Annotated in this window: 29 protein-coding genes and 2 pseudogenes; 18 read left to right on the plus strand and 13 right to left on the minus strand. The window is 67.9% G+C overall.

The window, feature by feature from the left end; genetic code table 11:
• Positions 1-114: 114 nt before the first annotated feature.
• Positions 115-675, plus strand: coding sequence for a hypothetical protein (locus ABIA35_RS46635; protein WP_370362293.1), 561 nt, complete (start codon positions 115-117; stop codon positions 673-675).
• Here the strand turns inward: ABIA35_RS46635 and ABIA35_RS46640 are convergent.
• From ABIA35_RS46640 to ABIA35_RS46675, 8 genes and pseudogenes are all read right to left on the minus strand, one after another.
• Positions 629-2,662, minus strand: a complete 2,034-nt coding sequence (locus ABIA35_RS46640) for an AAA family ATPase (RefSeq protein WP_370362294.1) — start codon at positions 2,660-2,662, stop codon at positions 629-631. The genes ABIA35_RS46635 and ABIA35_RS46640 overlap by 47 nt on opposite strands.
• A gap of 135 nt (positions 2,663-2,797) precedes the next feature.
• A complete protein-coding gene (locus tag ABIA35_RS46645) occupies positions 2,798-3,133 on the minus strand; it encodes a hypothetical protein (RefSeq protein ID WP_370362295.1) in 336 nt (111 codons plus the stop codon).
• A gap of 234 nt (positions 3,134-3,367) precedes the next feature.
• A pseudogene (locus tag ABIA35_RS46650) lies at positions 3,368-4,399 on the minus strand (recombinase RecQ); the annotation flags it as partial.
• A gap of 487 nt (positions 4,400-4,886) precedes the next feature.
• Entirely contained in the window at positions 4,887-5,261 is a 375-nt protein-coding gene (locus tag ABIA35_RS46655; protein WP_370362296.1) for a transposase, read from the minus strand.
• A 161-nt stretch (positions 5,262-5,422) separates the two neighbouring features.
• Positions 5,423-5,656, minus strand: coding sequence for a hypothetical protein (locus tag ABIA35_RS46660; protein WP_370343274.1), 234 nt, complete (start codon positions 5,654-5,656; stop codon positions 5,423-5,425).
• 154 nt (positions 5,657-5,810) lie between these two features.
• Complete coding sequence (locus tag ABIA35_RS46665; RefSeq protein ID WP_370362297.1) at positions 5,811-6,452, minus strand: GGDEF domain-containing protein; 642 nt, start codon at positions 6,450-6,452, stop codon at positions 5,811-5,813.
• 14 nt (positions 6,453-6,466) lie between these two features.
• A complete protein-coding gene (locus ABIA35_RS46670; RefSeq protein WP_370343276.1) occupies positions 6,467-6,694 on the minus strand; it encodes a DUF5999 family protein in 228 nt (75 codons plus the stop codon).
• A gap of 433 nt (positions 6,695-7,127) precedes the next feature.
• Entirely contained in the window at positions 7,128-10,535 is a 3,408-nt protein-coding gene (locus ABIA35_RS46675) for a glycoside hydrolase family 3 C-terminal domain-containing protein (protein ID WP_370362298.1), read from the minus strand.
• 318 nt (positions 10,536-10,853) lie between these two features.
• Between ABIA35_RS46675 and ABIA35_RS46680 the strand changes: the two genes are divergently transcribed.
• Positions 10,854-11,888 carry an ROK family protein gene (locus ABIA35_RS46680; protein ID WP_370362299.1) on the plus strand — a complete coding sequence of 345 codons (1,035 nt, stop codon included), beginning with the start codon at positions 10,854-10,856 and terminating at the stop codon, positions 11,886-11,888.
• A gap of 88 nt (positions 11,889-11,976) precedes the next feature.
• Here the strand turns inward: ABIA35_RS46680 and ABIA35_RS46685 are convergent, their stop codons facing one another.
• Positions 11,977-12,243, minus strand: coding sequence for a helix-turn-helix transcriptional regulator (locus ABIA35_RS46685; RefSeq protein ID WP_370343426.1), 267 nt, complete (start codon positions 12,241-12,243; stop codon positions 11,977-11,979).
• A gap of 142 nt (positions 12,244-12,385) precedes the next feature.
• Between ABIA35_RS46685 and ABIA35_RS46690 the strand changes: the two are divergent.
• Positions 12,386-12,676: pseudogene (locus ABIA35_RS46690) on the plus strand (M24 family metallopeptidase); the annotation flags it as partial.
• A 25-nt stretch (positions 12,677-12,701) separates the two neighbouring features.
• The gene (locus tag ABIA35_RS46695) at positions 12,702-13,109 is read left to right on the plus strand and encodes an aldehyde dehydrogenase family protein (protein ID WP_370343280.1); all 408 of its coding nucleotides are present in this window, start codon (positions 12,702-12,704) and stop codon (positions 13,107-13,109) included.
• A gap of 105 nt (positions 13,110-13,214) precedes the next feature.
• On the opposite strand, the gene ABIA35_RS46700 is transcribed toward ABIA35_RS46695, so the two are convergent.
• The 4 genes from ABIA35_RS46700 to ABIA35_RS46715 all read right to left on the minus strand — a co-directional run bounded on the left by ABIA35_RS46700 (position 13,215) and on the right by ABIA35_RS46715 (position 25,419).
• Positions 13,215-16,805, minus strand: a complete 3,591-nt coding sequence (locus ABIA35_RS46700; protein ID WP_370343281.1) for a glycoside hydrolase family 3 C-terminal domain-containing protein — start codon at positions 16,803-16,805, stop codon at positions 13,215-13,217.
• A gap of 253 nt (positions 16,806-17,058) precedes the next feature.
• Complete coding sequence (locus ABIA35_RS46705; RefSeq protein ID WP_370362300.1) at positions 17,059-18,876, minus strand: ricin-type beta-trefoil lectin domain protein; 1,818 nt, start codon at positions 18,874-18,876, stop codon at positions 17,059-17,061.
• A gap of 784 nt (positions 18,877-19,660) precedes the next feature.
• Positions 19,661-22,477 (minus strand): glycoside hydrolase family 3 C-terminal domain-containing protein, encoded by a 2,817-nt coding sequence (locus ABIA35_RS46710; protein ID WP_370362301.1) that lies wholly within the window; start codon positions 22,475-22,477, stop codon positions 19,661-19,663.
• Positions 22,478-22,812: 335 nt separating this feature from the next.
• A complete protein-coding gene (locus ABIA35_RS46715) occupies positions 22,813-25,419 on the minus strand; it encodes a ricin-type beta-trefoil lectin domain protein (RefSeq protein WP_370362302.1) in 2,607 nt (868 codons plus the stop codon).
• A gap of 179 nt (positions 25,420-25,598) precedes the next feature.
• Between ABIA35_RS46715 and ABIA35_RS46720 the strand changes: the two genes are divergently transcribed.
• The 14 genes from ABIA35_RS46720 to ABIA35_RS46785 all read left to right on the plus strand — a co-directional run bounded on the left by ABIA35_RS46720 (position 25,599) and on the right by ABIA35_RS46785 (position 41,933).
• Positions 25,599-26,840 carry an ROK family protein gene (locus ABIA35_RS46720; protein ID WP_370343285.1) on the plus strand — a complete coding sequence of 414 codons (1,242 nt, stop codon included), beginning with the start codon at positions 25,599-25,601 and terminating at the stop codon, positions 26,838-26,840.
• 347 nt (positions 26,841-27,187) lie between these two features.
• On the plus strand, positions 27,188-28,348 hold the full coding sequence (locus ABIA35_RS46725) for an ROK family transcriptional regulator (protein WP_370362303.1): 1,161 nt from the start codon (positions 27,188-27,190) through the stop codon (positions 28,346-28,348).
• A 577-nt stretch (positions 28,349-28,925) separates the two neighbouring features.
• On the plus strand, positions 28,926-30,206 hold the full coding sequence (locus ABIA35_RS46730; RefSeq protein ID WP_370343288.1) for an ABC transporter substrate-binding protein: 1,281 nt from the start codon (positions 28,926-28,928) through the stop codon (positions 30,204-30,206).
• A 143-nt stretch (positions 30,207-30,349) separates the two neighbouring features.
• Positions 30,350-31,228 carry a carbohydrate ABC transporter permease gene (locus tag ABIA35_RS46735; RefSeq protein WP_370362310.1) on the plus strand — a complete coding sequence of 293 codons (879 nt, stop codon included), beginning with the start codon at positions 30,350-30,352 and terminating at the stop codon, positions 31,226-31,228.
• On the plus strand, positions 31,225-32,130 hold the full coding sequence (locus ABIA35_RS46740; RefSeq protein ID WP_370362304.1) for a carbohydrate ABC transporter permease: 906 nt from the start codon (positions 31,225-31,227) through the stop codon (positions 32,128-32,130). The genes ABIA35_RS46735 and ABIA35_RS46740 overlap by 4 nt, the downstream gene beginning before the upstream one ends.
• Positions 32,131-32,197: 67 nt before the next feature.
• Positions 32,198-33,346 carry a galactonate dehydratase gene (dgoD, locus tag ABIA35_RS46745; RefSeq protein ID WP_370362305.1) on the plus strand — a complete coding sequence of 383 codons (1,149 nt, stop codon included), beginning with the start codon at positions 32,198-32,200 and terminating at the stop codon, positions 33,344-33,346.
• 94 nt (positions 33,347-33,440) lie between these two features.
• Positions 33,441-34,202: an SDR family NAD(P)-dependent oxidoreductase gene (locus ABIA35_RS46750; RefSeq protein WP_370343292.1), complete on the plus strand. Its 762-nt coding sequence runs from the start codon at positions 33,441-33,443 to the stop codon at positions 34,200-34,202.
• 14 nt (positions 34,203-34,216) lie between these two features.
• On the plus strand, positions 34,217-34,855 hold the full coding sequence (locus ABIA35_RS46755; RefSeq protein ID WP_370343294.1) for a bifunctional 4-hydroxy-2-oxoglutarate aldolase/2-dehydro-3-deoxy-phosphogluconate aldolase: 639 nt from the start codon (positions 34,217-34,219) through the stop codon (positions 34,853-34,855).
• Positions 34,848-35,780 (plus strand): sugar kinase, encoded by a 933-nt coding sequence (locus ABIA35_RS46760; RefSeq protein ID WP_370362306.1) that lies wholly within the window; start codon positions 34,848-34,850, stop codon positions 35,778-35,780. The genes ABIA35_RS46755 and ABIA35_RS46760 overlap by 8 nt, the downstream gene beginning before the upstream one ends.
• Positions 35,781-35,796: 16 nt before the next feature.
• Positions 35,797-36,684 (plus strand): SMP-30/gluconolactonase/LRE family protein, encoded by an 888-nt coding sequence (locus ABIA35_RS46765; RefSeq protein WP_370343297.1) that lies wholly within the window; start codon positions 35,797-35,799, stop codon positions 36,682-36,684.
• Positions 36,681-37,901, plus strand: coding sequence for a glycoside hydrolase family 1 protein (locus ABIA35_RS46770; protein ID WP_370362307.1), 1,221 nt, complete (start codon positions 36,681-36,683; stop codon positions 37,899-37,901). Before ABIA35_RS46765 ends, ABIA35_RS46770 begins: the two co-directional genes overlap by 4 nt.
• Positions 37,902-37,994: 93 nt before the next feature.
• Positions 37,995-38,201, plus strand: a complete 207-nt coding sequence (locus ABIA35_RS46775; RefSeq protein WP_370362308.1) for a hypothetical protein — start codon at positions 37,995-37,997, stop codon at positions 38,199-38,201.
• A gap of 444 nt (positions 38,202-38,645) precedes the next feature.
• On the plus strand, positions 38,646-38,909 hold the full coding sequence (locus ABIA35_RS46780) for a hypothetical protein (RefSeq protein WP_370343302.1): 264 nt from the start codon (positions 38,646-38,648) through the stop codon (positions 38,907-38,909).
• A 90-nt stretch (positions 38,910-38,999) separates the two neighbouring features.
• Positions 39,000-41,933: an AAA family ATPase gene (locus ABIA35_RS46785; RefSeq protein WP_370362309.1), complete on the plus strand. Its 2,934-nt coding sequence runs from the start codon at positions 39,000-39,002 to the stop codon at positions 41,931-41,933.
• The last annotated feature ends 542 nt before the right edge of the window (positions 41,934-42,475 follow it).

Genomic DNA, 42,475 nt, shown 5'->3' on the forward strand with positions numbered 1-42,475 from the left:
GACGAACACGACGCCAAGCCCTACCGCTGGACCTACGACGGCAGCCCACTCAAAGCCGCATGACCCCCGAAGGATCAATGCGGCGCTGCACTAGCGCGCCGACAGCAGACCGCGATGACGGCCGCGGACGAGGACGACACGGTGGTGGCGGTGGCGATCGACGGCGGCGGTGTGCGCTGGCTCGCGGAGTCAGGGCGGCTCTGGTCGTGGCGTCCCGGAGCCGAACCCGTGCAGACCCCGTTCGTCGCGGGGCTGCCAGGCGGTGGCAGGGTTACCGCGTGCGACTTCGGGCAGCACGGCGGCAGCTCTGTCATCGGGTTTGCGGACGGACGGATCGTCGCCGTGACCGACGACGGTGCCAGCGCGACAGTCTTGGCCGACGCACCCTGCGGAGCAACGGCCATCGCGCGGGACGTTTCGGGCGAGATCGTGGTCGCGACGTTCGGCCTGCCATACACCGCCTCAGACAACACGGCACGGCTGTGGACCGCCGGCGAACGTGGGCCGATCGCCGACCTCGTGGGGGACTCGCCCTGGACGGCGGCCGCCGTCTCCGACGACGGCCGGACGGTCTACTTGGGCGAGGAGTCCGGCGGCGTGCACGTTATCCAGGTGATGTCGCCAAGACTCAAGCGTCCAGGTCTACATCCAGATCCAAACCCAGCCCGGCGATGAGCCGGTGGCCGACCAGCGAGCTGATCTCGCCGAGATCGACCCTTGCTGCCCGGACGGTCTCGTGCCGATTGAGATAGTCCGAGAAGGTCTGGTGGTAGAAGCTGTAGGTGGACCGACCGTCGGCAGTGCCATGGCGCAGGAACTGCGTCCAGTCGGCCAGGTATCGGACCACTTCGAGTTCCGTGATCCTCACCGCAACCGCCAGCAGGGAGGCGGACACCGGCTCGCGTAGTGCCGACAGTGAGTAAATGGTCCTCAGGCTGGCCGCGGCTCCGCCGTCACGGGACAGCATCTGTCGAAGGTGGCGGTCGTAGTACCCGGTCAGGCCCACGGGCAGGGTGTCGACGTCGTCCGGCTGCATGAGACCCCGCTCGATGTCGCCGAGGACGTAGACGAGGTACATGAAGTTGAGGTCGCTCCGCTCCAGCAGCCGGTCGATGAACTGTTCCTCGTCTGCCGCGGAGGAGAACTCGACCTTCATCTCGGGCTTGGCCAAGGAGTTGCGGATGAAGGCTGCCACGTCTGCGCGGCTCTCGTCCGGACGGTTCATCAGGTCGACGATGGTCCACGCACCGTCCGGCTGCAGCGCGGCGGTGCGCAGGCGCCTGCTTACCAAGAGGTAGACGCCGCCCGGGAGGGCGGTCGGCAGGAAGAGCGGGTTGGCGCCGGACTCCGTACGATCGAGCTCGTCAAGCGCATCGACGACGATTACGAGTCTCGCACCGGGGGTCAGGCGGCCTGCAACCTCTTCAATCAGCCTGTTGACGTATACGCCGTCTCGGTCGGCGTCCGGGCCGGGAGCCGGAAGATCCGCGCCGTACCGTTCGGACAGCTGCTCGTACAGGCTTTGCAGGAACGCACCGGTGGTGGTGACGCCGCCGCCCGCGATGTTGAAGTGCGCCGGCCAGTCGTTGCGGACGACTGCCTCGGCCAGCAACGCCGTCTTCCCGACTCCCGGCTCTCCCTGGACGATGAGATGGCCGCTGGGATGCTGGTCGAGGAAAGCCTCGATCTCCGCGAAAGCCGAGTCCCGGCCGACGAATCCGATCGTCTTGTCCCGGATGTAGGCGGCCTGGGGCCGCCGCGGCGAGATTCGGCCGTGCAAGGCGCCGGCAGCCGGTGCGGTCGGCGACGTCAATGTGATGTCGCCGCCTGTGCCCACGGCGCGACGCACCGGACCGTGGGCGGTCAGCACGGCGGCGGCGAAAGCAGCCGCGTTCGCCGCTGCCCGTTGCTGCCAACCGGCACCGTCGGCGTCGGTCTTGCGTCCGTCGGCGCGGTCGCTGATGCCGCGCACGACGAGAGTCGGCAAGTCGCTGAGGTGCGCGGCGTGGACGATGCCGGCGTCCTCCATGTCGATCGCCCCGGCGTCGTTGTGGTGCAGCACCAGATGCTCGAACAGCGTCGACTCACGGCCGTCGAGCACGACCTCGCCAGCGGCGATCGGCCGGAAGTGCACACGGAATCCGGCCTGTCCACTCGTGTCCGGGTTCGCATTCGCCTCCGTACCCGCCGCATCGGTCGGGCCGATCGCACCGCTCCAGGAGAGCTCGACGGCACGGGCTAACTCCTCCAGCCGGTACGGCATCGGCCAAGTCTGCGGTCGGGCCAGGAAGTCCTTCGATGCGGTGCCGCCGTGGTAGGCGTCCACCCGGGTGGCCACGACGACATCGCCCAGTTGCAGGTCTTTGTGCAGCGCTCCCGCCACTCCGACGCAGGTCAGCAGATCAGGGCGGAACTGGGAGACGATGCGTTCGGTGATCACCCCGGCCCGAACGTTACCCCGGCCTACGCATACCAGCGCGATCTCCTGGCCGGTCCCACGGAGCACACCTACGTCATACCGAGTGCCCGACTCGAGTTCGACAGTCTCCAAGATCTTGCAATGAGGCCGCATCGCGAGATACTCGACACGCAGCGCCGTCAGCAGCACGGTTCGCGGACGGTTGAATGACTTGGCCGATACTGGCACCACGATCTCCCGCATTGAGGATGACTCGGTTCCACGACACCAAAATCTTCGCACTCTGATCGCAAGATCGTGCGGTTTCGACGAGTTTTTGTCGCCGCCGCTCAGGCGTCATCTCGATGGCAGTTCCCAGCGGAGTGCGCCCCGCCCGAGTCACTCCATATTACCGACCTTCTTGCCGCGTCGCCCCTGCACATATTCGTGAATGGCGATGAACTTGACGCCGATGTCCAGGAGCTGCTGTGTGATTTGCAGGCCCTCGCGTACCGCGGCGTGGGCGTGATGTGTGAACTGGTTCCACCAGCCCTGCAGTCCCCCATTGTGAGCCTCGTGATGCACGGGGGTATAGAAGACGAAGTCTCCGTGCGAAGTCTCGATGATATATCCGTACTGAGCTGACATCTTTCCCACGCTTCTCAATGTCGCTGCCTTCGCTGCCCGGTCGAAGCGGCCTGCCGCCATCGGCACCGACCCTGCCGCTTCGTGCACCCATCAGCGTCCAACCCGTCAACCCAGGAACTAACCACCGCGCCGCCCATCCGCCCGCATCCAGCGAACGCGAGCGAAGACGCGCCGCAGAAGACCTGCACGACGAGCGGTGTCACATGCGTGCCAGCTGTCGCGACGAGAAGTTCAGCGAACCCGCCTTGCCGTTCGCCTTCTCGTTCTTCTGTGCGACGCGGCATGCGTCGTCGTAGTCGTCCTGTAGTGGTACTTGGCCGATCAGGCCTGCAAAGCGAGCGCGAACGGCAGTACCGCTGTCGCCCCGGCCTGCCGCAGCAGCCGGGCGGCCACCGTCATGGTCCAGCCGGTGTCGACGCGGTCGTCGACCAGCAACACCGGCCCCTCGGCCGCCGCGACTGCGGCGGCCAGCTCGGCGCTGATCGCGAAAGCGTCATGGACCTGAAGGAGCCGCTGCGCGCTGTTGCCGCGCGGCGCCTGATGCTCCCCCGAATTGACGGGTTCGAGAGCGCCGAGGTAGGGCAGGCGGCCGATGGCAGCGATTCGCTGCGCGGTGTCGGTGACAAGGAACGGTCGGCTGCGGGAACCGACGGCCACGACTGCGACCGGGCGCTCGCTCCAGCCCCACGCGGCTAGGACCTTCACGATGCCGTCCAGCATCGGGGCGGGCAACGGCTGGTCGGGGACCTCGTCGGCGAGCAGATCGCGCAGGCGCAGGCCCCAACCGAGGTCCGTCAGGCGGCCGAGGGCGCGGCCCGGCTTGGCGGCCGCAGCGCCACCGATCTTGCCGGACAGCTCGATTCCGAGGGCCGCCGTACCGGTTGGCCACAGTGTGCGGGTCTGGATCACGACGCCCGGCTTGGCCAGGGCGGCACGCGCCGCCTCGGCTCCCTCGCCCGTGACGCTCGCGGTGAACTTCGCGCCGGCGCAGTTGTCGCAGCGTCCGCAGGGGCCTTCGACGGCCGGGTCGTCGAGCTGGCGGCGCAGGAAGGTCATGCGGCATTCGTCGGTGGTCTCGTACTCGATCATCGAGCGCTGCTCGGCCTCGCGTGCTGCGGCGACCCGGGCGTATCGTTCGCCGTCGTAGCGCCAAGGTTGCCCGGTCGACTCCCAGCCGCCCTTGACCCGTCGTACCGCTCCGTCGACGTCCAGGACCTTGAGCATGGTCTCCAGCCGGGAGCGCCGCAGGTCGACCCGCGGCTCCAGGGCCGCGGTCGACAGCGGCCGGCCGGCGGCGGCCAGCGCGTCCAGAGTTTGGCGGACCTGCTGCTCCGGCGGGAAGGCCAGCGAGGCGAGCGGCGACACGATCAGCGTCGGCCCGGCGCCGCGGGCGCGCAGCAGGGCCGTCGCCACAAAGTAGACCGCCGACTTCCCCCAGCCAGTCCGCTGCACCACCAGCGCCCGGCGGCGGTGGACGGCCAATGCCGGCTCATCGAACTTGGTCGTGACAGCAGGACTTCAGGTCTGCGGTTCGATCGATGAGGTCGGCTCGTCGGGAGGGAGGCCGAGTCGGCGAAGTGCTGCGCTGCGGACGTGGACTTTGACGGTGCGGTCCCAGTTGCCTTCTGCATCACGTCCGCAGGGGGCGATAACGAGGACGTCATCGACGCCGAAGGGCATCTCCTCGATGCCTCGCTCGCGCAGTCAAGCCTGCAGCGCCTCGACGGGTTTCGAATGTCCGGGGTCGAGGTCGTAGTCCAGGACGCGGACGAACTCGCCGGATGGTGTGTCCATGCCGTCCAGGATGCCGCATCACGCCTGTCTAAGGTGACTGTTGCTGTCAGGTTCTTGGGTGTCGGGGTTGGCTGTGGCGGCCGCTGGTGTGGGTGGTGAGGTGTCCCCGGGCGCGGCGGGTGGTGGCGCAGCGGGCACGCAGGCGCTGGTTGGCGGGGTTGCGGTAGCCGTAGGCGGCTCGGGCATCGGTCTTCATCGATCTGTTGATCCCTTCTGAGCCGGCGTTGCTGACGCCCGAGATGATCGCGGCCTCGATCTCGGGCCACCAGGTGTTGACCGTGGTGGCCCGGCGTTCCAGTTCCGGCAGGCCGGATGCGGCGCAGGACTCGTAGAACCGGAACAGCCGGTGCGCGATCGTCGTCCGTTCGGGGCGGTGTGCATCAGAGCCAGGATGTCCATCAGGTCTTCTTTGGCGTTCCACGCGGTCGGGATCGGCACGCCGATCTTCACCGGGAGGTTCTGGAGGTCCTCGACCATCACCGCCATCACATCAGGGGTCGAGGGACCTTCGCCCGACACTTCAGGGTGATGCGATCTCGCCACGAGCGGAAGAACCCCGGCGGACGCCGTGGCAGCGTTGGTCTATTCCAGCTGCTGGATCTGGATGGCCGGGCGGACTTTCGCGATTGCCGCGAAATCGTTGTCCGGGTGCAGCCCGGTCGGGCGGTGCTGTACGGCGATGAGGACTACCAGGATGTCGACGGCGCCTGGACCGCGGTTGTGGCCGATCTTGATGAGATCGTGCTGGGCCCCGATGACCTGCTGCCACGGGTTGTCCGGGAGGCCATAGTAGGTGGCCGAGTTTCTGATTACCACAGGCCTCGGTGTCGGTGAGCCTCGCTGTCAGAGCGTCGTCGGCCGAGTCCACAGGACAAACTCGCGACGGGTCCTGGTACTGTCGCACCGGCAAAAGTCGGCCATCGAAAACTCCCTCTCACGGCCGGCAGCCGGCGCTCACCCCAAAGCCGGGTCATTCAGTAGCCACGGGCATCGCTACATCCGACGCGGATCCCACCCTTCCTGCTTCCCGAGCTACGGGGTCCTCGGGAGAAGCGCTGGTGTTGCCTTCTGGTAGCCGCCACCTGCCGCGTCCGGCTTGTTTGGCGTGGTACAGCTCCTTGTCGGCGGCTCGCATCGCTTCGGAGAACGTCTGCGTGCTCAGTCGGTTGACGATCACCGCCCCGATCGATGCTCCGGCTCGGAGAGTCCGGTCGCGGTAACGTACTGCAGCCGATAGCTCGGTAGACAACCTCTCGAGCTGGCCTGCGACGGGTGCGCCCTCGCCCAGGCGCAGGAAAGCGGCGAACTCGTCACCGCCGAGTCGGCCGGCCAGTCCGCGGTCCCCGGCCCAGGCTCTGAGACGCTGTGCGAACGCGACCAGCAGTGCGTCGCCGGCCTCATGCCCGTACCGGTCGTTGATCTGCTTGAGGCCGTCGCCGTCGACGATGAGGAACACCAGACCCCGCGGACGGCGGATCGCGCGTTCGGCCCGGGACGTCCACAGTTGCCGGGCTGGCAGGCCCGTCAGCGGGTCGTGGCGGGCCGTGTGCAGCCGGCGGTGCTGGAACAGGTTGAGGGTTCCGAGGGCGCCGGTGCCCGCGCCGGTCAGCATGAGCGCTGAGTCGATCATCGCGGCGCCGCTTTCCGCACCGTGCACCGGCAGTCGTCCGGCGTCACGCGGTGGTCGTCCTCCCAGACGATCGTGCCGTCCGACAGCTTCCCCCACCCCTGCTCGGCGAGATGGTCGACGACGAGGGCGGCGCAGTCGGCGGCGCCGCAGGGAGATATAGGAGAGGTTCTGTGCTTGAAGTCGGTGGTTTCCGCCGGGACGGTCGCCAAAGCGAAGGTCATCATGGGGTGCTCCTGTGGTGCGGGTGGATCCCCTGTCTCCAGGTGATCTCACAAATCCACTTCTGACCAGGCTCTGGACAAGCAGTTTCGATAACGAAACGGACCGCTTCCGCGGGAATGGTGGGGGAAGAATAGGTAGTCTCGCAGGCGAGTCTTCACGCCATTTCGATGACCGCCTCGCTCTGCCGTACCGACGCCTGAAGACGGCGAAGATTTCAACGGCCCCTTGAAGGCGTGCTGTACACCAATATCGGCCGAATCAATCACCGGGGCAACAGCACGAACGGTCACACCAGGCCTGGTCGTCTCACCGAGCCTGCGCGCGATAGGCGCACGGCCAACAGCGCGAAGAACACCCGGCCAGAAGCCACCTCCCCCACCGCAGCGCGTCTGCCGGACCGCGGTGGGGGAGGTGTTCTTGCTGGTCAGATGGCCACTATCCGGCAAGTGCTGTTGCGAAGATGTGGATCTGCGTGTTGCTTGGCAGTGTCACGTAGGCGAGCTGCTTTCCCGTCGACAGCGGCACGGATGTCGCGTACAGGCTCACCTGGTGATCTGCGGGGAGCCCGCTTCCGGCCGGGCGGTTCCAGTACGGCGCGGTGGCCGCGAGTGTGCACCCGGGGACGGCAGCGTCGGAGTACCAGTCGGCGACGGTGATCGGCGCCGAGGTGGTGGTGCCGTCGGTGTAGGTGACGGTGACTGTGCCGCTTTGGGTGCCGAAGGTGCCGGTGCCGAGGAACGACAGGCTTGAACCGGATCCGCTCAGGGCGACGATCTGGCCGTTCGTGCTGACCGCGTCCGGCTGCCCGGCTGGGATGTCCGGCCAGGTGAAACCTGCGATGCTCGCTCCCGGAGCCACGCCGGCTGAGGCGAGGGCCTGTGCGGAGAAGCTGTATCCGGAGCCGTCGAGGTTGCCTGCCGCCGGGTTGCTGTCGTCGCTGACGCCGACGGTGTCGTAGGTGGCGGCGAGGTTTGCGTATGCCACGTTGACCGTGGCTGTTCCCGGCTCATGGGTTCCGGGGCCGGCGTAGGCGGTCGCTGCGGACAGCGTTGCCGAGCCGCCGTGCGCCGTGCTCGGTACGGTGACCGACCAGCTGGTCGTGACCGTCTGCCCGGGTGCGACGACCGGGAAGGTATTGGCGGTCGTGGCCTTGGCCGTCCAGCCGGCCGGAGCGGTCAGGGTGGTTTTCGCCTGTCGCACCGGCTGGGTGGCGCCGTTGGTGAACGTGGTGGACACCGACAAGGTGTCACCTGCCGAAGTCACCTTCGGTGCGGTGACGCTTGTGGAGCGCGGGCCGGTGGTGGTGGTGACCGCGAACGTGCCGCTCAGCGGCAGGCTGCGCGAGGAGTCGCCGACGCGCACGGTGTAGCTGCCGGTGCCGAGCGCCCACGCCTGTGCGGGGGTGTTCCAGTAGGAGGCGTCCTGGGCGGTCAGGTCGAAATGCACCTGCTTGGTCTGTCCGGGGGCGAGTTGAACCTTCTGGAATCCCCTCAGCTGGCTGCTCGGCTCGCCGGTGGAGGCGGGGTCGGTCAGGTACAGCTGGGCAACTTCGGCGCCAGCTCGGGTTCCGGTGTTGGTGACGTTCGCGGTGGCCCGCAGGTGGCCGTTCTCGGTGAGGGTGGGTGCCGAGAGGTGCAGGTTGCTGAAGGCGAAGGTCGTGTAGGACTGGCCGTATCCGAACGGGAACAGCGGTGTCAGGTCCTTGGTGTCGTACCAGCGGTAGCCGACGTCCAGGCCTTCGGAGTACTGAACCGTGCCGTTGGTGCCGGGCCACTGTGCGGGTGTGGAGGCCGGTACCTGCGCGAGGGAGGTCGGGAAGGTCACCGGAAGCTTGCCGGAGGGGTCGGCGTCGCCGAACAGCAGCGCCGCGATGGCCTTGCCGGCCTGCTGGCCCGGGTACCAGGCTTCGAAGACGCCTTTGACCTGGTTCAGCCATGGCATGGTGACCGCGCTGCCGGTGTTCAGCACGACGATGGTGTTCGGGTTGGCCGCGGCCACCGCGCTGATCAGTTGGTTCTGCGAGCCGGGCAGGTCGATGTTCGCCAGGTCTCCGCCTTCGGACTCGGGGTCGCTGGCGTACACGATCGCCACGTCGGAGCGGGCGGCGAGTGCCGCTGCCTGGCTGGTGGGCGTCTGGCCCGGGGCCAGCCAACCGAGGTTGACTGAGGCGTCGCCGCCGTTCTGGTAGTAGTCGACCTCGACCTGGACCGGCTGTCCCGCGGTCAGCGGCACCTGCGCGGTCTCGGTGTTGGCTGCCTGGTCGCGCCAGTTGTCGATGACCTGTTGGCCGTTGATGATCAGCCGGCTGCCGTCGTCGCTGGTCAGGCCAAAGGTGTAGGTGCCGGTCGTCGGTGGGGTGAGCGTGCCGGTCCACTTCGCGGAGTAGCTCGTGGCGCCGAGCCCGGCCACCGGGGAGGTGCCGGACCAGTTGAATGCGACCTGCGCGTCGGTCCGGGTGGCCACCGGGGTGCCGGACAGCGTCATGTTGTTGTAGTAGGCGCCTGACAGGCCGTGCCCGGTTCCGCTGGACGGGGTGAGGTACTGGCTGTCGACAGCCGGCAGCTGGCCGCCGAGTTGGCCGCCGGGGGAGTATTCGACGTCGATCCCCGAGCCGGCGCGAGCCTTGATCCCGGCGTACGGGGTGATGGTGCCGGTGCCCGCGACCGTGCCGCTGCCTCCGCCCGCGGTCAGCGTGTCGTCGCCGATCACTGCGATCGAGTGCAGCTTGCCGGCGTTCAGCGGCAGGATGCCGCCGTCGTTCTTGAGCAGCACGGTGCCGTCTTCGCTGGCCTGCTGGGCGGTGGCCAGGTGCGCGGGGGTGGAGGCGTTCGCGTCGGGGGTGTTCGGCAGCGGGTGGTCGAACAGGCCGAAGCGGAATACCTCGCGCAGGATGCGGGTGACCATGTCGTCCAGCCGGCTTTGCGGAACCTGGTTGAACTGCACGGCCTGCTTGAGCGCGGCGCCGAAGTAGGAGTCGTCCGGCATCTGCATGTCCATGCCGGCGTTGGCCGACGCCACCGTGGAGTGCGTGGCGCCCCAGTCGGAGGTGATGAACCCGGAGAAGCCGAAGTCGTCCTTGAGGATGGTGTTCAGGTACGCGTTCTCGCAGGCGTAGACGCCGTTGACGCTGCTGTAGGAGCACATCACCGACGAGGGCTGCGATTGGGCGACCGCCGCGCCGAACGCGGCGGTGTAGATCTCGTGGACCGTGCGGTCGTCGATGACGGCGTTGTCGGCGGGGGTGTTGCGGTTGGTCTCCTGGTTGTACACGGCCCAGTGCTTGACCTGTGCCATGACGCCCTGGGACTGGATGCCGTTGATGTCGCCGGCGGCGATCTGCCCGGTGAGGTACGGGTCCTCGCTGTAGGACTCGAATGCGCGGCCCCACCGTGGATCGCGCACGATGTTGATGGTCGGGCCGAGGTCGACCTCGGAGCCCTTGGTCTTGTCCTCGGCGCCGATCACGGCGCCGTAGGACGTGGCCAGCGACGGGTCGAACGACGCGGCCAGATCGGCGGCTGCCGGGAGCTGTGTGGTGTTGTCCATGCGGACGCCGACCGGTCCGTCCTGCATCTTCAGCGCGGGGATGCACAGCCTGCTGTCGCCGGGGATGTAGCCGGTGTAGACGGAGCCGCCGGCTCCGTGCACCATGGCGATCTTCTCGTCGAGGCTCATCTGGGCCAGCACCTGGGCGGCGCGGGTGTCGACCGGCGCGGTCGAGCCGATCCAGGGACAGGACGGGGTGGCGGCGTGGGCGACGGTGGTGGGGGACGGGACGGTCAGCGCCGCGCCGACGAGGACGAGCGGAGCGAAGGCGCGTAGAAACGATCTCACCGTACTCATGAGGGGCTCCTGCGGTAGGCGGCCAACGGTGGAAGTTTCTGGAATCTTTCTCGCGCCGCACCAATCATGTCAATGGATCGGTGTTTTAATCCCGATCTAGATTAAAGAAGCGAGGCGAAGTGCTGGTGGACGTGGGCTCGGCGCACATCGCAGAAGATTTTTTGTGGCGGGCCATGGATTAATACCAGATGTGCTGTCTATGCTGCGGGGGTGACTACGAGGGATGCGAACCTCAGGCGTGTCTTCGATCTTGTGCGGGAGCGTGGGACTATCACCCGCGCCGAGGTCTCGATCCAAACGCAGCTGTCGCGAAGCGCCGTGTCGAATCTGGTCGCCGAGTTGATCGACAGTGGCCGTATCGTCGAGCGCGCCGGTGCCGCCAAAGGCCCTGGATCCGGCAGCGGCCGGCCCTCGCTGGTGCTCGCGCCAGTGCTGCCAGACGGCGTCCTGCTCGCGATCGACTTCGGGCACAACCACCTTCGGGTCGCCGCCGCCGACATGGCCGGCGGCATTCGCGCCGAGCGCAGCGCGGAGCTCGACGTCGATGCGCACGCCGCGCAGGCCATGGACCGGTGCGCGAACCTGATCGCCTGGGTGCTCGCCGACGCCGGCGTCGAACGAGGCGCGGTGCTGGCCGCGGCGGCCGGCATCCCAGGCCCGCTGGACAACGGGGCTCAGCGCAAGGTGCGCTCGCCCACGATCCTGGCCGATTGGGTCGACCTGTCCCCGGCCGTGGAGCTGGAACGCCGCATCGGCCATCCGGTGGCCATAGACAACGACGCCAATCTCGGTGCCCTGGGCGAGCTGCACTACGGCGCCGGCCGCGATGCGGGCGATTTCATCTACGTCAAGGCCTCGCACGGCATCGGCGCGAGCATCGTGCTCAACGGACAGCCCTACCGCGGGGCGTCGGGCATCGCCGGCGAGATCGGGCACACCCAGATTCCGGGCGGCGCCCAATGGTGCCGGTGCGGCAACCGCGGTTGTCTGGAGACCGCCGTTTCGATCGAGATCGTGCGCGCCGAACTTCACCGGTTGCGGCCGGCACTGGTCGATCCCGCCGTCGCCGCCGAAGACCCGGTCGCCCGGCGCATCCTGACCGAGGCCGGCCGCACCATCGGCCGCGTCGTCGCAGACCTGTGCAACTGCCTCAACCCCGCCGCCGTCATCCTCGGCGGCGACCTGGGCGAGTACGGCGCGGCCGTCGTCGACGGACTGCGCGACTCGATCGACCGCTACGCCCAGCCCGCAGTCTCCGAAACGGTGACCGTGCGCCCCGCCGCGAACGGCCGGCGCGCCGAACTGCTCGGCGCGATCGCACTCGCCGCCCAGCACGCCACCTATCACCTCTGACCAGAACGCCGCGCTCGGCCTGTACCAAACCGGATTACGAGCACTGCGATGGGCGATGGTCATCCCTGTCGGCGTGTGACGCCGCTTGCTACCCGTCCCGGTTCTGTGCCTGGCCGTGGTACCCGGTCCTCTGGAGTTGCCTGCGGGTGGTGTGGAGTTTCTTGAGCACGTTGGTGACGTGGCGTTCGACGGTGCGCGGTGACAGGCCGAGCGCGTCGGCGATGTCCTGGTTCGCGGCGGAGTCGGCGAGCAGGCGGGCGACTTCGATCTCACGAGGAGACAGTTCGGTGCCGTAGCCGCGGCGGCCGCGGGGTCCAGCCGGGCCAGGCCGAGTTCGCGTTGGGTCCGTTGGCAGCGGCCTGTGTCGGCGGTGGCGCCGAGCCGTGTGAAGATCTCGATGGCACGGTTGAGCTCATCTGCTGCGAGCAGAGGGCGGTCGTGCCGGTGGGCGGTGGCGGCGTGTTCCATCGCGTGGGCGCCCTGGTAGGGGGGTCCGGCCCAAGGCCCAGGACTTCGGATTCGACGACGAACTCGCTGCCTTCGGCCTGCAGTTCGGCCACGGCCTCGGCCTGGGACTGCACGAGCGCCCGATCATCTCCCGGCTGAACAGCATGAAGGAGCCGGTGGAACTGCAAGAGGGCATGGTGTTCGCGCTGGAGACCTACTGCCCGGCCGACGACGGGTTCTCCGCCGCCCGGATCGAAGAGGAAGTCGTCGTGACCGCCGACGGTCCGCGAGTGCTCACCCTCTTCCCGGCGCAGGACCTCTTCGTCGCCAACCCCTACTGAACAGCCCCGGCTGCCAAGGAGAACCATGAGTCCCTTCGAGGACGTCGAAAGCATTTTGGGCACCATCCCCCGTGGACCGATCGCCGGCGGGCAGACGATCGACGGGGACGGCACGATCAGCGTCGTGGACCCGGCGACCGAGGAGGTCCTGGTCGACATCGCCGCCGGCACCGTGGACACGGCTCTCGTCGCGGTCGACGCCGCCGAGCAGGCGATGCCGAGTTGGGCGGCGGCCAGTCCCCGGCACCGCAGCGACGTCCTGCGCCGGGCGTACGAGTTGATGGTCGCGCGGTCCGAGGCGCTGGCCCGGCTCATCGTGCTGGAGAACGGAAAGGCGCTCGCCGACGCCCGCGGCGAGGTCGCCTACGCCGCGGAGTTCTTCCGCTGGGGTTTGGGCGAGGCGAGATGGTCGCGAGTCCGCGCGCCGGGCTGAAGGGAACAAGCCACGCCAGAACCGCCCGGTCGCTGGGACCGGGCGGTATCTCTCACTCAGCTGTCGGGCCGCTTCGTGGGCTGCCCTGGCTGATCTGGGTGTCGGCTAGGGCAGATTCCATTGCTGGTTGGATGTGCCGTAGCAGTCGAAGAGCTGCAGTTTGGTGCCGTTGTTCGTGCCCAAGCTGGTGGCGTCGAGGCACTTGCCGAAGGCTGTCAGCTGGTGGGTGGTCGGGTTGTAGGTCCATTGCTGGGCGGCTGTGCCGTTGCAGGTGGAGATGTCTACCGGGGTGTTGTTGTTGCTGGAGGCTCCGGCCACGTCCAGGCACTCGCCCAGGGAGCGGATGGTGCCGTCGCCGGGCTGGGACCAGGTCTGCGCCGCGGTGCTGTTGCAGTCGTAGAGCTGCAGTTGCGGGGAGCCGGTGGTGTCGGCTGCGGGGATGTCGACGCAGCGGCCGCTGCCGACCCCGGTGATCGTGTGGATCGGTGATACCCAGGACTGGTTCGCGGCGCCGGTGCACGGGTCGATCACGACCTGTGTGCCGTTGGTCGCGGTGGACTCCGGGTCGGTCAGGCACTTGCCGGAGTTGGGGTTGAGCAGGGCGCCGTTCGCCTGGTGTTGCCAGATTTGGGCGCCGCTGCCGTTGCAGGTGTAGATCTGCACTCGGGTGCCGTCGTTGGTGCCGGCCCCTGCCACGTCCAGGCACGTGCCGCTCGCGCGGACGGTGCCGTCGGAGTACTCGGACCACTGCTGGGCGGTGGTGCCGTTGCAGTCGTAGACCTCTACCTTGTTGGTGTCGTTGTTGTTGCCGCCGGCTAGGTCGAGGCACTTGCCGCCGGGGCCGATCAGGGGGGTGGCCACGGCCGCTTCGGCGGGCACCACGGTCCACAGGAAGCTGGTCGTGGCCAGCGCTCCGGCGGAGTCGGTGGCGGTGATGGTGACGGTGCTGGTTGCGGGGGTGGTCGGGGTGCCGGTGATCTGCCCGGTGGGGGAGATCACGGTGCCGACCGGGAGCCCGGTGGCGGTGAAGTCCGGAGTCTGTCCGCTGGTGGTGTCGGCGGCCGCGGCCTGCAGGGACACCGCGGTGCCGGTCGGGCCTTCCTGGGGGCCGGGGTTGGTGAGGGCGAGCGGCTGGCCGATCTGTGTGGGGGTGACGCTCAGCGTTCCCTTCAGCGGGAGGTTCGCGTCCGATGCGGCGTCGCCCACGGAGATGCCGTAGTCGCCGGTGCTGGTGGTCAGGGTGGCGTCGGTGGTGTCGTAGTGCTGCAGGTTGCGCTGGGTCAGCTCGAAGGTGACGGTCTTGCTCTGCCCGGCCTGAAGGTCGACGCGGTCGAAGCCCTGCAGTTGCCTGACCGGCTCGCCGGCGGAGGACGGCTGGGTGAGGTAGAGCTGGGCGACGTCGGCGCCGGCGCGTGCGCCGGTGTTGGTGACGGTGGCGGTGACGGTGGCCGCGCCGCCCTGCGGCAGCGTGCCGACGTGCAGGTTGCTGAAGGAGAAGCTGGTGTAGGACTGGCCGTAGCCGAACGGGAAGAGCGGCGTGATGTTCTTGGCGTCATACCAGCGGTAGCCCACGTCGACGCCCTCGGAGTACTGCACGGTGCTGTTGGTGCCGGGCCACTGCGCTGTGGTGCTCGCCGGCACGTCGCTGAGCGACTTGGGGAAGGTCACGGGCAGGTGGCCGGAGGGGTTGGTGTCGCCGAACAGCAGGGAGGCGATGGCGTTGCCGTCCTCCTGGCCGGGGTACCAGGCCTCGAAGACACCGGCGACCTGGTTGATCCACGGCATGGTCACCGCGGAGCCGGTGTTGAGGACGACGATGGTGTGCGGGTTGGCGGCGGCGACGGCGGAGATGAGCTGGTTCTCCCGCCAGGGCAGGTCGATGGAGGGCAGGTCGCTGCCCTCTGCTTCGAAGGTGCTGGCGAACACGACCGGGACATCGGAGTTGCGGGCGGCCGTGACGGCGTCATTGATCGGGCCTGTGCCGGGCGGTTCCCAGCCCAGGGAGAGGTTGGATCCACCGCCGTTCTGGTAGTAGTCGACTTCGACGGGGACCGGCTGCCCGGCAGTGAGTGTGACGGTTCCGTACGCGGTGGTGGAGGCGTGGTCGCTCCAGTTGTCCACGATCGTCTGGCCGTTGACGAGCAGCCGGCTGCCGTCGTCGCTGTTGAGCGAGAACGTGTAGGTGCCGGTAGTGGGTGCGGTGAGGGTGCCGGTCCACTTGGCCGACCAGCTGGTGCCGGCGATACCGGGTCCGGGGGAGTTGCCGCCCCAGTCGAAGTCCACGGCCGGGTCGGTACGGGTGAGGGCCGGGGCCCCGGACAGGTCCGTGGTCGGGTAGAAGGTGGTGGTGAGGCCGTTGCCGCTGCCGGCTGATGGGGTGAGGGCGCTGGACGGGACGGTCGGCAGCGCGGCGGTGACGCTGCCCGGCACGTACTGGGTTTTGATGCCCGCGCCAGCGCGGGCGGCGATGCCCTGGTAGGGCGTCACCAAGGTGTCCGCGTGGACCTCGGCGCTACCGCCGCCGCCGCTTTGGGCGTGGCTGCCGGCGTCGTCGCCGATCACCGCGATCGAGCTGGTGGACGCTGCCAGCGGGAGCGTGTTGCCGCTGTTCTTGAGCAGCACCGTGCCCTCGGCGGCGAGCTGGGTGGCGGCGCTCTGGTCGGTGGCGTTGGTGGCCGGTTGCGCGGGCGATCCGGTTGGTGCCTGGTCGAATTGGCCGAAGGCGAACATCTGGGTCAGGATCAGCGAGACGGCGTTGTCGATCGTGGACTTGCTCACCGAGCCGTTGCCGTACGCCGTCTTCAGGGCGTCATTGTAATGGCTGGTGGGCGGCATGTCCTGATCCAGGCCCGCGTTCGCCGCGTTCTGGACGTACGGCTGATACAGGTTGTTGTTGTCGTCGACCAGGCCCCCGTCCCAGTCGGAGGTGATGAAGCCGGTGAAGCCGAACTGCTTGCGCAGCACGGAATCCAGAAGCTGCGTGTTCTGGCAGGCAGGGGTGTTGTTGATCCAGTTGTAGGAGCACATCACCGAGGAGGGTGCGCCCTGCTGCACCGCGGTCTGGAAGGCGGGCAGGTAGATCTCCTGCAGCGCCTGGTCGCTGATGATCGCGTTGTCGGGGGATTTGTTGCGGTAGGTTTCCTGGTTGTAGGCGGCCAGGTGCTTGAGCTGGGCCATCACTCCGGTGGACTGCACGCCGCGGATGTTGGCCGCGCCCATCTGCCCGTTGAGGTAGGGGTCCTCGCCGACGGTTTCGAAGGCGCGGCCCCAGCGCGGGTCCCGCACGATGTTGATGGTCGGCCCGAGCTCGACCGTCGCACCCTTGGCGGCCTGCTCGGCGCCGATGACCTGGCCGTAGGTCTGCTCGGCGCCGGTGTCCCAGGTGGCGGCGATATCCACCGGTGCCGGAAGCTGGGTCGCGCCCGTCATCCCCCAGTCGTCGCCCACGCCGGCGGGGCCGTCGTTCAGGTTCATCGCGGGTATGCACAGCGAGCCGATCGCCGGTGTGGAACCGGGGTATCTTGTTCCGCCGGTCCCGGCCATCACCGCGATCTCCTGATCGATCGTCATCCGCGACAGCAGCTGGCTGACGCGCTGCGGGATCGGCGCACTGGAGTGCACCCATGGACACGCGGCGCTGATGCCGCTCGCCGAGGCGGTGCCGGCGCTCGCGGTCTCGGCGCCGGTACTGAGCACACCGGCGCCACCGGCAGCCAGGGCGAGGACAGCGAGGGCCGCGGCGCGTCTCTTTGCTTGCGTTCGAGACTTGTGCATTGGACTTCCCAGGGATTGGGTGGATTCGGGTTGAACCGGGACGGACTGCCCGTTTGGGGCTCGGTGGTGGTCCTGGATCCGCGAAAGCCGCAGGGCGCGCGGCGATGCCGGGGCCACCATCAGGCAGATGAGAACTCGCAGGCGCTGATCCGAGGCGGCTCAGCGCCTGCGTCGGCTACGGCAGGTTCCACCGCTGGTTGTCGTTGTGCCAGCAGTCGAAGATCTGGGTGCGGGTGGTGCTTGCGCCCCCGCCGGTGTCGTCTAGGCACCGGCCGGACTGGGGGTTGTACAGGGAGCCGTCGCCTTGCGGTACCCAGGTCTGGGCGCCGGTGCCGTTGCAGGTGTAGAGCTGGACCGGGGTGCCGTTCGCGGTGGCGCCGCCCTGGACGTCCAGGCACTTGCCCAGGGCGTGGACGGTGTTGTCGGAGGGCTCGACGGTCCAGGTCTGCGCGGTGGTGCCGTTGCAGGTGTAGACCTGCACCGGCGTGGTGTCGGCGGGGTTGGCGCCCTGGACGTCCAGGCACAGGCCCTGGTGGCCGGTGATGGTGCCGAACCGGGTCGCGCCGCCGGGCCAGGTGAAGGTGGCCATGGCGCCGGCGGGCAGCGTGTAGCCGAAGGAGGAGCCCTTGTAGGAGACCTGGAAGGTCTGCGCGCTGGAGCCGGTGTTGTCGGCGATCAGGGCGATGGAGTGGTCGGGGTTCTCGAACGCCACGTTGTTGACCGAGCCGACGACGTTGGAGTCGATGCGCAGTGCGCCGGGCTTGACGAACTTGGAGAAGTGCCCGAGGACGTAGTACTCGGCGTTGTAGGTCACGTTGGCGCCGTCGGTGGTCACCGGGGCGGTGCACCCGCAGCCGTTGTCGATCGTCGGGCCGCCGTCGGTCTTCGGGCCGCCGTTGGCGTCGAGCGCGATGTTCCAGAAGGAGACTGTGCGCGACCAGTTGCGCAGGGCGTCGATCGCGGTGTCGCTGCCCTGGCCGGTGATCTCACCGGGCCAGTCCGTGCCACTGGTCCACGAGTGTTCGGTTTCCAGTACGTCCGTGCCCGGATACGCGTCGTGGACGGCCGTTTGGGCGTTCGGGTCGTGGGTGTCGTAGCCGTGCCAGGCCACGCCGGCGGTGTTCGCGCCGGTGGCGGCCAGGACCTGCTTGGGATAGCTCTGGTCGGGGTAGACGCCGGTGATGTCGTCCCAGTTGTCGTCCCAGGCCAGGAGCTTCGTGTTCTGGCCGGCGGCGGCCAGGTCGGGGGCGAGGTCGTTGATGACGGTGCTCTGCTGCTGCGGGGTCATCAGCATGCCCGGGTAGGTCAACGGGGGCCACGCCGGTTCGTTGGCGACGCTCAGGTAGCTGATCGGGATGCCCTGGGCTTGGTAGGCCTGCGCGAACTTCGTCAGGTACTGGGCGTAGACGGCTTCGTCTCCCGGTTGCAGAGCCGCGTCCTTGGTGCCGAGCATGCTGGCGTTGGTCTTCATCCAGGCCGGTGCGCTCCAAGGGGTGCCCATGAACGTCAGCTGGGGGTTCAGCGAGCGCGCCTGCTGCAGCAGCGGGATGATGTAGGCCTGGTCCTTGGCGATGGAGAACTGGGACAGGGCCGGGTCGCTCGAGCCCGGGCCCACATCGTCCAGGCTGTAGAACGAGCGGGAGAAGTCCGAGGTCCCGACGGGCTGGCGCAGGAAGCTCAACGAGATCCCGTCGGGGCCCGAACCGAACAGGTTGTCCATGATGGCGTCGCGGGACGGGGAGTTCCAGATGTTGTACGCGGACGCGTCGGTGAGCGAGCCGCCGAACCCGACGATCGACTGGTAGGTGGCGTCCGGGTTGACCGTGATGACGTCGCCGGAACCACCGACTCCGAAGGCGATCGGGCTCTGCGGGGTCAGCTTGTCCGCCTGGTCGGCGGTGGTGAGCCAGACGTTCACGCCCGTGTCCGCGAACGACGTCGTGGCCTGCGTCAACGCGACGCCCGCACTGGAGAGCACCAACACAGCGGCCATCGCCGTGCTCTGGAGCCGACCACGAGGTCTGCGCCGGAGACGGGTCGATCTGCTTTCCATAGTGCGGCCTTTCCATGGGGACCCAGGGGTGGGTGTGCGGGAGGTGAGGTTCGGGGCGCTGTCGACGAGCCGCGACCCGAGGGCGGGATAGCTGCCGGTGGCCGGTTTGTTGTTGGCCTCAACAAGAGATTTGGTAACCGGGATGAAACACCTGGGAAGCAGTGCTGTCAATACCCCGAATAGATGGCCTGGCATAAATTCCGCGCAGCGGAAAGCGCCGTTGCTTGTGAAGATCCGCCGAGCGGGCGATAGTCACAGAAAACTGCGAAAATCTATTCCGCGACGCGATGACCAGCCACTGAAGAACGCCTTCACGTCGGCCAGTCGCGCCTGGCACTGGAGGTAAGAAACCCGACGCGCAATACGCTGATGGACGCCGCGGCGTGCGGCGCCCCGGCACCGAACAGCAATAGCGCGGGCCGCTGACAATTCAGTGCGGCGAGATAATCGACGCAAGCCAGAGCAGTCAGCCGAGCGGACGTCGGCGACAACACGTCGCCGTCGGCGCGCCCGACCAAGCCGCGCGGTCCGCCCAGGCTTGGACTCGCTGGGCGAGCACAGCCAGGCGAGCGTCGCCCGCAGCATGCCTGAGCCGATCGTCGACCTGCTTGAACCCGTCGCCGGCGGTGATCCGATCCGCAGCTTGCCCAGACCCGGCGATGACCGCCGGTTTTGACGCGAGGAGCTGCGGCGGGCTCTGGAGGGAGCCCGCCGCAGCGGACGATCAGGGAATGCGCCAGGCTTGGGCGGCAGTTCCGTTGCAGTCGTAGATCTGCAGTTGTTTGGGGTTGAGGACCGCTCCTGGGTCGTCCAGGCAGCGTCCGGATTGCGGGTTCTTCAGTGCCCCGTTGGGCTGGGGTACCCAGCGCTGTGCACCGGAGGGGTTGCAGGCGTACAGCTGTACCAGGGTGTAGTTGTCGGTTGCGCCATTACTGACGTCGACGCACTTGCCGAGGATGTGCAGGGTGACGGTTCCGTCTGTCGCATCCGGAATCACCTGAACGTTCTGGGCTCCGGTGCCGTTGCAGGCGTATATGTAGATGGGGTTGTTGTCCTGGGTGGACGCCCACTTGTCGTCCAGGCACAGGTTGGCGGCGACGCCGGCGATGGTTTCGCCGCTGGGGTTGGTGCCGTTGACGGTGAATGTGCCGGTCAGGGGCAGGTTGCGGGAGGAGTCGCCGACGGAGACGGTGTAGGTTCCGCTGGGGGCGATCCAGCCGTTGGTGGCGGTGGACCAGCTGCTGTAGTCCTGTTGCGACAGGGTGAAGCTGACCGTTGTCGAGTCACCGGGGTTCAAGGTGACACGGGAGAAGCCCTTGAGCCGTTTGGGCGGCTCGCCGGCGCTGGCCGGTGAGGTCAGGTACAGCTGTGCCACTTCGGAGCCTGCGACCGGGCCGGTGTTGGTGACGGTGGCGGTCGCGGTGATCGTGCCGGAGGAGTCCGGGCCGGTGACGTTCAGGTTGGAGAACCCGAAGCTGGTGTAGGTCAGGCCGTAACCGAAGGGAAACAGCGGGGTCTTATTCTGGGCGTCGTACCAGCGGTAGCCGACTTGTGAGCCTTCGGCGTACTGCACCTGATCGCTGGTGCCGGGCCACTGTGCCGCAGTGGAGTCCGGGATGTCGGTCAGGCTGGCGGGGAAGGTCACCGGCAGTTTGCCGGAGGGGTTGACGTCGCCGAACAGGAGGGCGGCGATAGCGTTGCCGCCCTCCTGTCCCGGATACCAGGCCTCGAAGACCCCGGCGACCTGGTTGATCCACGGCATCGTGACGGCGGAGCCGTTGTTCAGGACCACGATGGTGTGCGGGTTCACGGCGGCGATCTGCTGGATGAGGTTGTTGTCGTTGGCGGACAGGTCGATGGAGGCCAGGTCGCCTCCGGAGCCGCCGACGGCGTCGTACTCCGCCTCGTAGGTGCCGGCGAAGACGACTGCGACGTCGGCGCTCTGCGCGGCGTTCTTGGCCTGGGTCAGTGCATCAGGGGTGCCCGGCGGCTGCCAGCCCAGAGTGACGTTGGAGCCGCCGCCGCCCTGGAAGTAGTCGACCTCGATGGACACCGGCTGCCCCGCGGTCAGCGAGATGGTGCCGGTCCTGGTGGTGGAGGCCTGGTCCTGCCACATGTCGATCACCTGCTGGCCGTTGACGTACAGGCGGCTGCCGTCGTCGCTGGTCAGGGAAAAGGTGTAGGTGCCGGTGGTCGGCGGGGTCAGGGTGCCGGTCCACTTCGCCGACCAGTTGCTGTTGCCCAGGCCCGGAACAGGGGGTTCGCCGTTCCAGTTGAAGTCGACGGTGTCGTCGGTGCGGGTGGCCAGCGGCGTGCCGGACAGGTCGGTGCCGTTGAAGTACTGACCGGTGACGCTACCCAGGGCACTGGCCGGGATGTCCGGCAGGGCTCCGTTGTTCCGGGGACCCGACGCGTAGCTGACGCCGATCCCGGAGCGGGCGGCCCGGTTCGCGATGCCCTGGTACGGGGTCACCACATACGGCGGGATGACCTCGGCGGACCCGCCACCGCGGGAAAGGGTCTGGGGACCCGCGTCATCGCCGATCACCGCGATCGAGTGCGTCGTGGATCCCAGCGGCAGTACGTTGGAGTTCTTCAGCAGGACGGTGCCTTCTTCGGCGACTTGCAGCGCGGTGGCGGTGTGGGCCGAGCTGGTGACGGTGGCGTCTGGGGATCCGGTCGGGGGCCGGTCGAACAGGCCGAAGGCGAACATCTCGCGCAGGATGCGGTGCGCCATGTCGTCCAGCCTGGACTTGGGCACCTGCCCGGAGTTCACTGCGTCGGTCAGGTTCGAGCCGAAGAAGCCGGCGCCGGGCATCTCCATGTCCAGGCCGTAGTTCGCAGCCTGGGCGGTGGAGTGGGTGGCCCGCCAGTCCGAGGTGATGAACCCGGGGAAGCCGAACTGGCCTTTGAGGACCGTGTTCTGCAGGTAGTTGTTCTGGCAGGCCCAGTCGGATTCGTTGCCAGGTGTGGTGGTGGTGACCTGGTTGTAGGAGCACATCACCGAAGCAGCCCCGGCGTTGACCGCGGCTTGGAACGCCCCGAGGTAGGTCTCCTGCATGGTGCGGGTGTCAACGACCGCGTCGTCCAGCGGCGAGGAAGTATTTTCGCGGTTGGTCTCCTGGTTGTACGCGGCCAGGTGCTTGACCTGGGCCATCACGCCCTGGTTCTGGACGCCGGTGATCTCGGCGGCGCCGATCTTCCCGGCCAGATACGGATCCTCACCGAAGGACTCGAAGGCCCGGCCCCAGCGCGGGTCGCGCACGATGTTGACCGTCGGGCCCAGCGAAACGTTCCCGCCCTTGCCGGCCACCTCCTGTCCGACGACCGTGCCGTATTGCTGCTCGGCGGCGGTGTCGAAACTCGCGGCGCCGGCCACCGGCGCGGGCAGCTGGGTGACACCGAACGAGGAGTGCCCGATCCCGGCCGGACCGTCCATCAGGTTCAGCGCCGGGATACACAAAGCGGGGTTCGCGGCGATGTTCCCGGTATATGCCCCGCCGGTGCCGGTCACCAGGTTGACCTCGTCGGTCACGCTCATAGCGGCGATGACCTGATCAGCCTTCTGGTCCGGTGAGGCGGTCGAGCCGACCCACGGGCAGCTTGCGGCGTGCGCGGTGGTCGGTGCCGCGATCATCGCTGAGGCGGCAAGCCCAGGCGGGGCTACGAGGAGGCAGGCAACAATCAGGGGTCTGATTCTACTCTTCATGGCGGTCTCGTGTCCTTTCTGTTCGATGGGGTGAAGCCATGGCCTTTTCTGGATCGGTGATCGTGATGGGTTTGAAGGCCGACATGGGCATGCCGCGTCGGCTGGCGCGCTGTGCGGTGGCATGCGCCGTCCGGCCCACTCGGCGGCGCACGCCACGAGGGGTTCCGTCAGCTGGCAGCGGTGTAACTGTCGAGGCTGACGTAGGTGCCGCTGCTGCGCGGGTCAGACTGCCCGGTGCAGGTGATGGTGACGGTGTGGCTGCCGTAGGTGAGACGCGGGCTGGTGAACACCAGTTGGCCGAAGACGGCGGAGCCCGGGGTGTACAGGTTCACGTTCACGGCCGGGCCGCCGTCGATGGATATCGCGGCGATGCCGTTGTCCGAGGTTTGCGAGGCGAACACTGAGATGGTGGATCCGGTGACCGTGGTGCTCGCCGCGGCGCCGGTGGAGTTGGTGTAGTGGTTGGCTCCGCCGTAGCAGCCCGCGCAGCCGGCGTTGTCCCAGGAGCCGGTGTAACTGGCTGCGGTGTCGTCGATGCGGGTCGGCGCTCCGGTGCCTGCGCCGGAGTAGGCGCCACGGTTGGGGACCGTGCCGTTCAGGTTGCCCCACAGGTCCTGGCCGTCGTTGGCGGGTATCTCCTGGCCCCAGTTCGGGATGACCGTGCCGCTGGCCAGTGCCGGGGATCCGGCCGAGAGCTGGTAGCCGCCGAGCGTGGCGATGCCGTAGGTGTCCCCGGTGGGGCCGACGAACTGGGGGTCGGCGGTGGAGGCGTTGTAGCCTGCGGCGGCGAAGCCGATGAAGGTGTTGTTCGCGTAGGTCGGTCCGGACGGGACCCATACGGCCGATCCGGACGGTCCGCGGAAGATGTTGTTGTCGAACTCGGCGTAGGACGGGGCGGGGCTGCTCGTGTCCCAGGTCTTGGTCCCGCAGTCGATGGTGTTGTTGGAGAACCGGTACGAGGCGAGGTTGCCGCTCATGTTGATGATGCGGCAGTCGTTGACCGAGACGTTGTGCCGGTAGACGATCACGGTCGCCTCGGCACCGCCGCACCCGACGCAGTCCAGCAGGATGCCGCCGGCGTTGTCGTGGTCGTAGTTGTCCTGATAGGTGCAGGTACCGGTGATGTAGCCGTCGCAGTCCCAGGCCTCGCTGTCGTGGCTCTGGAGGGTGATGTTGGAGACCTCGTTGAACTGGAAGGTGGGGTTGGTGTCGCCCCAGCCCCAGATCCCGGCGATCAGGACGGCGTTGACCGCGGTCCAGCCGAGCTGGTCGGCGGTGTTGTGGTCGATCAGCGGCGAGTCCGAGACGCACACGACAATGCCGTCGTTGGAGATGTCCTTCAGGGTGTTGCCCTGGATGAGGACTTGCTGGTTGCGCACCGCGTTGTTGTTGTTCCCGGTGTCCTGGTCACCGTAGAGGCCGATGCCGTTGCCGTGCAGGTCGTGGACGTAGTTGTCGGCGATGGTCAGGCCCTTGACGAAGCCGCCGTCATAGGGCAGGTCCACGCCGATGCCGTGCGAGAGGTAGAAGTCCTTGTAGTTCGCGCCGCGGTCGGAGAATCCGGTGACGTCGGTGACCTCGGTGTCGCGGATCGTGATGCCGTCGTGCTCGGTCTTGTCGTCGACCAGGATGTCGATGCCGGAACGGCGGGCCTCGGCGCCGGCGTGGTTGGTGACCTTCAGGTTCTGGATGATCCAGTAACTCTGGTCGGTCAGCTGCACCGCCCCGCCTCCGAGGGCCGGGCTGCCGGCGGCCGCGACGCCGTTGCCTGCGACCGTCGGGTTGGCGCCGGTGCCGTAGGCGTCGAGGGTGATCGGCGCGGCGGCGGTGCCGCTGCCCCGGGGTGCGAGCTGCCCGGTGCAGGTGGTTCCGCGCTTGAGCAGCAGGCTGTCACCGGGGGCGAAGGTGTGGGCGTCCGCCGAGGCCACGGTGTTCCAGGGCGAGCCCTGGCTGCCGTTGCCGCCGGTGGCTGCCGAGCAGTCCAGATACCAGGCGGTGCCGCTGCTGGGCGCGGAGACGGTCCAGGTGAACGTGGTGCTGGCGATCGCACCCTTCAGGTCGGTCGCGGTCAGGGTGGCGGTGTAGGTGCCGGGGGAGGTCGGTGCTCCTTGCACGGTGCCGTTGATGTAGTTCATCGCCATGCCGGGGGGCAGGCCGGTGGCCGACCAGGCGTACGGGGCCGTGCCGCCGGACGCGGCCGGTCGCAGACCGGTCGCCGCGCCCACCACGGCGTTCTGGCCGGACAGCGCCGACGCCGCCAGGGCGAGGCCGTCGGGCAGCGACCACTGCTGCGCAGCGGTGGGGTTGCAGTCGTAAATATCCAGTTGCAGGCCGTTGGTCGCGCTTCCGCCGGGGGCGTCGAGACAGCGGCCGGAGGCGGTTCCGACCAGTCGCCCGTTCGCATCCGGCGTCCACTTCTGGCTGGAGCCGCCGGTGCAATCCGACAGGTCGACGCCGATTCCGTTCGTCGTGCCCTGGCCGGCAGTCTCCAGGCACTTGCCGTTGGGTCCGCCGAGGTGAAGGGTTCCGTCAGAACCGACATACCAGGATTGCGCCGAGGTGCCGTTACAGTCCCACACCTCGATCTTGGTGCCGTTCTGGGTGGAGCCGCCGGCATCATCGACACACTTGCCGGCGATGCCGACGATCTCGCCGGTGGCCCCGGCCGCCGCCTGGGCGGCGGGGGCCGCGGCGATCGTGGTGAACGCGGGCGCCGCGGCGACCGCTAGCGCGACGGCCCATCGGGCCGATCGCTGAGTGAGGGTCAGGGACACTGCTCCTCCTAGGGGGCAGGCTCAGAGCGGAGTTGATGGGATCGCATCGTGATCCCCCCCGTCATGATGTGTCAATACTTTGGACATAAATCCGCGGTAGAGAGCCCTGGGTGTCCTGGCAAATCGGCTGGCAGCTACCCTGTGGTGGGAGGGGAGCCGCGAAGGCGCCTCGCCGTGTCATGTCTTTGGACACACAGGGGAAACTCACCATCAAAGGGGTGCAGGTCGTGACCGGAAGCAGGACCGGTGGAGCGCTCAAGTTGCTGCGCCGCACCAACCGCGAGCGGGTCCTCGAGCTGCTGCTGACCAGCGGGCCCATGCACCGGGCCGAGCTGGCCCGGCGTGCCGACGTGTCCCGCACGACCGCATCCACGCTGGTGGCCGAACTGATGGAGCAGGGCCTGGTCGTGGAGACCGACGAAGCCTCGCCGTCGGCCGACGGCCGGGCCAAGGAGTCGCTGGCACTAGCGCCGGGCGCGGGGCTGATCCTGGGGATGGACTTCATCTTCGACCGGGTCTGGATCCATCTCACCGACTTGAGCGGCAAGGAGATCGCCAGTCGCGGGGCGGTCCTGGACGAGGGTATGGCCTGGCTGGAGCGGGTAGATGCCGCGATGTCCGTCCTGCACGAGATGCTCGCCGAGCGGCACCTTGACGCCGACTCGATCCTTGGCGCCGGGATCGGCGTGCCGGGTCCGGTGGACAAGGCGACCGGTCATGTCGGCGTCTCGCTGCCGGGGCAGCCGTGGTCGCACGTCCACGCCGCTGAGGAGTTCGAACGGCGGCTCGGCATCCCGGTGTCGATCGAGAACGGCACCCGGCTGGAGGCGGTGGCCGAGGCCAACTGGGGTGCCGGTCGCGACATCGACAGCCTGCTGTACGTCAACCTGTCCAGCGGAATCGGCTCCAGCTTGATCGTGGGCGGCCGCGCCTACAGCGGAGCGGTCGGCGCCGCCGGGGAACTGGGACACGTCTCGGTCGACATCAACGGTCCGGCCTGCGGCTGCGGCAACCGCGGCTGCCTGGTCCTGTACGCCGGGATACCGGCGATCTTGGCTGCGCTACGTCCGCACCTCGGCGAGCAGACCACTATCGAGGATGTCCTTCGCCACTGTGCGCAGGGGGACCGCGCCTGCGCCGGTGTGCTGGCCGACGCCGGCGCGATCGTCGGACGCGCTCTGGCCAGCTTGTGCAACCTGCTGAACCCGGAGCGGATCGTCATCGGCGGCGAGTTGGCCGGTGCGGGGGCGGTGCTGTTCGAGCCGCTGCGTGAGGCTATCCACCGCTACGCGCTCTCGCTGGTCCGTGAAGTCGAGGTGGTCCCCGTGCAACTGGACCTGGGCGTGCGTGCCGGCGCCGTCGGCGGGGCGGCGCTGGTGCAGAGCGACACCGCAGCCTTGGCAGCCGCACTCGCCCGGTAACTACTCAGGACTCTGCTTTCACCCGAAGATGATCCGGATGCCTCCGGCGTCTGTGTCCATGGGCCGGACGACAAGGCAAGCAGCCTGTGCTGGATCTCGCGATCCACCCTGGCGACTCTCCTGGGGCCGCCGGGCCGTGCGCCATGCCCATCGGTGCCGCGACCGTCGACCCTGAAGTCCGTTGCGTCAGAAGAGCAGACAAAGATGCGCGCGGCTGCGGCAGTGACTCCGCACCGGCAAGGCATTGCGTCCGATTCGTTGACACTGTTATGAATGTGTAACCTGTTCAGATGAGTGAGGCCGTGGGGGTTGGAAACGTGGATCGTAGCGGTGGAGCAGCGCGCAAGGTGTTCCGTCGCAGCAACCGGGAGCTGATGCTCGAGGTGCTGCTCACGGACGGTCCGATGCACCGTGCGGAGCTGGCTCGGCGTGCCAACGTGTCGAGGACCACCGCTTCGATCGTCGTCACCGAGTTGCTCGAGCGCGGTCTGGTCGTCGAAACCGACGAGTCGGCCGAGAACGCCGACGGCCGCGCCAAGGAGAGCCTTGTCGTGAATCCGGCGGCGGCACTGATCGTCGGGATGGACTTCACATTCGACCGGGTCTGGGTCCACATCGGCGACCTGGGCTGGAACGAGGTCGGTAGCGAGGGGGCCACCGTGGACATCGGTCTGAGCTGGCTGGACCGGATCGATGTGGCCATGGAGATCCTGCACAAGCTGCTGGCCGAGCGCGGCCTGGAACCCTCGCTGATCCTGGGGGCCGGTATCGGAGTGCCGGGGCCCGTCGATCGGGCCACCGGCCATGTCGGGGTGTCACTGCCGGGTCAGCCCTGGTCGCACGTGCATGCCGCCGAGGAGTTCCAACGGCGTCTGGGCGTGCCGGTGTGGATTGAGAACAGCACCCGACTGGAGGCGATCGCCGAGGCTCGCTGGGGCGCCGGCCAGGGCGTGGACACGTTGCTCTACGTCTGCCTGTCCAGCGGGATCGGTTCGGGTCTGATCGTCAACGGGCGGCCTTTCAGCGGTGCGGTCGGGGCGGCGGGCGAGTTGGGACACGTCTCGGTGGACATCAACGGACCGGCCTGCGCCTGCGGCAACCGCGGCTGCTTGGTCTTGTCCGCCGGGATTCCCGCCGTGCTGAACGCGCTTCGTCCCCACCTGGGCCCGGATGCCGTGATCGGCGACGTCCTGAGCCGCTGCGCCGCCGGCGACCGGGCCTGCGCCGGGGTGCTCGCCGACGTCGGACAGGTCACCGGGCAGGTTCTGGCCGGCCTGTGCAACCTGCTCAACCCGGGCCGCATCGTCGTGGGCGGTGAGCTGGCCGCCGCCGGTGACGTGTTGCTGGACCCGATGCGAGCGGCGATCCGTCGCTATGCGCTTTCCCTGGTCCGCGACGTCGACGTCGTGCCCTCAGGGCTGGATCTGGGCGTACGCGCCGGGGCCGTGGGCGGTGTCGCGCTGGTACACGGAGACACGGCAAACCTGGTGGCCATGCTCGCGAACTGACCCACCGCCAGCGCCCGCCCACGCAACGCCCTTGGTCAACCCATTGTCATCGGGAGGCCAAGGGCGTTTGCTTGTGTCTGCACGACGCCTGGCGCCGGGACGGACAAGCACGCTGGTGAGCCTTCGACGGGAGCGCCTGTACTTCCGACATCATGCGCCGCCTGCCGCCCGCTCCCCAACACCGCGCACCACTTGGTCAATATTAAAGACGAAGTAACGGCCATGTCTCGGTTCGCGTTGCATGTTCGTCAACATGCTTGACACACTTTCGAGGCCCGGCCTAGAGTTCCGGCACGAGCGGTTCTCCTCTCCTGGTTCAGCGCGAACCTGCTGATCCAGGCGGCGGCTGCCCGGTGCGGGCGCGAGTAGGACTCCACCACCACGGTCCGGTCGCGCAACCCGCTGGAAAACCGGAAAAGGCAGTGACGGTTCCCATCTGTCGGGGGCGAGTCGCGTCCGGGGTCGTGTACCTGCAGGAGCCCTCTCGACGGCAGTTCGCCCCCGTCGCCGCCGAGTTCTTCAACGAATCCACGGTCGTTCTCGGGCCGCAGCCCGGCCCATCTGAAGGAGGAAGCGCATGCGCAACAAGGCTTTCGTGACGCTCGGCGTGCTGGCCGCCACAGCGGCGCTCACCGTGTCGGCCTGTTCCAGCTCCAAGAGCTCCGGATCGACCGGGTCGAACGGCTCCGGCGGGCAGGTGACGCTGAAGGTGGTCGGCTGGAAGGGCGGCACCGCCGAGCCGGCCCACATGAAGGAGATCAACGCGGCGTTCGAGGCGGCGCACCCGAACGTCAAGATCGACTACACGTTCGCGCCGTCGAGCGCCTACACCCAGAAGCTGAACGCGGAGTTCCTCGGCGGAACCGCCGAGGACGTCGTGATGGCCAGCACCGCGGACGCGCCGCGCTGGGCCAAGTCCGGTTATGTGGCCGACCTGTCGGACCAGCCGTGGGTGTCGGACCTGTCGGCGCCGGTGAAGCCGCTGGCGACCGTACAGGGCAAGGTGATCGCCGAGCCGAACGAGCTGACCGGCATCGGCCTGTTCAGCAACATGAAGCTGCTCAAGGCCGCCGGCATCGACAAGGCCCCGGCGACCTGGAGCGAGCTCATATCCGACCTTCAGGCGCTGAAGAAGGCAGGGCAGCCGGGGCTGGCTCTGCCGGACAAGAGCGGCTGGACCGTGTACGCGGCGATTAACGCCACCGCGGCTTCGAATGTGTTCGCCGCGAACCCCACGTGGACCGACGACCTCGTCTCCGGCAAGGCCACCTTCGCTGCCGACGCGGGCTGGAAGAAGTCCGTGCAGCAGGTCCTCGACCTGGGTTCGCAGGGGCTGATCGACTACAAGGCGCAGCTGGGCGTGGACGAGTGGTCGCAGGGCACCCAGGACTTCAAGGCCGGCAAGTCCGCCTTCCTGCTGCAGGGCTCCTGGTCGATGAGCGACCTCGCCAAGGGGGTGGACCAGCTGCAGTTCTCGCCGTGGCCCGGAGGGGAGGCCGCGGACGCTCCGATGGCCACGACCGCGGTCGGGACGATGTGGACGATCAACGCCGCGACCAAGCACAAGGCCGAGGCCGAGGAGTACCTGAAGTTCTGGGCCGCCTCGGACAACCTGACCCAGTACCTGAGTGCCGAGGCCGCGGTATCGCCGTTCAAGTCGGTCAGCACCCCCGCCATTCCCGGGGCGGAGGCTTTCATCAGCGCTGTCGGCGCCGGGCACTTCTGGGTGCTGCCGGAGAACGGATGGGCCGGCGGCAAGGCGCAGACCGCGATGACGAGTGCTTCGCAGGCGCTGCTGCTGGGCCAGGCCTCGGTCGACAAGACCCTCGCGGCCTACGACGCCGCCGCCAAGGGCTGATCCGTGCGACTGCGGGCGGCCACCTGAGCGGGTCGCCCGCAGTCTGACGACCCCATCCATCTGTCTTCGGGCGGTCCGCCCGGACGACCGAACCCCCGGTGCCGCAGCCTGCGGGGATTCGGCGAGAGGAGCCACCGGTGAGGATGCCACCCCTGACGCGCAGCCGAAGTCTGGTGCCGTTCGCGGTGCCGGCGATCGCTTTGTACACGTTGCTGATGCTGTACCCCCTGGTGAAGGCGATTCCGCTGAGCCTGACCGACTCCACAGGCGGCCCGACGGCCGACAACGTGGGGCTGGCGAACTATCGCGCGATGGCGCACGACGTCAATCTGGGGCCGGCCCTGTGGCACACCCTGGTGTTCACCGTCGTAGTGGTCGTGGTCCAGAACGCCATCGGCCTGGGCCTGGCGTTGATGCTGCGGCGCTGGGGCGCCTACGGCAAGGCTCTGGCGGTGGTGCTGCTCACCCCGGCGCTGCTGTCGGGGGTCATGGCGTCCTATATCTGGTCCTCGCTGTACCAGCAGGACGGTGCGATCAACTCGCTGCTGAAAGCGGTCGGTCTGGGTGCCCTGAGCCAGGTCTGGCTCGGCGATCCCTCGACCGCGCTGTATGCCATCGCGTTCGTGAACATCTGGATGTACGCCGGCTTCTCCGCGTCGATCTTCGCCGCCGGGCTGCGGACTGTCCCCCAGGACCTGGCCGAGGCGGCCCGGCTGGATGGTGCCACGCGGGCGCAGGTGTTCTGGCGGGTCGAGTGGCCGATGCTCGCGCCCTCGGTCACGGTCGCGGTGACGTTGTCGCTGATGGGCTGCCTGCGGGTGCTGGAACTGCCGCTGGTAATGACCAATGGCGGCCCGGCCGGCTCCACTGACACCCTCGGTCTGCTGATCTATCAGACGATCTTCACGGACGGTGAGCTCGGTTACGGCACCGCCTTGTCGGTGCTGCTGCTGGCCGTGGTGGTCGTGCTGGCGACCGGTACCAACACCCTGCTTCGTCGTCGTGAAGGGCATGTCCTGTGAGCACCTTGAGCAAGCCCGGCGCCGGTCGCCGGGTCGCGCCCGCGCGCCGCCGGACGCCGCAGCCGTCGCCGAACCGGAAGCACGCCGACGCGGCCGGGATGCTTCGCAAGGCCGCCGGAACTGTGCTGGTGGTCGTCTTCGTCGCGCCGTTCCTGTATGCGTTGGGCACGTCGCTGCGCACGCCCGAGGACGTCGCGGCGCATCCGATCGGATTCCCCACGCATGTGACCTTCAGTAACTTCTCCCGGGTGATCTCGGCGATGCAGTATCCGCACAGCGTGTGGAACACGGTGCTGATCACCGGCGGCGCCTGTCTGGTGGTCGTGGTGCTCGGGTCAATGGCCGGCTACGCGCTCGGGCTGACCACCCGGGGCTGGTCGCGCTGGACCTATCGGCTGTTCATGGCGGGGATGGCGGTGCCGCTGTTCGTGTTCGTCGCGCCTCTGTATCTGCTGATGCGTGACCTGAACCTGCTGGGCACCACCCAGGGCGTGATCCTGATCTACGCGGCGATGAACCTGCCGGTAGCAGTGTTCTTCTACACGAGCTTCGTCCGCACCATCCCCGGAGCCCTGCGGGAGGCAGCAGAGATAGACGGCGCCGGACGGCTGCGAACCTTCTTCTCGATCTACTTCCCGCTACTGTGGCCGGTCACCGCGACGCTGCTGCTGTTCGTGACCCTCACTGTCTGGAACGACTTGCTGGTCCCGCTGATCTTCTTGCAGGACCCCGGCCAGCGCACCGTCATGGTGAACGCCTACGCCTTGATGGATTCCAAGATCGTGCAGCCGACCGATCTGTTCCCGGCTGCCCTGCTGGGTATAGCTCCGCTCCTGGTCCTGTTCGCGCTGTTCCAGCGCCGGATGGTCGAGGGCATGAGCGGCGGCGCCGTCAAGGGCTGACCATGCGGGCGCGCTGCCTGTCCCGACACCGAAACCGCCGACGGCGACTGACGTTCTTGGAGTTCGCATGAAGATCACGGGGTGGGAGACCTTCCTTGTCGCACCGCGCTGGCTGTTCCTGCGCGTCGACACCGACGAGGGGGTCAGCGGCTGGGGCGAGCCGATCGTGGAAGGCCGGGCCGAGGCTGTCCGCGCCGTCGTCGACACCTTCTTCGAATACCTCATCGGCAAGGATCCCCGGCGGATCGAGCGGCACTGGCAGGTGCTGACCAAGTCCGGTTTCTACCGGGGGGGCCCGATCATGTCCAGCGCCGTGGCCGGTATTGACCAGGCGCTGTGGGACATCGCCGGCCGCGCCCTGGGCGTTCCGGTGTACCAGTTGCTCGGCGGCGCCGTCCGGGAGAAGGCGCGGATGTACACGTGGGTACACGGCGACACCCCAGAGTCCCTGGCGGCCGACGCGCGGGAGAAGGTGAGCCAGGGCTTCACCGCGGTAAAGGTCAACCTCACCGAGGCCGCCGCGCCGCTACCCTCGGCCGCCGACTTCGCCGCCTGGGCCGAGCGGATGTGGGCGCTGCGCCAGGCAGTGGGAGAGCGGGTCGACATCGCCGTCGACATCCACGGCAGATTCAGCACCGCGGCATCCTTGGTCATGCTGCCGCTGCTGGAGCCGATGCGGCCGATGTTCGTCGAGGAACCGGTTCTGCCCGAGCACTCCGGCAACCTGCGACGGATCGTCGCCTCGACGTCCATCCCGATCGCGACCGGCGAGCGGCTGTTCTCCCGCCGGGAGTTCGCTGAGGTGCTCGCCGCCGGTATCGCGGTGGCTCAGCCCGACTTGTCGCACGCCGGCGGTATATCCGAGGTGCGCCGCATCGCCGCCGCTGCCGAGACATTCGACGTCGCCCTGGCCCCGCACTGCCCGCTCGGGCCGATCGCACTGGCCGCGAGCCTGCAAGTGGACTTCGCCGCTCCGAACTTCCTGATCCAGGAGCAGAGCCTGGGCATCGGGTACACCGATGACGACAATCGACTGCTGGGCTACCTCAAAGACCCGTCGGTGTTCGCGATGGCCGACGGCTGTATTGCCCGGCCTACTGCTCCGGGGCTCGGTATCGAGATCAATGAGGAGGTCGTGAAGGAGGCCGCCGCAGCCGGACACGCCTGGCGACCTCCGATCTGGCAGCACGCTGACGGTTCATACGCCGAATGGTGAGCCGGCAGAACGTGGCGAAGTCGGCAAAACGACCGGGCCGCGTGATATCTGGGTCACGGATCGCTGCTCCCTAACCCCTGGAGGCCAGGAACTCATGACAGACACCGCCGCAGGCCGGGTCCGCCGCGTCGCCCTGGTTACCGGCGCGGCCGGTGACATCGGCCGTGCCACCGCCGCGCTGCTGGGCGCGCGGGGCTGGACGCTGATCCTGACCGACATCGACGACGCCGGTGGCGCCGGTGCCGCGGCGCAGCTGCGCGAGGGCGGCGCCGATGCGCACTACCACCACCTGGACGTCGCCTCCGAACAAGGATGGCAACAGCTCCAGGCCGAGATGACGGCCACCTGGGGCAGACTGGACCTGCTGTATTTCAACTCCGGAACCAGCGCCCGAACACCGCTGAACGCCGACGGCCTCCAGGATTGGGAAAACCTGCTGGACGTCCACGTCATCGGGGCGTTCCAAGGCGTGCGGGCCTGCCGGGCCCTGCTCGATCAGGCCAGCGGATCAGTCGTGGTGACCACGTCGATCCACGCCAGATCCGGGTTCAAGGATCACGCCGCCTACGCCGCTGCCAAGGGCGCCCTGGAAGCCCTCACCCGGCAGCTGGCCGTCGACTGCGCCCCGCAGATCCGCGTCAACGCGATCTGCCTGGGCAGCATTTACACCACCCCTTGGGACCTGGCCACCGAAGCCGAACTCACCGCAATCCGCAACCGCATCCCGCTGGGACGCATCGGCAACCCCGGCGATGTCGCCCCAGTCGTCGAGTTCCTGGCCTCCGCAGGAGCGGCCTACATCACCGGACAGACCATCGTCGTCGACGGCGGCCGCACCGCCTGGTCCGGCGAGTGAACGAAGAAGGACACATGCCGGACCTGCTGAAAACCCTGACCGCCCACCGAATACTGGCGATCGCCCGCGCCTCCACCGGTGACCATCTGGTGTCGGCCCTGGAGACCCTCATCGACGCTGGGGTGCGCTGCCTGGAGGTGACGCTGCCGACTCCGGGGAGTCTGGCCGCGGTGTCGCACATGCGCGAGCGATTCGGTGCCGACGTGTGCGTGGGGACCGGCACAGTGCTCACCGTGGGGCAGGCACGGCAGGCGATCGACGCCGGTGCGGAGTTCCTGGTTTCCCCCCATCTGGACCCTGACATCGTGGCCGAAGCCGTACTCCACGGCGTCGGCATGCTGCCAGGAGTGTTCACCCCCACCGAAGCGATCACCGCGTGGCGAGCCGGCGCGACTGCCGCCAAACTCTTCCCAGCCTCAGTGGTCGGACCGCGATACCTGACCGCGCTCCAAGGCCCACTCCCGGACCTGCCGTTCGTGCCCACCGGCGGCGTCGGCCTGGACGACGTTGAACAATGGCTCGCCAGCGGCGCCATCGCGGTCGCAGTAGGGTCACCGTTGATCGGCGATGCCTTGACCGGCGGGGACCTTTCCTGGCTACGCCGGCGGGCCACGGCGTTCGTCGGCGCGTCCGAAGGGTCCGACCATGCCTGACCTGGTCACTCTCGGCGAGGCCATGGCCGCACTGTCCCCGGGTCGGATCGGACCGCTAAGGCACTGCCGTCACCTGGATTTATCGATCGCCGGCTCGGAGGCCACGGTCGCGATCGGCGTGCGGCGTCTGGGTCACAGCGCCGCGTGGATCAGCCGGCTCGGCGACGACGAACTCGGCGCACTGATCCGCTCGGACCTCCAAGCCGAAAGCGTCGAGGTCCACGCGATAGCCGACACGCAGGCGCCCACAGGGCTGATGCTCAAAGAGCGCCGAACCGCCGACATCCGGCGCGTCCACTACTACCGCGCGGGATCAGCAGCATCCCGGCTTCAACCGGCCGACCTGCCTGAAGGCCTGGTCGAATCTGCGAAGATCTTGCACGCCGGGTCCATCACCCCCGCACTGTCACCCAGCGCGGCAGCCGCCGTCAACGAGGCAATACACCGCGCCTCGTTCGTCTCCTTCGACGCCAACTTCCGCAGCAAACTGTGGTCCCCCCAGGATTTCCGGCACTGGGTCCTGCCTGTTCTGCCGTCCATCGACCTGCTGTTCGCAAGCACCGAGGAAGCCCGAATCCTCCTGGCCCAAGGCGACGACGACCCGCCAGCACTCGCCAAAGCGCTTCGCGAACTAGGACCTCGCACCGTAGTGCTCACCATGGGCGCGCAAGGCGCGGTGTCCACCGACCCCGAAGGGGTCCACGAGGCCGCGGCCGTGCAGGTGACCGAGATCGACCCGGTCGGCGCCGGCGACTCATTCGTCGCCGGCTACCTCGCCTCCCTGCTGGACGGCGCCGACGCCGCGACCCGGATGAGGAGCGCCACCCGCGTCGCGGCCTTCTCAGTGGCAGCCCACGGGGACTGGGAAGGCCTGCCGACCGCCGCCGAACTCGCCACAGCGACGACATCCGATATCAACCGCTGAATACCAGGGGCTGCCCATGAAGATCTGGCACGACGATCCCCAGCCACTGGCCCACGAGCCACTGCTGCTGGGCGAAGGCCCCGCATGGGACGCCGAGACCGGGACGCTGTCCCTGGTGGACATCGACGGCCGTGCGTTCGTCACCATCGCCGAGCGCCGCATCACCCGCACCACGACCCACGACATGATCGGCTGCGCCGTGCCCTGGACCTCGCAGCTGTGGCTGGCAGCAGCCGGCACGAAGGTTCTCGGACTGGCACCAGACGGCGGCACCGTCGCATTCGCCACACTCCCGGGCAACGCCTCGCTGTACCGCGCCAACGACGGCAAATGTGACCCGGCCGGTCGCTTCTGGGTCGGCGTGATGGCCCGAGACGCCTCCGCCGGCTGCGGGACCCTGTGTGTGGTGGACGGCGACGGCGACGTGCGCACGATGCTCAGCGGACTCACCATCCCCAACGGGCTGGGCTGGTCACCAGACGGAAGCACCATGTACGTCACCGACACCGCTCCCGGCACCATCACCGCCTACGACTTCGCCATCACCACCGGTGCGCTCACCAACCCCAGAACCCTGATCACCATCGATCCTCGCTTCGGCGGGCCGGACGGCCTGACCGTCGACACCGACGGACACGTGTGGAGCGCTTTGTGGGACGGCGGCGCGGTCCTCCGGATCGCCCCGGACGGCGCGGTCGTCGCCGTGGTGGAGCTTCCCGTACCCCGACTGGCCAGTTGCTGCTTCGCCGGACCGGACCTGACCGAGCTGATCGTCACATCGGCATCGGTTGCTCTTGAACCAGACGTACTCCACCGGTATCCCCTGTCAGGCAGCAGCTTCCGACTGCGCACCGATTTCCAAGGGCTGGCGGCGACGCGGTTTCAGGGACGCGTCCCGGCATGACTGCAACGTGCTGCGCATCCGGCTATTTCACAGGAGGATCATCCGTGCTCACCTTCCCCGAAGGCTTCTTGTGGGGTGCCGCAACCTCCGCGCACCAGATCGAGGGCAACAACGTCAACAGCGACTGGTGGGTCCGGGAGAACGCCCCGGACACCCGCATGACCGAGCCGTCCGGCGATGCCTGCGACAGCTACCACCGCTACCGCGAGGACATGACCCTGCTCCGCGACGCGGGCCTGGACACGTACCGGTTCAGCGTCGAATGGGCCCGCATCGAGCCGGAGGAGGGCATGGTCTCGCGTGCGGCGGTGGCCCACTACCGCCGTATGGTCGAAACGGCGCTGGGGCTCGGTCTCACCCCGTCGGTCACGCTGATGCACTTCACCGTCCCGCGCTGGTTCGCCGACGACGGCATGTGGCGCAGCCCGAAGGCGGCCGAACGGTTCGCCCGGTACACCGAGCTGGCGCTGCCGATCCTCGGCGACGACGTCCGGATGGTGTGCACGATCAACGAGCCGAACATCGTGGCGATGCTCGCCGGCGGCGAGGACCCGGCCGATCTGGTCGCGTACGGCTTGCCGGCGCCGGACTTGGAGGTGGCCGACACCTTGTTGGAGTGTCACCGGCGGTCGCGGGAGATTCTCGGCGGGGTCGGGGGGATTCAGTCGGGGTGGACGGTCGCTACGCAGGCCTTCCAGGCCGAGCCGGGGTGCGAGCAGGTGGCGCACGACTATGGCTACCAGCGTGACGATTGGTATCTGGAGGCCGCGCGCGGGGACGATTGGCTCGGCGTCCAAGCTTACACGCGCACGATCATCGGCCCGGACGGACCGCGTCAGGTTCCTGATGACGTCGAGAAGACGCTGGCCGGCTGGGAGTACTACCCGGAGGCTGCGGCGCTTGGCGTGCGGAGTGCCTGGGAAAAGACCGACGGGGTGCCGATCTACATCACGGAGACCGGGATCGCGACGGCGGACGACGCGCGTCGGATCGACTATCTGCGCGGGTCGCTGGCCGGCGTGCATGGTGCGATCGCGGACGGCGTGGACGTGCGCGGATTCTTGGCGTGGAGTCTGCTCGACAACTTCGAGTGGTCTGCGGGGTATCGGCCGACGTTCGGGTTGATCGCGGTTGATCGGGAGACGTTCGTTCGGACGCCCAAGCCTTCACTGGGGTGGCTGGGGCAGGTGGCTCGGAACAACGGGCTGACTGAGTAGAGGATCTGATCGGCCATGACGGTCCGGCCGGTGTCTTCGGACACATGAGATGAGGGTGCCGACAATCGCTGCGAGCTGGGATGATGCCATGTCGTGGGGTTGAAGCTGATCCATCTGGTCGTGGCCCGGATGTTCTCGTGGCTGTGGTTGGGCGGGCGGGATCCGGCGGCGAAAGACGTCGAGATTTTGATGCGGCGTCATCAGCTTGCTGTGGCACAGCATCGTGATCCGCGCCTGGCTCGTAAGCTGACCTGGGCCGATCGTGCATGGCTGGTGTTGCTGGCCGGGGGGCGCAGATGAATCGGAGTGACTTCGTCGATCAGGCTGTGAGCTGGTTTTGCTGCTGGTAGCGGGTTGTGTGGTTGCGGCGGTGTTCGGCAACGAGATGGTGCCAGTAGGCGTCGAAGCCGAACGTTGGAAATCAGGGCCCGGAGTTTTAGGACGGCTTCGGTGCCGGCCAGTGACCAGCGGGCTCCGGTGATGTCCAGGCGGTCGGCGATAGGGTGGCGGGCTGCGCCCTCGACGATGCCGGTGGCGATCGGCCAGCCGGCCGTGAGGGCGGTGTCGTACCTCAGGTAGTCGTTCTTGTTCCGAAGGTAGGTGACGGTCTCGCCGATCTGCTTGCGGTCCTCGGGGTCTGTGCCGTGTTTCGGCCGCGGCGGCGAGCAGGTCGGCGATGTCGGCTGATCTGCCGTTCAGGATGGTCAGGGCCCATTCGGCGACCGCGGCGTCGGTGTCGTCGCCGTGCAGGATGCGGGCGGCGGCGTGCAGGTATTGCAGGACGTGTATTACGTCGATCACGATGTGGATCGGCGAGTTCCGCTTCGCGGCCTCGGCGCGGATGGCGTCGATCTGCGCGATCGCACCGCCCTCCAGGACATCACCCCGGCCAGTTCGACGCCGCGAACCTGTTTCGCCGTCGCGGCTGTCTCCGACCGTTGCGCCTGCTCCGGCGCCGCCGGGCAATCGGTCCTCGTCAAGACGGCGCGCCGGAAGTCGGTAGTATAGTTTGTCTTGTTTCCAAGCTGTAGACGAGGTGGGAGCACGGCGGCTCCGCCAGTTGCGTGCCTGCTGTTTAGAGCGGGGCGAATCGAATCCATGGGATGGTCGGCCAAGGGTGAGAACTCGGGTGGCCAAGGCGTGACGCCAAGCCGCGGCTTCGCAATGGTGGGGCGCGAGGATGAGTTGGTTCTCGTGTGTGGGGCTTTGGCCAGCCCGCCAGCTGTGGTGCTGGTGGATGGTGAGGCGGGTGTGGGTAAGTCCCGGCTGGTGTTTGAGGCCGGTCGGCAGTTGTCGGACAGTGGGTTGCGGGTGCTGACCGGGTTGTGCCACCGGTTGCGTGAGCCTCTGCCGTTCGGCCCGGTGCTGGATGCATTGCGCCTGGTAGGGCCGTGGCTGCCCGAACCGAAACAGCTTGCCTCGCAGGCCGGTGCGCTCGGGGTGCTGCTGCCGGATCTGGCCGGTCGTCTCCCCGATGCGCCTGCGGTTCCGGAGGATCCGCGGGCGGCGCGGTTTCAGTTGGTGGGGGCGGTGCGCGCGATCCTGGATGCGCTTGGCCCGGTGGTGCTGGTGGTGGAGGATGTGCACTGGGCGGATGAGGCCACCCGGGATTTGCTTCTGTTCTTGGCTCGGGACCTGCCCCGTCGAGCCGGGCTTTTGCTGACCTACCGGCGCGAGGACCTGCCGGATCGCGATGCGGTGCTCGGCTCGGCCTACCGTCGGCCGGTCGGCACCGGTGGCGCGGAGGTGCACCTCGGGCCTCTCACGCGTGCCGAGGTCGACGAACTGGCCGGTAAGGTGCTCGGATCTCGCGGGAACCCCACGCTGGGGAGGGCGCTGTTCGAGCGTAGCGGCGGACTGCCGCTGGTGGTGGAAGAGGACCTGATCACGCTGACCGAACCGGCTCATCGCGCCCGCCTGCTCACTACCGACGGTTCAACCCTCGCCTCGACAGGGGGCGAGGCTGCGATGTTGGCTCGGGCGGGGGTGCCACGCGGACTGCACGAGGCGGTCACCGCCCGTATGCACGGGCTCGGCCCCCAGGCCACGGCAATCGTGCAGGCCGCGGCGGTGCTCGCGGTCCCGGCCGCACGGGCGCTACTTGGTGCGGTCGCCAGTCTCGGCCCTGTGCAGACTGATGAGGCGTTGATCGAGGTTCTGGACGCGATGGTGCTGAGCGAGCCGGCGGCGGCGCGGTACGGTTTCCGCCACGCACTAGCTCAACAGGCGGTCTACCGGGCGATACCCGGACCGCGCCGCGAGGACCTGCATCAACATGCGGTTAAGGTACTTTCGGCCCAGTCGCCGCCCCCGCTGGTGCAGATCGCTTACCACACTCGCGCCCTCGGCGATACCGAAGTGTGGCTGGAGCGGGCTGAGCAGGCCGCCGACCAGGCCATCGCACTCGGTGACCAGGGCACTGCCGCGGTGCTGTTACGCGAAATCCTAGATCAACCAAACCTGCAGGTGGAGCTCCGCACCCGAGCCGCCCTGGCCCTAGCACGTTTCGCCGTCTTCAGCACCGAATCCTCGGCCAGCATAGCCACCCTGCGTCGGATCCTGTCCGACCCGCACCTGCCTACCAAGGTACGCGGTGAGGTCCGCCTCACCCTCGGCCTGCTCATGACGAACAATGCGCTCGATGCCAGAGGAGGATATCGCGCGGTCGAGCGCAGCGTGCGGGAACTTGAGGGTGCTCGCCCCGAACTATTGTTGCGCGCGATGGTTGCGCTGGCGACGGGCAGCGAAACATACGCGGAGGGGCAGCAATGGATGCGCCGCGCCGAAGCCGCCGCGCACGACAGCCCCGACCAAGTGGCCCGCGCCGCAGTGCGGGCGAGCAGCCTGACTCTCATGGCTCTTCATGGCGATCCCGCCGTATGGGAGTCGGTGCGTGACCTGCCAAGAAGCTCGAAGGACCCGGCCGTCCTGCGGCAAGTCGCCCGCGCTCTTTACAACGTTGGCTCGTCCGCCTTCGAGCTCGGGTGCGACGCGCGCGTCCCCGATTTACTTGAGGAGGCCATGGAACTCTCGCGGCAGGCCGGCTATCTCGGTCTGGTGGCCATGGGGGGTGACTGCATGCTGGCGTTGGACTTGCGCGCCGGCCGCTGGTCCCGGCTGGACGAACGTGCCTCAGCGCTCGCAGCCGAGTTCCCCGAAATGGCCACGGTAGTACGTGGCGCCGAGCAACTCCATGGAAGCCTCGCAGCTGCCCGAGGGCAGTGGACGCGAGCGCTCGAGCACCTGGGGCGGGCTGCCGACATGGTCAAGAACTCAGATGGCACCGGGCTCAACGACGTGCTTCGCATAGCTGCCGACACCGCCCGCATCTACCTGAGTCTCGACAAGCCTCAGGCCGCCTACACCGCCATCGCGCCGCCCGTAGAACGCCTGCGCCGCACCGGTCGCTGGGCGCGCGTGGATGACGTACTAGCGGTCGCCGTCCAAGCCGCGCTGGCCACCGGACACGAAGCTGACGCCCGGCAACTTCTGAGTGAAGCCGAGCACGGCCTGAACGGCCTCGATGCCCCAGGCGCCACCGCCGACCTGCACCTGGCACGCGGCATCCTGCAACTACACGAAGGTGATTCCAAAAGCGCCGCCGACGACTTCGACCGCGCACGCATCATGTACAACGCCATTGGCCGCCCCCACCAAACCGCCCGCGCCATCGAACACACCGCTGCCGCCCACCAAACCCAACAACCCCTGCTCGCCGCCGACGAACTCACCCAGGCCGCCGAGATCTACACCCGCCTCGGTGCCCCCGCCGATGCGGCCCGCTGCCAACGCGCCCAACGACAGCTCGGCCTGACTCGACCCCAGCCCCGCGGACGACGCGGCTACGGCACCGAACTGTCCCCCCGCGAAACCGAGGTCGCCCGCCAACTCGCGGACGGCGCCACCAATCAGGACATCGCCCACGCCCTCTCCCTCTCCCCCCGCACCGTCGAACACCACGTCACCAACGTCCTCAAAAAACTCCACACCACCCGCACACAACTCCAGAAGTCGGGCTTCCATGTACCCTGATGGACTCTGTTGCCCGTGGGTTGACGCCCTTACCGAACACCGTTCGAGGCAGCCCTGTACCGTGCCAGAACGGACGCATAGCTATTGACCTGCCTGTTTGTGTGATTGGTGGAACTGGGGTCTGTCAAAGAGTTACGGCTCTGCCAAGACTTTCGTGAGCTGAGATCGTTGATCTCAGTCGGGCCGTGACAGGCGTGTCTGACAGCAGGATGCTGCGAGTGTGTGACCTTGGGACTCTTCACCTTGAGGGACTCTGTTGCCCGTCGCGATCTGATCCCTGTGACCTGCACATATGCGAAGTGCTGAAATCGTGCGTGGTTCAAAAACCCTGCTATAGGGCTTCACCTGCGCGAATGCTGCCCGGGAGTGGCGCCGTGTAGGGGACGATGATGCTCGTGTCTGTGCGTCTGCTCTACCTTTTGTTTTGCCGGATAGCCTCCTGGCTGCTGTTGTTAGGCCGCAGCGGCGCCGCCAAGGACCTCGAGTTGCTCATACTGCGCCATGAAGTGGCGGTGCTGCGGCGAGCCAATCCGAAGCCGCGG

Source organism: Catenulispora sp. MAP12-49 (assembly GCF_041262705.1).
Lineage (GTDB): Bacteria > Actinomycetota > Actinomycetes > Streptomycetales > Catenulisporaceae > Catenulispora.

What these genes read in the sequence shown, in the direction of transcription:
- ABIA35_RS46675 (WP_370362298.1), bottom strand. Translation starts at nt 10,535, where the DNA reads ATGAGTACGGTGAGATCGTTTCTACGCGCCTTCGCTCCGCTCGTCCTC.
- ABIA35_RS46705 (WP_370362300.1), bottom strand. Translation starts at nt 18,876, where the DNA reads ATGGCCGCTGTGTTGGTGCTCTCCAGTGCGGGCGTCGCGTTGACGCAG.
- ABIA35_RS46670 (WP_370343276.1), bottom strand. Translation starts at nt 6,694, where the DNA reads ATGATGACCTTCGCTTTGGCGACCGTCCCGGCGGAAACCACCGACTTC.
- ABIA35_RS46765 (WP_370343297.1), top strand. Translation starts at nt 35,797, where the DNA reads ATGAAGATCTGGCACGACGATCCCCAGCCACTGGCCCACGAGCCACTG.
- ABIA35_RS46735 (WP_370362310.1), top strand. Translation starts at nt 30,350, where the DNA reads ATGCCACCCCTGACGCGCAGCCGAAGTCTGGTGCCGTTCGCGGTGCCG.
- ABIA35_RS46720 (WP_370343285.1), top strand. Translation starts at nt 25,599, where the DNA reads ATGTCTTTGGACACACAGGGGAAACTCACCATCAAAGGGGTGCAGGTC.
- ABIA35_RS46665 (WP_370362297.1), bottom strand. Translation starts at nt 6,452, where the DNA reads ATGCTGACCGGCGCGGGCACCGGCGCCCTCGGAACCCTCAACCTGTTC.
- ABIA35_RS46785 (WP_370362309.1), top strand. Translation starts at nt 39,000, where the DNA reads ATGGGATGGTCGGCCAAGGGTGAGAACTCGGGTGGCCAAGGCGTGACG.
- ABIA35_RS46750 (WP_370343292.1), top strand. Translation starts at nt 33,441, where the DNA reads ATGACAGACACCGCCGCAGGCCGGGTCCGCCGCGTCGCCCTGGTTACC.
- ABIA35_RS46640 (WP_370362294.1), bottom strand. Translation starts at nt 2,662, where the DNA reads ATGCGGGAGATCGTGGTGCCAGTATCGGCCAAGTCATTCAACCGTCCG.
- ABIA35_RS46760 (WP_370362306.1), top strand. Translation starts at nt 34,848, where the DNA reads ATGCCTGACCTGGTCACTCTCGGCGAGGCCATGGCCGCACTGTCCCCG.
- dgoD (WP_370362305.1), top strand. Translation starts at nt 32,198, where the DNA reads ATGAAGATCACGGGGTGGGAGACCTTCCTTGTCGCACCGCGCTGGCTG.
- ABIA35_RS46770 (WP_370362307.1), top strand. Translation starts at nt 36,681, where the DNA reads ATGACTGCAACGTGCTGCGCATCCGGCTATTTCACAGGAGGATCATCC.
- ABIA35_RS46730 (WP_370343288.1), top strand. Translation starts at nt 28,926, where the DNA reads ATGCGCAACAAGGCTTTCGTGACGCTCGGCGTGCTGGCCGCCACAGCG.
- ABIA35_RS46755 (WP_370343294.1), top strand. Translation starts at nt 34,217, where the DNA reads ATGCCGGACCTGCTGAAAACCCTGACCGCCCACCGAATACTGGCGATC.
- ABIA35_RS46710 (WP_370362301.1), bottom strand. Translation starts at nt 22,477, where the DNA reads ATGAGCGTGACCGACGAGGTCAACCTGGTGACCGGCACCGGCGGGGCA.
- ABIA35_RS46635 (WP_370362293.1), top strand. Translation starts at nt 115, where the DNA reads ATGACGGCCGCGGACGAGGACGACACGGTGGTGGCGGTGGCGATCGAC.
- ABIA35_RS46695 (WP_370343280.1), top strand. Translation starts at nt 12,702, where the DNA reads ATGAGTCCCTTCGAGGACGTCGAAAGCATTTTGGGCACCATCCCCCGT.